Source organism: Roseateles sp. (assembly GCF_039929605.1).
Lineage (GTDB): Bacteria > Pseudomonadota > Gammaproteobacteria > Burkholderiales > Burkholderiaceae_C > Pelomonas.
The window spans coordinates 1-57,671 of sequence record NZ_JBDSQX010000136.1; the positions used below are offsets into that span (position 1 = coordinate 1).

43 protein-coding genes (1 of these 43 running past the window's edge) are annotated in these 57,671 nt (G+C 66.9%); 21 read left to right on the forward strand and 22 right to left on the reverse strand.

Annotated elements, in window-relative coordinates:
- The first annotated feature begins 180 nt into the window (after nucleotides 1–180).
- Nucleotides 181–894: a queuosine precursor transporter gene (locus ABIS05_RS18630; protein WP_348011728.1), complete on the forward strand. Its 714-nt coding sequence runs from the start codon at nucleotides 181–183 to the stop codon at nucleotides 892–894.
- 70 nt (nucleotides 895–964) lie between these two features.
- Here ABIS05_RS18630 and ABIS05_RS18635 read toward each other — a convergent pair whose 3' ends face one another.
- The 3 genes from ABIS05_RS18635 to ABIS05_RS18645 form a co-directional block, all read right to left on the reverse strand.
- Complete coding sequence (locus ABIS05_RS18635; protein ID WP_348011729.1) at nucleotides 965–1,702, reverse strand: PEP-CTERM sorting domain-containing protein; 738 nt, start codon at nucleotides 1,700–1,702, stop codon at nucleotides 965–967.
- Between the two features lie 171 nt (nucleotides 1,703–1,873).
- Complete coding sequence (locus ABIS05_RS18640; RefSeq protein WP_348011730.1) at nucleotides 1,874–3,934, reverse strand: prolyl oligopeptidase family serine peptidase; 2,061 nt, start codon at nucleotides 3,932–3,934, stop codon at nucleotides 1,874–1,876.
- Nucleotides 3,935–3,999: 65 nt separating this feature from the next.
- Nucleotides 4,000–6,831, reverse strand: coding sequence for a TonB-dependent receptor domain-containing protein (locus tag ABIS05_RS18645; RefSeq protein WP_348011731.1), 2,832 nt, complete (start codon nucleotides 6,829–6,831; stop codon nucleotides 4,000–4,002).
- Between the two features lie 290 nt (nucleotides 6,832–7,121).
- On the opposite strand from ABIS05_RS18645, the gene ABIS05_RS18650 reads away from it, so the two are divergent.
- Nucleotides 7,122–7,283, forward strand: a complete 162-nt coding sequence (locus ABIS05_RS18650) for a hypothetical protein (RefSeq protein ID WP_348011732.1) — start codon at nucleotides 7,122–7,124, stop codon at nucleotides 7,281–7,283.
- 175 nt (nucleotides 7,284–7,458) lie between these two features.
- Nucleotides 7,459–8,121 (forward strand): esterase, encoded by a 663-nt coding sequence (locus ABIS05_RS18655; protein WP_348011733.1) that lies wholly within the window; start codon nucleotides 7,459–7,461, stop codon nucleotides 8,119–8,121.
- On the opposite strand, the gene ABIS05_RS18660 is transcribed toward ABIS05_RS18655, so the two are convergent.
- The 4 genes from ABIS05_RS18660 to ABIS05_RS18675 all read right to left on the reverse strand — a co-directional run bounded on the left by ABIS05_RS18660 (nucleotide 8,118) and on the right by ABIS05_RS18675 (nucleotide 13,052).
- The gene (locus ABIS05_RS18660) at nucleotides 8,118–9,326 is read right to left on the reverse strand and encodes a Fic family protein (protein ID WP_348011734.1); all 1,209 of its coding nucleotides are present in this window, start codon (nucleotides 9,324–9,326) and stop codon (nucleotides 8,118–8,120) included. The genes ABIS05_RS18655 and ABIS05_RS18660 overlap by 4 nt on opposite strands.
- Nucleotides 9,327–9,405: 79 nt before the next feature.
- Nucleotides 9,406–11,124 carry a M14 family metallopeptidase gene (locus ABIS05_RS18665; protein ID WP_348011735.1) on the reverse strand — a complete coding sequence of 573 codons (1,719 nt, stop codon included), beginning with the start codon at nucleotides 11,122–11,124 and terminating at the stop codon, nucleotides 9,406–9,408.
- Between the two features lie 108 nt (nucleotides 11,125–11,232).
- Nucleotides 11,233–11,991: a LytTR family DNA-binding domain-containing protein gene (locus ABIS05_RS18670; protein ID WP_348011736.1), complete on the reverse strand. Its 759-nt coding sequence runs from the start codon at nucleotides 11,989–11,991 to the stop codon at nucleotides 11,233–11,235.
- Complete coding sequence (locus tag ABIS05_RS18675) at nucleotides 11,988–13,052, reverse strand: histidine kinase (protein WP_348011737.1); 1,065 nt, start codon at nucleotides 13,050–13,052, stop codon at nucleotides 11,988–11,990. Before ABIS05_RS18675 ends, ABIS05_RS18670 begins: the two co-directional genes overlap by 4 nt.
- A 116-nt stretch (nucleotides 13,053–13,168) precedes the next feature.
- Between ABIS05_RS18675 and ABIS05_RS18680 the strand changes: the two genes are divergently transcribed.
- Genes ABIS05_RS18680 through pcaF form a run of 3 tightly spaced genes read left to right on the forward strand, consistent with a single transcriptional unit; the run spans nucleotide 13,169 to nucleotide 16,586 of the window.
- Nucleotides 13,169–13,966 (forward strand): enoyl-CoA hydratase-related protein, encoded by a 798-nt coding sequence (locus ABIS05_RS18680; RefSeq protein ID WP_348011738.1) that lies wholly within the window; start codon nucleotides 13,169–13,171, stop codon nucleotides 13,964–13,966.
- Nucleotides 13,963–15,387, forward strand: coding sequence for a 3-hydroxyacyl-CoA dehydrogenase NAD-binding domain-containing protein (locus ABIS05_RS18685; RefSeq protein ID WP_348011739.1), 1,425 nt, complete (start codon nucleotides 13,963–13,965; stop codon nucleotides 15,385–15,387). Before ABIS05_RS18680 ends, ABIS05_RS18685 begins: the two co-directional genes overlap by 4 nt.
- Complete coding sequence (gene pcaF, locus ABIS05_RS18690) at nucleotides 15,384–16,586, forward strand: 3-oxoadipyl-CoA thiolase (RefSeq protein WP_348011740.1); 1,203 nt, start codon at nucleotides 15,384–15,386, stop codon at nucleotides 16,584–16,586. The genes ABIS05_RS18685 and pcaF overlap by 4 nt, the downstream gene beginning before the upstream one ends.
- Before the next feature lie 3 nt (nucleotides 16,587–16,589).
- Here the strand turns inward: pcaF and ABIS05_RS18695 are convergent, their stop codons facing one another.
- The 3 genes from ABIS05_RS18695 to ABIS05_RS18705 all read right to left on the reverse strand — a co-directional run bounded on the left by ABIS05_RS18695 (nucleotide 16,590) and on the right by ABIS05_RS18705 (nucleotide 23,187).
- Nucleotides 16,590–17,792 carry a geranylgeranyl reductase family protein gene (locus ABIS05_RS18695; protein ID WP_348011741.1) on the reverse strand — a complete coding sequence of 401 codons (1,203 nt, stop codon included), beginning with the start codon at nucleotides 17,790–17,792 and terminating at the stop codon, nucleotides 16,590–16,592.
- Between the two features lie 119 nt (nucleotides 17,793–17,911).
- Nucleotides 17,912–20,692, reverse strand: a complete 2,781-nt coding sequence (locus ABIS05_RS18700) for a TonB-dependent receptor (protein ID WP_348011742.1) — start codon at nucleotides 20,690–20,692, stop codon at nucleotides 17,912–17,914.
- Between the two features lie 317 nt (nucleotides 20,693–21,009).
- A complete protein-coding gene (locus ABIS05_RS18705) occupies nucleotides 21,010–23,187 on the reverse strand; it encodes a malate synthase G (protein WP_348011743.1) in 2,178 nt (725 codons plus the stop codon).
- Nucleotides 23,188–23,337: 150 nt separating this feature from the next.
- Between ABIS05_RS18705 and ABIS05_RS18710 the strand changes: the two genes are divergently transcribed.
- On the forward strand, nucleotides 23,338–24,243 hold the full coding sequence (locus ABIS05_RS18710) for a LysR family transcriptional regulator (RefSeq protein WP_348011744.1): 906 nt from the start codon (nucleotides 23,338–23,340) through the stop codon (nucleotides 24,241–24,243).
- Between the two features lie 276 nt (nucleotides 24,244–24,519).
- Here ABIS05_RS18710 and ABIS05_RS18715 read toward each other — a convergent pair whose 3' ends face one another.
- The 3 genes from ABIS05_RS18715 to ABIS05_RS18725 all read right to left on the reverse strand — a co-directional run bounded on the left by ABIS05_RS18715 (nucleotide 24,520) and on the right by ABIS05_RS18725 (nucleotide 28,760).
- Entirely contained in the window at nucleotides 24,520–26,214 is a 1,695-nt protein-coding gene (locus tag ABIS05_RS18715; RefSeq protein WP_348011745.1) for an AMP-binding protein, read from the reverse strand.
- Between the two features lie 199 nt (nucleotides 26,215–26,413).
- Nucleotides 26,414–27,700, reverse strand: coding sequence for a tryptophan--tRNA ligase (locus tag ABIS05_RS18720; protein WP_348011746.1), 1,287 nt, complete (start codon nucleotides 27,698–27,700; stop codon nucleotides 26,414–26,416).
- 37 nt (nucleotides 27,701–27,737) lie between these two features.
- On the reverse strand, nucleotides 27,738–28,760 hold the full coding sequence (locus ABIS05_RS18725; RefSeq protein WP_348011747.1) for a LacI family DNA-binding transcriptional regulator: 1,023 nt from the start codon (nucleotides 28,758–28,760) through the stop codon (nucleotides 27,738–27,740).
- Between the two features lie 350 nt (nucleotides 28,761–29,110).
- On the opposite strand from ABIS05_RS18725, the gene ABIS05_RS18730 reads away from it, so the two are divergent.
- The 7 genes from ABIS05_RS18730 (at nucleotide 29,111) to ABIS05_RS18760 (ending at nucleotide 38,740) form a co-directional block, all read left to right on the forward strand.
- Complete coding sequence (locus tag ABIS05_RS18730; protein ID WP_348011748.1) at nucleotides 29,111–31,831, forward strand: TonB-dependent receptor; 2,721 nt, start codon at nucleotides 29,111–29,113, stop codon at nucleotides 31,829–31,831.
- Nucleotides 31,832–31,846: 15 nt separating this feature from the next.
- Nucleotides 31,847–33,205 carry a GH1 family beta-glucosidase gene (locus ABIS05_RS18735; RefSeq protein WP_348011749.1) on the forward strand — a complete coding sequence of 453 codons (1,359 nt, stop codon included), beginning with the start codon at nucleotides 31,847–31,849 and terminating at the stop codon, nucleotides 33,203–33,205.
- A gap of 120 nt (nucleotides 33,206–33,325) precedes the next feature.
- On the forward strand, nucleotides 33,326–34,564 hold the full coding sequence (locus tag ABIS05_RS18740; protein WP_348011750.1) for an ABC transporter substrate-binding protein: 1,239 nt from the start codon (nucleotides 33,326–33,328) through the stop codon (nucleotides 34,562–34,564).
- Nucleotides 34,564–35,439, forward strand: coding sequence for a sugar ABC transporter permease (locus ABIS05_RS18745; RefSeq protein ID WP_348011751.1), 876 nt, complete (start codon nucleotides 34,564–34,566; stop codon nucleotides 35,437–35,439). The genes ABIS05_RS18740 and ABIS05_RS18745 overlap by 1 nt, the downstream gene beginning before the upstream one ends.
- A complete protein-coding gene (locus ABIS05_RS18750) occupies nucleotides 35,439–36,302 on the forward strand; it encodes a carbohydrate ABC transporter permease (protein WP_348011752.1) in 864 nt (287 codons plus the stop codon). Before ABIS05_RS18745 ends, ABIS05_RS18750 begins: the two co-directional genes overlap by 1 nt.
- Nucleotides 36,299–37,354, forward strand: coding sequence for an ABC transporter ATP-binding protein (locus ABIS05_RS18755; RefSeq protein WP_348011753.1), 1,056 nt, complete (start codon nucleotides 36,299–36,301; stop codon nucleotides 37,352–37,354). Before ABIS05_RS18750 ends, ABIS05_RS18755 begins: the two co-directional genes overlap by 4 nt.
- A 3-nt stretch (nucleotides 37,355–37,357) precedes the next feature.
- Nucleotides 37,358–38,740, forward strand: coding sequence for a glycoside hydrolase family 30 beta sandwich domain-containing protein (locus ABIS05_RS18760; protein ID WP_348011754.1), 1,383 nt, complete (start codon nucleotides 37,358–37,360; stop codon nucleotides 38,738–38,740).
- 37 nt (nucleotides 38,741–38,777) lie between these two features.
- Here the strand turns inward: ABIS05_RS18760 and asd are convergent, their stop codons facing one another.
- Nucleotides 38,778–39,611: an archaetidylserine decarboxylase gene (gene asd / locus ABIS05_RS18765; RefSeq protein WP_348011755.1), complete on the reverse strand. Its 834-nt coding sequence runs from the start codon at nucleotides 39,609–39,611 to the stop codon at nucleotides 38,778–38,780.
- 35 nt (nucleotides 39,612–39,646) lie between these two features.
- On the opposite strand from asd, the gene ABIS05_RS18770 reads away from it, so the two are divergent.
- Complete coding sequence (locus tag ABIS05_RS18770; RefSeq protein ID WP_348011756.1) at nucleotides 39,647–40,447, forward strand: rhodanese-like domain-containing protein; 801 nt, start codon at nucleotides 39,647–39,649, stop codon at nucleotides 40,445–40,447.
- A gap of 5 nt (nucleotides 40,448–40,452) precedes the next feature.
- On the opposite strand, the gene ABIS05_RS18775 is transcribed toward ABIS05_RS18770, so the two are convergent.
- The 5 genes from ABIS05_RS18775 to ABIS05_RS18795 form a co-directional block, all read right to left on the reverse strand.
- Nucleotides 40,453–40,992, reverse strand: coding sequence for a YfiR family protein (locus ABIS05_RS18775; RefSeq protein WP_348011831.1), 540 nt, complete (start codon nucleotides 40,990–40,992; stop codon nucleotides 40,453–40,455).
- Entirely contained in the window at nucleotides 40,989–42,902 is a 1,914-nt protein-coding gene (locus ABIS05_RS18780; protein ID WP_348011757.1) for a TonB-dependent receptor domain-containing protein, read from the reverse strand. Before ABIS05_RS18780 ends, ABIS05_RS18775 begins: the two co-directional genes overlap by 4 nt.
- 260 nt (nucleotides 42,903–43,162) lie before the next feature.
- Nucleotides 43,163–45,304 (reverse strand): peptidase domain-containing ABC transporter, encoded by a 2,142-nt coding sequence (locus tag ABIS05_RS18785; protein ID WP_348011758.1) that lies wholly within the window; start codon nucleotides 45,302–45,304, stop codon nucleotides 43,163–43,165.
- A 372-nt stretch (nucleotides 45,305–45,676) separates the two neighbouring features.
- Nucleotides 45,677–46,468: a CPBP family intramembrane glutamic endopeptidase gene (locus ABIS05_RS18790; RefSeq protein WP_348011759.1), complete on the reverse strand. Its 792-nt coding sequence runs from the start codon at nucleotides 46,466–46,468 to the stop codon at nucleotides 45,677–45,679.
- Between the two features lie 379 nt (nucleotides 46,469–46,847).
- A complete protein-coding gene (locus tag ABIS05_RS18795) occupies nucleotides 46,848–48,206 on the reverse strand; it encodes an HlyD family efflux transporter periplasmic adaptor subunit (RefSeq protein ID WP_348011761.1) in 1,359 nt (452 codons plus the stop codon).
- 255 nt (nucleotides 48,207–48,461) lie between these two features.
- Between ABIS05_RS18795 and ABIS05_RS18800 the strand changes: the two genes are divergently transcribed.
- The 6 genes from ABIS05_RS18800 (at nucleotide 48,462) to ABIS05_RS18825 (ending at nucleotide 55,002) form a co-directional block, all read left to right on the forward strand.
- The gene (locus tag ABIS05_RS18800) at nucleotides 48,462–49,790 is read left to right on the forward strand and encodes a UDP-N-acetylglucosamine 1-carboxyvinyltransferase (protein ID WP_348011762.1); all 1,329 of its coding nucleotides are present in this window, start codon (nucleotides 48,462–48,464) and stop codon (nucleotides 49,788–49,790) included.
- Between the two features lie 2 nt (nucleotides 49,791–49,792).
- Nucleotides 49,793–50,683 carry a hypothetical protein gene (locus ABIS05_RS18805; protein ID WP_348011763.1) on the forward strand — a complete coding sequence of 297 codons (891 nt, stop codon included), beginning with the start codon at nucleotides 49,793–49,795 and terminating at the stop codon, nucleotides 50,681–50,683.
- 236 nt (nucleotides 50,684–50,919) lie between these two features.
- On the forward strand, nucleotides 50,920–51,837 hold the full coding sequence (locus ABIS05_RS18810; RefSeq protein ID WP_348011764.1) for a pseudouridine synthase: 918 nt from the start codon (nucleotides 50,920–50,922) through the stop codon (nucleotides 51,835–51,837).
- Entirely contained in the window at nucleotides 51,834–52,949 is a 1,116-nt protein-coding gene (locus ABIS05_RS18815; protein WP_348011765.1) for a DUF484 family protein, read from the forward strand. The genes ABIS05_RS18810 and ABIS05_RS18815 overlap by 4 nt, the downstream gene beginning before the upstream one ends.
- Before the next feature lie 86 nt (nucleotides 52,950–53,035).
- Nucleotides 53,036–53,926, forward strand: a complete 891-nt coding sequence (locus tag ABIS05_RS18820; protein ID WP_348011766.1) for an amino acid ABC transporter substrate-binding protein — start codon at nucleotides 53,036–53,038, stop codon at nucleotides 53,924–53,926.
- 89 nt (nucleotides 53,927–54,015) lie between these two features.
- Nucleotides 54,016–55,002, forward strand: coding sequence for a GGDEF domain-containing protein (locus ABIS05_RS18825; protein WP_348011767.1), 987 nt, complete (start codon nucleotides 54,016–54,018; stop codon nucleotides 55,000–55,002).
- Between the two features lie 3 nt (nucleotides 55,003–55,005).
- Here the strand turns inward: ABIS05_RS18825 and ABIS05_RS18830 are convergent, their stop codons facing one another.
- From ABIS05_RS18830 to ABIS05_RS18840, 3 genes are all read right to left on the reverse strand, one after another.
- Entirely contained in the window at nucleotides 55,006–55,824 is an 819-nt protein-coding gene (locus ABIS05_RS18830) for an HDOD domain-containing protein (protein WP_348011768.1), read from the reverse strand.
- 36 nt (nucleotides 55,825–55,860) lie between these two features.
- Nucleotides 55,861–56,622 (reverse strand): TSUP family transporter, encoded by a 762-nt coding sequence (locus tag ABIS05_RS18835; RefSeq protein ID WP_348011769.1) that lies wholly within the window; start codon nucleotides 56,620–56,622, stop codon nucleotides 55,861–55,863.
- A gap of 328 nt (nucleotides 56,623–56,950) precedes the next feature.
- Nucleotides 56,951–57,671, reverse strand: the 3' portion of a protein-coding gene (locus ABIS05_RS18840) for a DNA topoisomerase III (RefSeq protein WP_348011770.1). The gene runs 1,880 nt beyond the window's last position; 721 of the gene's 2,601 nt are visible here — the last part of the coding sequence; the start codon falls outside the window, past its right edge — the gene reads right to left on this strand; its stop codon occupies nucleotides 56,951–56,953.

Below are 57,671 nucleotides of genomic sequence, written 5' to 3' on the forward strand. Positions count from 1 at the left end.
GCAACGATGCCTTTGCGGCGGGCATGAACGACTTCCTGACCAAGCCCATCGACACGCCCAAGCTGCACCAGACGCTGTTGCGGTTGACACGGGGTTGATGCCGGGCTGACCCCGCGGCCGAACGGCCGGGCATGAATAATGCGCGCGGCCCCGTGATCCCTACCGCCCAGCGCCACCGCCATGAGTACACCCCCACCTCGCAGCTACAAGTACTACGACTTGATCATGGCGGCCTGCGTTTGCGTGCTGCTGTGCGCCAACCTCATCGCCCCGGCCAAGGCGGCGCAGGTGCAGCTGCCGCTGATCGGCCCGGTCACCTTCGGGGCGGACCTGTTCTTCTTCCCGATCAGCTACATCTTTGGCGACGTATTGACCGAGGTCTACGGCTACGGGCGGGACCGCCGCGTCGTCTGGGCGGGCTTCGGTGCGCTGCTGTTCGCGGCCTTCATGGCCTTTGTCGTCGTGCACCTGCCGCCGGCGCGCAATGGCTTCATGGACGGCTACCAGTTGCACGTCGAGGCCATGTTCGGCAACACCTGGCGCGTTGTCGCCGCGTCGATGATCGCGTTTGCCGCCGGCAGTTTCGCCAACAGCTTCGTGATGGCGAAGATGAAGGTCGCCACCAACGGCCGCTACCTGTGGGCGCGCATCGTCGGCTCCACGGCCGTGGGCCAGTTGCTGGACACCGGCCTGTTCCTGAGCATTGCGTTCTGGGGCATCTGGCCGCAGGAGCAACTGCTCGCCGTGTTCGTCGCCCAGTACGTTTTCAAGCTGATCTGGGAGGCGGTGCTGTTCCCGGTCACGGCGCACTTCATTGCCTTCCTGAAGCGGGTCGAGGGCCTGGATCACTACGACCGCGACACCAATTTCAATCCGTTTTCGATCAAGGTCTGAGCCGCACCGCGGCCCGGCCAGATACGCAAACGGCGGCCCTGAGGCCGCCGTTTGACATGAAACCGGCTGTTCAGCTGCGGCGGCGGCGGATGCCTGCGGCGGCCAGCAGGGCCAGGCCGGTCAATGCCAGGCCTGTGGGCTCGGGCACGCCGAAGACCTCGATCGCGGTGCCCTGCACGCCGACCGTGAAGCCGTTCCAGTATTCGTTGGACAGGCTGTTCCAGTGCACGGTGTCGAAGCTGCCCTTGAAGCGCAGCGCGCCATGCGGCTCGCCGGTGCCGAGCAACTGGTACTGGAACACGCCGCCGCCCAGGTCGACGACGTTCTTGTACGAGGTGCCGCAGCCCCAGTAGCCGCAGGCGTGGCCGGTGGCCGGGTCGTCGTAGCTGAGGATGTCGAAATCCTGGTCGAAGCCGTAGCCATTGCCGTTCAGGCTGACATAGGCGAACACCGGGTTGGCGATGGCCTGGGAGAACTGCAGCGTCTGCGTGCCCGCGAACTGCAGGGCAATGATGTCGGTGCCGGTCGGCCGGTTGTCCACCGTGCTGCTCTCGTAGGGCGAGGTGCCGCTGCCCACGTTGGTGTAGTAGTCGATGCCGCCGGCGGGCTGGTAGAAGCCGACGCCACGGGCGTTGGTGTAGGTCACCGTGACGCTAGAGGTCGTCGTGGTGATGACGCCCTGAGCCTGGAAGCCGACGCCGGGGTCCAGGTCGTCGCCTTGCCAGTCGGTCCAGAAGACCGGCGCGGCCTGGCTGAGGCCGGCGCAGGCGATCAGGGCGGTCGTCAGCAGGGTTTGAATTTTTTTCATATTCAGCCTCAAGGGAAGAAATGACACATGGAATGCAATCTTCGCGCCACGGTGACATTTCTCCCATGAAACAGCCCTCGACGGCCGTGCGGCCATGGGCTCGACTGTCAACGCCGCCGACACCCCCGGATCGTGGGAAAGCCAGGTTGCCGACGGCGGCCAGCCCAGCGCTTACAAGCCGCCCGTGCCGCAGCCCTTGCCCAGGTAGTTGCTGATCAGGTTCAGCTGGTCGGCCATGATCTTGCGCGTCCACGCGGGTCCGTGGGCATAGTCCTTCAGCACGTGGTATTCCACCGGCTTGCCGGCGGCCTTGGCCTTGTCGACGAAGAGCTCCGACTGGATGATCGGCACGACCTGGTCCCGTTCACCGTGGTAGACCATGATGGGGATCTCGATCTTGTCGGCCTTGCTCAGCGGGCTCAGGCCACGCACGGTGGGTTCCTGGCCGGACTGGAAGTACGGGTTGGTGAAGAACTTCGCCCAGATGCGGTCGATGTCGGACACGCCAGCGCCGGCGATGGCGCATTTGTAGAGGCCGTTGGGTCGCACGGCGGCGGTGAACGCCGAGTAGCCGCCGTAGGAGAAGCCGAACATGGCGATGCGCTTGGGGTCGGCCAGCTTCTCGCTGATCAGCCACTTGGCGCCGTCGTCCTTGTCGTCCTGCATCTTCTGGCCCCATTCACGGTCGCCTGCGAACCACAGCGTGCGGCCCCAGCCTTCCGAGCCGCGGAACTGCGGGCGCAGCACGACGCGGCACTGCGACGCCAGCATCGGCACCCAGCCCGACCAATCGTAGTCCATGGTGTCACGCGCCCACGGGCCGCCATGCGGATGCACGACTGCGGCATACGGCCCCGGGCCGCACAGCTGCGGGTTGGGCACGGTGACGTAGGCGGGGATATTCAGGCCGTCGCGCGCCTTGTAGTACACGAAGCGTGAAGTGCCGAGGGCGCGCCTGTCGATGTCCGGGTACTCCTTGGCCAGCAGCTGCATGCTCTGGCCGCGCAGCAGGTAGAACTCCGTCGGGTATGACGAGCCGCTGACGCTGAACAGGTAGGTGGGTGCGTCGCTGGCTACGTAATGCAGCAGGCGCACGGACACGCCGTCGAACGAGCGAATTTCGGCCCGTTCGCCGCTGCCGACGCCGACCAGCTCCTGGCTGACCTCCTGGATGCCTAGCGCCTGCGCGACGCCGCGCACGGCAGCTTCCATCTTGGGATTGTCCCAGTGCACGTCGTTGCCCAGGTGGCCGTTGAAGGCGTATCCGTCGAAGCCTTCTGCGCTGGGGCCGTCGTCGTTACGGAACGAGCGCACGCCGGTGGCGTCGAAGTACTTGTGCTCGAACAGCGTGGCCGCGACCTTGCGGTTGGCGATGTCGTACTCGTACAAGCCAGTGAACTCGCGACCGACGTTGCTGCGGATGATGGCCGTGTCGGGCTTCGCGCCGGGTGCGGCCACGTCCACGACGTCGCGGTTCTTCACATAGCTGCGGAAGTGTTCCGTCCATTCGCCGTCCTTGCCGCGGAAGTCGATGGCCGTGAACGTGCCCTGGCCATCGCTGCCCAGGCGCGACTTGGCCCAGGGCAGGCCCGCGCTGTTGACGAACACTCTGTTGTCCGACTCGCCCAGCCGCATGATGCGCGTGGCTTTGCCGGTGCGCAGGTTGTAGCGGAAGACGTCGCGGCTCTCGCCGCGCGCACCGCTCTCCAGCACGATGTTGTCGGGGTCGGACAGCATGCGGCTCAGCACTATGGGGTTGGCCAGCGCAGCCGCCTTTTTCGCCAGTTCGGAGCGGGCGATGTCAGTGGCGGCCATAGGCTCGATCCAGTTTTTGCCCTCCAGGTCGGTGAACAGCAGCTTGTTGATGAAGGTCTTGATGACCTCGTCGGTGCGCAGGTCGTAGGGCTGCGTCATGGACACCTGCAGCATGTCGTTCTTGAGGAACGAGGCGCTTGCGATCTGCATGTTCTTCGCGCCGATCACGGTCGGTTTGGCGCCCAGGTCCGCCAGCGCCCAGACCAGGATGCTGCGGTTGTCGCCCTGGCTCTGGATAGCCAGCATGTGCTTGCCATCGGGCGAGATGCGGAAGCCGGTCATGCCCGGGAACTGGGCCAGCGTCTCGACGGTAGGGACGCGGATGGGGAGCGCGTCGGCGGCCATGGCCGGGCAGGCCAACAGCACGGCGCCTGCGATGGCGAGCAGCCGGCCCATCTTGTTCAAGTAGGTTTTCATGGGAATCACACCTAAAAAAATGCCCTGGCAACCGGGGTTGCCAGGGCGTTGGATTGCTGGGCCGATCAGAACGTCTTGGAGACGTTCATGAAGAAGCGACGGCCGGCGTAGTCGTAGCCGCTGTACAGGGGCGTATTGCCGACGCGGTTGTAGTCGCCGGCGGAAATCATCGGCGGCTTCTTGTCAGCCAGGTTGCGCACGCCGCCCGTGACCTTCCACTTGCTCACCGAGTCGCTGTAGGACAGCGACAGGGAGTGCAGGAAGTAGTTCGGCGTGTCGAGCTTGAACGTGCTGGTGGCCGGATCTTCCCCGATGTACTCGTAGCTCGATGTCTTGCCGACCCACTCCATGCCGTAGTAGACATTCCAGCCCTTCACCGCGTAGTTCACGTCCAGCGCACCAGACCACTTCGGCGAACCAATGGTGTTGTTGATCTCGTTCAGTGGATCGTCCGGGAACAGCTTGCTGGCCTGCGACTTGTACTGCGTCGCCGACATGTTGACGCGCAGCTTGCCGGTGCCGACTTCGCTTGTATAGCGCAGGTTGTAGTCGTAGCCACGCACGACATCGGTCGACAGGTTGATGTAGCTGTTGTTGATTGTCAGCGCGCCGTTGCCCGGGTTGCGCGTCACCAGGCGGCAGAAGTTGCCCCCCGCGCGGAACTGCGGGTCGTCGTAGCAAAGCGTCAGGATCTGACCAGTGCCGATGCGCGAGACGCCGTTGTCCACCTTGATGTCGAAGCGGTCCAGTGCGAACGACAGGTCACCCCAGCCGGTTGGCAGTGCGGGTTGCAGGATGATGCCCCACGATGCGTTCTTGGAGGTTTCCGCCTTCAGGCCAGAGTCGCGCCCACCCTTGGTGATGGACATGACGCTGTTCTTTTGTGAGAAATCGCCCGGCAGGCCCTCGCTCGCACAGTTGGCCGCGCGCACGGCACTCTTGGAGGTGTAATCGTTGCAGGGGTCGATGGATGAGCTGAAGAAGCCCGTCGTTGCGCCAACGAACTGCTCGAACAGCGCCGGTGCACGGTAGGACGTGCCGTTGGTGCCGCGCAGCGAGATCCAGCTGGCGGGTGCCCACAGCGCACCGATCTTGTGGGTCGAGCCAGTGCCGTAGGACTTGTAGTCCGCCATGCGGGCCGAGCCATTGAGCGTCAACTCCTTGGCCAGCGGCAGATCCTTCAGCACCGGCACTTCCACTTCGGCGAACACGTCGGTGGCCTGGTCGCTGCCACGCGTCGGGGTGCCCGAGCTGAAGTTGTAGATGTTGCCGGTCTGCATCGCGTCCGACGGCGTGTCGTCGATGGAGTTGCGGCGGAACTCAGCGCCGACGGCAGCTTTCACGTCGCCGTACGGCACCTTGAAGAGCTTGCCCGTCGTCGAGGCCGTGATGACGTCTTCCTTGTACTTGGTCGAGCCGGTCAGGTTGTTCGAGAAGGCGTAGCCCAGCCATGCCGACGGCAGTTGACCGCCGATGAGGGACGTGCTCAGTGCCGGCGCGGCCACGCAGCCGTTGGACGTGTCGACGCAGTTGAAGCCACCGCTGCCGTTGGACACGACATTCAGGCTCTGCGCCACGCGGTCGGTCAGGAAGCCGTCGAACGTGTAGCTGGCCTTGCTCTCGCTGTGGGTCACCGAGACGTCGTAGTCCCAGTTGATCTTGGCGAACGAGCCACGCAGGCCGGCCACGGCGCGGGTGAAGTCCACTGCCTGGCTGGAGGCGCTGTTGCCGCCGAACATGAACGCGCGCACGCCGAGCGGGGCGCCGTTGGTGATCAAGGTCGGCGCCGCTTGAACCTGGCTGAAGGCCAGATTCGGCGGGATCAGCGGGCTGTCCTTGGCGTAATCCAGGATCAGCTGGCGATGACCCACCTGCGACGATTCGCGGCGGTTGTACAGCACTTCCCAATAAGCTTCGGCGTCGCCACCCAGGGCCGGCACGTCAATCGCGCCCTCCGCATACAGGTTGTGGTTGCGCACCGGCGAGAACAGCGAGTCGTTCAGCATGCGCGGGTCGAAGGAGTCGCGCACGTACAGGCTGTTTGAGCTGCTGCCCACGCCTTCAAAGCCGGCCATGTTGCCCGTGACGGCCGAGTTGGGGCGCCAGCGGTTGAAGGCGGTGCCCACCGCGCCCGCCGCGCCGGTGCCAGCGGTGGAATTGGTACCGATGGTGTTGATGGTCACGCCGTTCTCGCCCGTCAGGCCGGTCGGGTAGCACTTGGATTTGCCGGTCAGTGGGTCCTTGTAGTCGGCGCTGCCCCAGTCGCCGACGACGCCGTCGGCGCTCGTGCGCCGGTAGGTGGTGTTGCAACGGGTCCAGTCGCGTTGGCCATAGGTCAGCGCGGTGTTGTCATTGAAGTTGTAGGCAGCCAGGAAGTGGGCGTGGTCGGTGACCATGCCGCCCGCGATGGAGAGGTTGTAGGCATTGCCGCCGCCATGTTCCGTGGCGGACATCGAGCCCTCGACCGTGATCGAGGTCAGGTCCTTCCTGGTGATGATGTTGATCACACCCGCCACGGCATCGGAGCCGTAGATGGAGGACGCGCCGTCCTTGAGCACTTCGATGCGGTCGACGATGGAATTGGGCAGCGTGTTCAGGTCCGCTGCGCCGACCGAGCCGCGGGTGCCGGACGGTGACATGCGGCGGCCGTTCAGCAGCACCAGCGAGCGCGTCGGGGCGAAGCCGCGCAGGCCCACGGTGTTGGCGCCCGGGCCGCCGTCGGTGACGTAGCCGCCGAAGGCGTTGTTGATCTGGCCCTGGCCGCCGGTCACGCTCGTGCTCTGCAGGACTTGTGCCGTGGAGGTGAAGCCCGCCAGCGCGGCGTCTTCGTTTTTGATGATCTGGATGGGCGCGGGGGAGCTGAACGCGTCCCGCTTGATGCGGGAACCGGACGACACGATCTCGACGCGTTCCAATTTCTTCGCTGTATCGCTTAGCGGTGCAGGAGATTCTGCGGTGGTGGCCGGCTTGCTATTTTCAGCCGGGGTTTGTTGTGCCGCAGCATTCTGAGCCAGGATGAGGCCGAAAACGGCAAGGGCAATGGGTTTGTGAACAGGTTTGAAGCCGGCGGAATGGGTGGGCATAAAGGGTCCGTCAATAGGGTGGATGCGCTTCCGAGCCATCCGCCGCCCGGATAGGGCAACGTAGCCTTGGGCTCGTCTACGAACCATCTATTAGGGAGATGCCCTTGTTGCGTGTCATCTCCGAAATATGTCCAAAACATAACCAAAGCATTGATTTATCTCGCAAGGTTGGCTTTGCGAAAGCTTCGTTGCAGTTGGGCAACAAAACTTATGGCCGACTGATCGGTCAGACATTGAAGACACAAGTGGACCAGGTCAACGGGTGAGTAAAAAATAGATATCCTTCGGAATACTCGCTCAGTAATCGATGGTGGCGAGGCAAGGCACTTGCCAGGCATCCGGCATAACTATTTCTGTGCAGTATTTCTTGCTGGCATTGAGAATGCCTCGGTCTATTTTTCTGTGTTGAAGAGACGGCTATCCGCGCTGAAAATACCGCCAATGACTCCCAACGCTTCGGCTCCCGACCTGCTGTTCGCCCTGCTCCCCGACAGCGGCATCGCCCCCGACGGCCCCGACACGCTGGCGCCGCTGGCTGCGGCGCTGCATGCGCAGTACCCCAACGCCGTCACGCTGAACCTGCATCCGCCGCTGCGCGATGGCGAGGGTCGCTGCCGCTGGTGGGCGGATGACACGCCCAGCCTTGAAGGCGTTGAGGCCGCGCTGCCGCATCTGATTGAGCGCCTGCGCCTGGAGGCCGCCAGATTGGGCCTGCCCTGGGAGCGCGTCGCCCTGGCCGGCGTGGGCGACGGCGCGCTGCTGGCGCTGGAGGCCGCGCAGGCCGAGCCGGCCCTCGTCGGCCGCGTGCTGGCCTTTGCCGGCGGCTACCTGTCTCGCCCTGAACATGCGCCGCAGGATGTCTGCATCCACCTGCTGCACGGCCTGGCCGATCAGCGCTTTTCGTACCGCCATGTCGTCGACGCCGCTCAGGCGCTCGTCGACCTGGGCGCCGACGTGACCGCCGACCTGCTGCCCCATCTCGACCATGGCCTGCACCCGGCGCTCATCGCCAAGGCGATGGAGCAGCTGCGCACCTTCATCCCGGCGCGGTTGTGGCGGGCGGCGGTCGTCGCGGCCCAGGAGAGCGAAAGGCCCGTGGGCTAGCCGCCGGCCTGCGCCACGTCGGCCTCGGCCTCCGGCCACAGCGCCGGAAAGTAGAAGCGCAGCGCGTGCAGCGGCAGGCCGAAGCGCACCTTGCCCTGGGGCGAGTCGCTGGCCAGCAGGCCGCGTTTGAGCAGGGCGGTGAGCAGGCTGGTGGCGGTGCGGTCGCCCAGGCCGGTCATGCGCTTAAACTCGCCGCGCTCCAGCGCGGCGCTGCTCAGGAAGAGGTAGTGCAGCGGCCGCAGCGCCTCGATGCGCACGCCGCTCTTGCGCGAGGTCTGCTCGAAGTGCAGGCAGGCGGCAATGCGGCCCTCCATGGCAGAGAGCTGGAGCAGGCCGGTCATGAAGCGGGTCTGGTCCAGGCAGATGTCGAGCACATAGGTGATCCAGTCCGCCAGCGCGGCTTCGCTGAGGTTGCCTCGGCCGTCCAGGTCGCCCCGGCGGGGCTCGTCGGCGGCGGCAATGAGGCCGTAGTAGCGGTCCACGCTGCGGGCAAAGCCGCGCAAGGGCGACCACAGGCCGCGTGTGTAGCCCAGTGCGCCCAGAGCCAGGTGCGTGTGCAGTCGCATCACGCGGCCATTGCCGTCAACGAAGGGGTGGATCCAGCCCAAGCGCTGGTGCGCCGCCGCCAGCGCCACCAGCGCCGCTTCGCCTCGGCGTACGCCCGCGTAAACCTGCCCCCAGCGTTCGATCAGCGCGGGCAGGCTGGCAGCGGCTGGCGCCACATGGCGGCCGACCTGGACCTCGCGGCTGCGCAACTCGCCGGGGCGGATCTCTTCGCCCTCGTCGGTGTGCAGATCGGTGGGGGGCAGGCGGGCAAACAGCTCGCGGTGCAACTCGGCCAGCGCAGCCGGGGTGTAGAGCGCGCGCAGGCCGTCGTCGCCTGTGAAGCGTGGCTCCAGCGCGGCTTCGGCGTCGATATGGGCCAGGGCCAGGCGCTGCCGGGCGGCCAGCTTGGCGTCTGCCGAAAAGTCTGCCTTGAGGGCCTGCTCCAGTTCCAGCGGCCGGGTGTGCTGGCCCTCGATGCGGTTGGAGTAGTACGAATTCATGGCCCTTAGCAGGCCGCGCAGCTCGTCAGGCGCCGGCTGGCCGACAAGGCCCAGCGCCTCCTTGTTCAGGTCATGCGCCTGGGCCAGTAGGGGTTCAAGCGCGGCTTCACAGGGGAGAAGGGGCTCAAACTGGTGAGGCGAGTTGTAGAGTGCAGGCAAAATTGCGCACTTGGAAGTTGATTTAGTGCATTGAATTTTAACAGTAATACGGGCATCTTGCCCGGTTTATTGCGCACTTTTAATCCAGCACCACCTCGGTCCGCACCACCCCCGCCCGCTCCGCACTTGCACTCAGCGCCAGCCGCGTGCCCACCGGCGCGCGCACCACCCACTCGGCCACCGCTCGGTCGTCGGTGGGTTGCTTGTTGGCCAGGAAGGCAAGCTGGCTTTGCTTGGGCGCGTGGCCTTCGAGCTGCGGGCCTTCCATGCGCTCCTTGCCGCTGACCAGGGTGATGGCCGGGTCGCCGATGGGCAGGTGGAGCTCGAACATCACGCCGCGCACCGTCTTGCGCTCCAGCGCGCGCTGCGTCACGTAGGCGGGCAGGTAGCCGGCATTGGCCACGGCCAGGCGCACGCGCCACATGTCGGGGCCGAGCGCGCGCACTTCGGTGCGGATCAGCTCCAGCTTGGGCAGGCTCATCGCGATCTGCGTCATCCAGGCCGGGAAGCGCGCCGCCTCGCGCTCGCGCAGCGCGGGCGGCGGGTTGCGCCAGTAGTTCATCTTGTCCCAGCCGCCAATCTCGACGGCGCCGAGCTGCGGATGCTGGAAGGGCGTCCATTCCACATGCGCCTTGCCGCCGCATTGCTCGTCGCTCCACTTCAAGAGCTTCAGGTCGTCCTCGACCGGGTGTTGCCGGTACCAGTCGATCCAGCCGTTGTCTTCAACGCCGGCTTCCTTCTTGGGCGACCACAGCTCCACCACCCAGAACAGCGCACCGAGGTGCTCGTAGACCCAGTCCTGCGTGCCGGTGATGACGTCCTTGGGGTGGTAGCGAAAGTCCTCGTAGATGCTGACGGCGGGGTAGCCGGTGTGCTTCTCGCCTAACGCGGAGAACTGCTGGAACAGCCACAGGTCCTCGGGCGTCATGTCCTTGTCGCTGCGGGTGCCGCAGGGGCGCAGGATGACGCCGCTGTGCGTGTGGAAGCTGACCGCCGCGCCGATGTTGGGATGGCTCGTGATGAACTCCACCATCGCCCGCACCTCGGGCTCGCTGGTCGGGTAGGGGCCGGCGCCGAGCTGCTGGAACTCCTGGCGCCATTCGCCGGGAAAGTTGCGGTTCAGGTCCAGCCCTTCGCGGTCGGGGTTGACCTTCACGGTCAGGCCGTCGTGCTGCTTGATGAAGCCTTCGGGGATGAGGCGGTAGTACTCGCCGCCGTGCTCGCCGGGTTCGCGCGCCACCATCAGCCGCGGGTCGCCGGCGTGGCGCTTGTAGCCGCCGTGCGGGTCGGGCACGCGCATGGTCAGGATGCGACCGTCGCCGTCAATGTCCTCCACCGTCAGGCCGTCGACCGGCTCCTCGGTGTAGGGATAGGCGCGTGTGGAGCTGCGGATGTGGCGCGGCCGCTCGGCCAGGGCGAGCTCGGCGCCGTCGGGGTTCAGGCGCGGCACGATGTAGAGGGTGCGCGTGTCCAGCAGGCGGTTGACCTGGGCGGCTTCAGCCGACGTGCCGCCATGCAGGCTCAGCAACTGGTGCAGGTAGTACAGGCAGGTGGTGGACGCTGTCAGCTCCGCAGCGTGGATGTTCCCGTCCATCCACAGCGCCGGCTTGTCGATGTCCGTGCCGCTGGCCAGGTTGGTGACCACGACGACCCAGATGTCGCGGCCTTCGTAGCTCTTGCCGATGGCGCGCACCGACACGAGGTTGGGGCGCGCCTCGGCATAGGCGAACAGCAGCGCCGTCAGCTCGTCGTAGCGGTAGAAATGATCGAAACGCGGGTTGGGCAGGGCGGCGGGCATGTGGCTGGTCTGGTGAGGGGGCCCCAAGAACTAGGGGCCTCTGTCGTGGCGCGGATTGTCCGAACTCGCCCCCCGGCATCTGCAAGGGTTTGCCCCGACCTTTGCCCTTTATTGACCCTTGAACAGCGCCTGGAACTGGCGGGACACCGGCAGCTTCTCTTCGCGGCCGCGCAGCGTGACGACCAAGGTGCCTTCATCCACGCGGATGGCCCGCGCCAGGCAGCGGCTGTTGACGAGCACGCTGCGGTGAATCTGCCAGAACTGCTCGGGGTCGAGCTGGGTCAGCAGCTCGCGCAGCGGTGTGCGGATCAGCGCCTCGCCGCCTGTGTGCACGACGCGGGTGTAGCGCGCGTCGGCCTCGAAGTAGATGACGTCCTCCGGCGGGATCAGCTGCACCTCGCGGCCGACGCTGGCCTGGATCGGGCGGGCCGTGGGCCTGTGCTGGACGAGACCAGCGAGCAGGCGCTGCAGGGCCGCCGTGTCGGGCGCGGGCTGGGCCAGGCGCGTGCGCAGCTTGGCCAACGCGCGCGCCAGGCGTTCGTCGTCGATGGGCTTGAGCACGTAGTCCACCGCGCCGGCGTCGAAGGCGGCCAGCGCATGGTCGTCGAAGGCGGTCACGAAGACGATCAGCGGCGGCGCGGCCAGGGCCGAGAGCCGGCGCGCCACCTCCAGCCCGGTCAGGCCGGGCATGCGGATGTCGAGGAAGGCGATGGCCGGATCAAAGGCCAGGCAGTCGTCCCAGGCCTCGGCGCCATTCGTGCTGGCAGCAACGAGTTTCAGCTCAGGCCACTGCCGGGCCAGCGCGGCGCGCAGTTGTTCGCGAGGGGCTTCCTCGTCGTCGGCGATCAGGGCGGTGATGGGAGTCATAGCGTTAGGGTGGCGATGCAGCCGGGAGCGGCGTCGGCCAGCGTCAGTGTGCAGTCGGGGCAGGCCTGAGCGAGGCGGCGGCGTGTGTTGGCGAGCCCAACGCCGTCGGTCGAGTCAGGGGCCGGGCCGGGGCCGTCGTCGCGCACCGTCAACACGAAGCGGTCACCGTCGCGGCGGCCGGCGATAGCAATGTGCCCGCCGCTCAACTGCGGCTCGATGCCATGGGCGATGGCGTTCTCCACCAGCGTCAGCACGATGCCTGGCGGCAGCTGCATGTCGACATCGGTCGGCACGTCGATGCTGAAGTTCAGCCGTGCGCCCAGCCGCGCCTGCATGATGGCCAGGTACCGCCTCACCATCTCCATCTCATCGGCCACCGGCTGCAGCTCGCGGTCGAACATCGGCAGCGTGGCGCGCAGATAGCCCGTGAAATCGCGCAGCAGCGGCGCGGCGCGGGCGTCACCCGTGTCCACCCAATGCTGCAGCGAGGCCAGCGTGTTGAACAGGAAATGCGGCTGGATCTGCGCGGCCGCCAGGCGGGTGGACAGGCGTAACGCGGCGTCCTGCTCGGCCAGCTCGCGCAGCCGCGCCTCGATCTGGTCGACACGGTAGATCGTCAGGATCCACCAGGCCGACAGCACGGCCGTCAGCACGGCCAGCAGCAGCGGCGTGCCGCTGACGACCTCGTCGCGCCAGCCGGTCTTGATCAGCGGCAGTGTCACGAGCGCAATCAACACGGCGGCGGCATAGCAGGCCAGGTTGAGCCGCTTGCGTGTGGGCGAGCGCCACAGCGCATGCGCCGTCGCAAGCGCAGCCCAAGCCGTGAGCAGCACGCCCGACCAGATGACGGGCCGCATGCCGCGCGGCATCTCGTGGGTGAAGATGGCCATCAGAAACACGGCGTTGCCGTAGACGTAGTGGTCGATGCCGTACGGCCAGGGCCGCTCACCGGCGCGCGCCATCTCCTGCGCCGTGAACACCCGCTGCGAGCCGGGGTAGAACAGCCAGCGCAGCCAATCCGGGAAGCGGCGCGGGCCTTTGTTGATGGGTTCAGATGCCATGGAGCGCAGTCTAGGAGGCACCCCGGCCAGCGGCGCGGCCTTGCGGCGAATGGCAGGCGGGGGCGCGTGAATGGCGGGCGCGGCTGTCTAGACAAGTGCGGTGCAAGAATGTCCGAATGTCTTCCTGGACTTCCCTCGACCTGCAGCGCCGCAGTGATGGCGTAGCCGTGCTGACGATGAACCGGCCCGCCGTGTTCAATGCCTTCGACGAGACGCTGATTGCCGAGCTGGACGCAGCCTTTGCGCTGCTGGGCGGCGACACCAGCGTGCGCGCCATCGTGCTGGCCGGCGCGGGCAAGCACTTCAGCGCCGGGGCCGACCTGCAGTGGATGCAACGCGCGTCCAGCGCGTCGCAGGACGACAACCTCGCCGACGCGCGCCGCTTCTCGGCCATGCTGGCACGCATTGCCGGCTGCCCGAAGCCGACGATTGCGCACGTCCAAGGCGCGGCGCTGGGTGGTGGCGTGGGGCTGGTGTGTGCCTGCGACATGGCCGTCGCGTCCGAAGCCGCGAGCTTCTCCGTCAGCGAGGCGCGCATGGGCATCCTGCCCGCCGTCATCGGCCCGCATCTCGTCAACGCGGTGGGCCTGCGCGAAGCGCGACGGCTGGCGCTGACGGCCGTTCGCTTCGGTGCCGACGAGGCGCAGCGCATCGGCCTCGTGCAGCGCGTAGTGCCCGTCGACGGCCTGGACACGGCGGTCGACGCCATGGTGACTGACCTGCTCGCCTGCGGCCCGCAAGCTCAAGCTGAGATCAAGCAGCTCTACGCTCAGCTCGCGCCCGGCCCGCTCAGCCCGGAGATTCGCGAGCTGACCGCCCAAACCATTGCCCGCGTGCGCACTACGCCCGAGGCCCGCGAGGGCTTCGCCGCCTTCCTGGCCAAACGAAAGCCCAACTGGACACCGCCCGAATGACCTTGAACGACTCCCGCATCCTCATCATCGGCGCCGGCCTGATGGGCGCCGGCATCGCGCAGGTCGCCGCGCAGGCTGGCCACGCGGTGCTGCTGTTCGACACGCGCGCCGGCGCTGCCGAAGCCGCCAAGGCCAAGCTGGCGCAGACGCTGGACGGCCTCGTCATCAAAGGCAAGCTGACGGCGGATGCAGTGCAGGCGACGCTCGCGCGCATCACGCCGGTCGACGCGCTCGCGCCGGTCGACCTGGTGATCGAAGCCATCGTCGAGAACCTCGATGTGAAGCGCGCGCTGTTCGCCGAACTGGAGGCGGTGCTCACGCCCGAGGCGGTGATCGCCACCAACACCTCGTCCATCTCCGTGACCGCACTGGCGCGCGACATGAAGCGGCCCGAACGGCTGGTGGGCATGCACTTCTTCAACCCGGTGCCGCTGATGAAGCTGGTCGAGGTGGTGTCCGGTCTGGGCACCTCGCCCGACGTCGCGCAGGCTGTCTTCGACCTCGCCGGCCGCTGGGGCAAGACGGCGGTGCACGCACGCTCCACGCCGGGCTTCATCGTCAACCGCATTGCGCGGCCCTATTACGCCGAGGCGCTGATGCTGCTGCAGGATCGCGCCGCCACGCCCGAAGTGATCGACGCCTGCCTGCGTGCGGCGGGCTTTCGCATGGGCCCCTGCGAGCTGATGGACCTGATCGGCCACGACACCAATTTCGCGGTAACGAACTCGGTCTTCGCCGCCAACTTCTTCGACCGCCGCTTCACGCCGTCGCTGGTGCAGCAGGAGCTGGTGGATGCCGGCTTCCTCGGGCGCAAGACCGGGCGGGGCTTCTATCGGTATCCGGAGGGCGCGCCGGCGCTGCCCATCGTCAGCATCGCGCCGCCGCGTGCGGCCCGGCTCGTCGTGCACGGCCGCGGCGCGCTGGCCGAGCGCATTGCCGCCAACGTGCCCGAGGGCCTGCGCGAGTTCGATAGCGACTGGGTGGGTCTGGCCATCGACGGCCGCCAGCTGCGCCTGACCGACGGCCGCTGCGCCCGCGACTTCGGCCCCGGCACGGCGGTCTTTGACCTGCCGCTGGCGCCCGTGGGAGACATTGCCTACGCGGGCGACCCCGCCACCGTCGCATGGCTGACTCGGCTCGGCCTGGTGCCGCGCGCGGTCGCCGACCTGCCCGGCCTTGTCGTCGCGCGCACGATCGGGATGCTGATCAACGAAGCCGCCGACGCCGTCAGCCAAGGCGTCTGCGACGAAGCCGGTGCAGACGCGGCGATGAAGCTCGGCGTCAACTATCCCGCCGGGCCTTTCGAGTGGCTGGCTTTCTGGAGCGCGGCGCCGGTCGTCGCGCTGCTGGACCGGCTGGATCAACACTACTGCGGCGAGCGCTATCGCGTCAGCCCGTATCTGCGAAGACTCCCGACATGACCCACGCCTTCATCTGCGACGCCATCCGCACGCCCTTCGGCCGCTACGGTGGTGCGCTCTCAAGCATCCGCGCCGACGACCTCGCCGCGTTGCCCATCAAGGCGCTGATGGCCCGCAACGCCAATGTCGATTGGGCGGCGGTGGAGGACGTCATCTACGGCTGCGCCAACCAGGCCGGCGAGGACAACCGCAACGTCGCCCGCATGGCCGCGCTGCTGGCCGGTCTGCCGGTGGCCGTGCCGGGCAGCACCGTGAACCGCCTGTGCGGCTCGGGCCTGGATGCGGTGGGCACGGCCGCGCGCGCCATCCGCGCCGGTGAGGCCGGGCTGCTGATCGCCGGCGGCGTCGAGAGCATGAGCCGCGCGCCCTTCGTCATGCCCAAGGCTGAATCGGCCTTCAGCCGCACGAATGCGGTCTACGACACGACCATCGGCTGGCGCTTCGTCAACAAGCAGATGAAGGCGCTGTACGGCGTGGACGCGATGCCCGAGACGGCGGAGAACGTGGCCGCCGATTTCGGCATCGGGCGCGAGGCCCAGGACTGCATGGCGCTGGCGTCGCAACGCAAGGCCCTCGCGGCGCAGCAGCGCGGCTTCTTCGAGCGCGAGATCGTGCCGGTGGAGGTGCCGCAGAAGAAGGGCGAGCCGCTGCGCGTGCTGCTCGACGAGCATCCGCGCGAGACCAGCCTGGAGGCGCTGGCCAAGCTCAAGGGCATCGTCAAGCCCGAGGGCAGCGTCACGGCCGGCAATGCCAGCGGCGTGAACGACGGCGCCTGCGCACTGCTGCTGGCCAGCGAGCCGGAGGCCGCGCGCCATGGCCTCACGCCGCGCGCCCGCGTCGTCGGCATGGCCACCGCCGGCGTGGCGCCGCGCATCATGGGCATCGGCCCCGCGCCGGCCACGCGTAAGGTGCTGGCGTTGGCCGGCCTGACGCTCGCGCAGATGGACGTCATCGAGCTGAACGAGGCCTTCGCCGCGCAGGGTCTGGCGGTGCTGCGCGACCTGGGCCTGGCGGACGACGATGCGCGTGTGAACCCGAACGGCGGCGCCATCGCGCTCGGCCACCCGCTCGGCGCCAGCGGTGCGCGGCTGGTGACGACGGCGATCAACCAGCTTGAAATGACCGGAGGCCGCTACGCGCTGTGCACGATGTGCATCGGCGTGGGCCAGGGCATCGCGCTTGTGCTTGAACGCGTTTAGTCGCTATTCCAAAAACAGCTTGGAAATGCCCCTGATGCTGAGGATATTGCCTGGGTTGCTCGTCTCGTTGAGCACGCCGCTCAGGCGCTTCAGCAGGCGCGGGCTCTTGCCGGCGCGCCAGATCACGAGGTCGGCCAGCCACGGGTGGGCGTTGATGCTGTTGGCGCGTTCATAGAGATCGAACTTGGGCTTCAACGCCCTCAGCCCGCCCTCGTAGGCTGCGCGTGCTGTGGCGTCGTCGGCATGGGCCAGGATCGCCTCGGCCGCCAGCATGCCGGTTTGCAGGGCCTTGCCGATGCCTTCACCGGTGAAGGAGTAGGTGCTGCCCGCCGCCTCGCCGGTGACGATGAGGCCGGGCCGCGTCCACTTCGCGCCCGACAGCGTGAAGCGCAGCGGCGCGCCCTTGAGCCATTGATCCCCCTCGCCCACCCGTTCGCCCACCCGCATCAGCTCAGCGGCCGGTGCGTAGGCGGTGACGAAGCGGTCGAAGATCGCGCGCAGGTTCACGTCCTTCTTCAACGCCCGCCCGCCCAGCACGCGGTGCGAGTCGGTCACGCCCACGCCGATGTTGAAGTGGCCATCCGGCGCCGGGAAGATCCAGCCATAACCCGGCCGCACCGCCTTGTCCCAGACGACTTCCAGCGACTTGATCCTGCCCACCATCTGCGGCGCCTTCACATAGCCGCGCAGCGCCACGCCGCTGGGCGTGTGGCGCTCACACATGCCGGCGGCCGTCAGCGCCTTGGGCACCGCGCCGGTCGCCAGCACGACCCAGCGCGCCGTCACCTCGACGATCTCGTCGCCCCGCTTGAGCCGCGCGCCGACGACGCGGCCGTCCACCTCCAGCGGCGCCTCGAAGCGCGCCTGCTCGAAGCGCACACCGGCGTCTCGCGCGGCCTGCAGCAGCAGCGCGTCCAGTTCCTTGCGCGGCAGCACGGCCAGGGTGCCCTGCACGTCGATGCGCCCGCCGCGCGGGCCGATGCAGCCGACATGGCTCACCGGCTCGGCCCGGCGCATCACCTCATCCAGCAGCCCTAACCGTGCCAGCGCCTGGTGCGCGTCGGGAATCAAGCCGTCGCCGCAGGTCTTGTCGCGGCCCTGTGGGTGTTGGTCGACCAGCAACACGTCGAGACCGGCCTGCGCCAGCACCCGCGCACAGGCGCTGCCGGCGGGGCCGGCGCCGATGATGAGGACGTCAGGAGGCATCAAGAAGAAGGGGGCAGTGGCAGTGGCGGAATAACCCGTCATTGTCGGGCAGTCGCCCATGAAAAAAGGCCCGCCGAAGCGGGCCTGGCGACGACTGGCACGAGGCCAGAGTCACCACATCAAAAGCTGTAGCTGCCGGTCACGTAGACAGTACGCATCAAGGGGCTGGCGTAGCGCGGGTCGTAGGCCACCTGGTGACCCGACGAATCACGCAGGGTCAGCGGCGGTGCCTTGTTCAGCAGATTGGTGACGCCCAGGCGCAGTTCCAACGCCTTGCTCCACTTGTAGGTCCCTTGATAGTCGAGAGTGAAGTACTCGGGAACATCCAGCGCGATGGTCGTGTTCTTGCCCGTCGACAGATCGCGAACGGTTTGCAAACGGTCCTTGTACTTGCTGCGGTACTTGAACAGCATAGAACTGCTCACCGGACCGGTCTGCAACTTGAACTGTGCGCTAAAGATGTTGCGGAAGGTCACGGCGGCGTTCTCGCCGTAGTGGCCCATGCTGTCCGTGAAGTCGTCGCTCGTGCCCGCACGGGTGTACGAGGACTCGATCATGTAGGTGCCAGCCAGCGACGTCGTCAGGCGACCAATCTCGGGAATGTCTAAACGGCCTTCCAGCTCCCAATCGATACCCTTGGAGATGGCTTGGCCGATGTTCGTCGACAGGGACATGAACGCGTAGTAGTCGGACGTCTCGGCCGGCTGGCGGTAGGTCGTGAATAGGCTCGAGTACTTCTGCGGATCGCCGAAAGCTTGGTTGGCCGACACGCCGCTGACCGCATCACGCAACTTGACCTGCCAGTAGTCGAAGGCCGCGCTGAAGTTCGAGGTCGGCTCGATGCGCATGCCGACGCTCGCCTGCTTGGACTTCTCGGCCTTGAGGTTCTCATTACCGCCGCTCAACTGCGAGTATTGGCCCTTGCCAGGCTTGCAAGGCGGCGAGCCGCTGCCGTCGCCAGGGAAGGGGCAGTCGTAGCTGGAGGCCGTCACGCCGTTGGAGACCAGCGGCTGGGCGATGTCCAGCATGTCCGGCGCTTTGAAGCCCGTACCGTAGGAGCCGCGCAGCATGATTTCGTTGGAGATCTGGTACTTGCCGGACAGCTTGTAGGTTGTCGCCTTCTCCGTCTTGCCGAAGTCCCGGTTATTCACCGCGTCCTTGATCTTGCTGATGCTGTCGTAGCGCAACGAGGCGTTGACGTCAAAGCCCTTCACGACGGGGATAAGAACTTCAGCAAACACGCCGGCGTTGTCGCGTTCCAGGTCGTACTGCGGGTTGGCAGCGAAGTTGTAAATCACGCCGTTGACCGCATCGGACGAAGGCGTCTGCTTGTAGTGGTAGTTGCGCAAGTCAACGCCCACACCCACGTTTACCGGCCCAGCAGGCAGATTGAAGATCTCGCCCGAGGCGCGCACGTCGCCGCCCTTGAGCGTCGTCGAGGCCGTTCGGATGCTGCCGTGGTAGATGGACTCGCCAATCAGCTTCTGCGCCGCAGCCGTCTGGTTGCCGGATGGCACGAACGGGTCGATCGCCAGCGTGCTGACGATGTTCGTGAACTCGGTGGTCTTGAAGTAGCCGCCGACGTATTGTTCGTCCAGCGCGTTTTGCGACCAAGTCAGGGCGCCGTTGATGTTCCAACTGCCGATGTCGGCATCGGCACCGACGACGAAGTGCTTGGATTCGGTGACGGTTTGCGAATCGCGGGTGCCGAAGTCGGTGGCGCGGAAACCGGCCGTGACGGTGTTGACGTGGGCCTGCTGTGCGGCAGTCAGGTAGGGTGAGACGTACTTGTTGTACAGCGCCGAGCCCACTGGAATGGCGATGGGCACCGGGTTAGGCGCGATGCGGGCGATCAGGTCGTAGCGCGTGTAGGCAGCGTCCGAGAACAGCTTGATGTTGTCGGTGAGCTTGAGCTGACCCGTGACATAGGCCGAGTCACGCTTGGACTCGGGGTAGATATCGATCGTCGAGACGAAGTCGAATGCGCACTGCGCCGTGCCGACCTTCGCCGTGCCGCCGGCCGGAATGGTGTTGGCCAGGCTGTAGAAGTTGTTGGGCGCGCACGACCCCTTTTCCATCATGTAGGGGTTGAAGGAATAGGCACCCAGTGTCGAGGTTTCGCCGTCAAGTTTCTTGAACGTCACCTGCGCGTTGGCCGGGTCGGCAGACGTGCTGGTGCGGTCGTAGACGTAGTTCTTTCCACCGTACGTGACAGGCACGTAGGCCGACTTGGCGAAATCGCGCTGGCCGGACTTCAACGACTTCTGCTCGTCATGCCGGTAGGTGGCCACGACATTGAAACGGTCGCGCTCGATGTCACCGAAGCCGTAGGTGATGGCCGCATAAGCAGACTTTCCGCCGCCTTCGAGAGGGTTCGAGTAGCTGGCGGTGATTTCCCCGCCCTGCTTGTTGCGCTTGAGAACGAAGTTCACGACACCGGCAATGGCGTCGGAACCGTAGAGGGCGGAAGCGCCGTCCGTCAGAACCTCGATCCGATCGATCGCGCTCATCGGGATCGAGTTCAGGTTGACGCGACCACCGTCACCCGACGGCGCCAGGCGGCGGCCGTTCAGCAGCACCAGCGTGTAGGCCTGGCCGATGTCATGCAGCGAGGCGAAAACCGTGCCGCCGGAGTTGGAACCAATGGCGATGTCAGCAATCTGGAAGCCCTGCATGGCGGGCATGCGCTGCAGCAGTTCCGCGACGTTGGTGGCGCCGCTGGCCTTGATCTGCTCCGAGCTGATGACTTGCACGGGCAGAGCACCCTCGCTGGCAATGCGCTTGATGCTGGAGCCGGTGATTTCGACCCGTTCGAGTTGCTGTTGAGCAAGGGCCGGCTGCGCGGCAGCGGTGAGACAGGCCAGCGCGGCTGCGGCGCTGACGGCATGACGTTTGAGCATTGATTACTCCTGACGATGAAGACAGCCGGTCACCTGGTGGGTAACGCGGCACTCAGTTCCAATCCGGCTCGTGGCGCCGAGATAAGTCAGGCAAGTGTGAGGAAAGTTTTCTATGGGGTTTTACGGGTTCGTACCGATTGAGCCGGCTTTGACGACGCCCGCCGGGGTTTTGCGGCGTTTTCACTGTCGAAAGCCAGGGATGACGACAGGCACGGGTATGAATGTGTAGTTAATTCGCGTCAAAGCTCGACGGCTGGCGGCGGTTGTTGGGGTGAGAAAGCAACAACCCCACCCCCCAGGGAAGGGGCCCAGCCGCCTCAACGTGCCGCTTTGATCTTTAGCCGCCAGGCGTGCAGCAGTGGCTCCGTATACCCACTCGGCTGCGCCTCCCCCTTGAACACCAGATCCAGCGCCGCCTGCATCGCCGCGCCCTCGGGGTTGGCGGCCAGCGGCAGGTAGGCCGGGTCGCCTGCGTTCTGGCCGTCCACCACGCTGGCCATGCGCGTAAAGGTCTCGCGCACTTGGCTCGCCGTCACCACGCCGTGGCGCAGCCAGTTGGCGATGTGCTGGCTGCTGATGCGCAGCGTCGCACGGTCTTCCATCAAACCGACACCATTGATGTCGGGCACTTTCGAGCAACCCACGCCCTGGTCCACCCAGCGGACGACGTAGCCGAGGATGCCCTGCACGTTGTTGTCCAGCTCCTGCTGGCGCTGCTCGGGCGTCCAGTCGGCATGCGGTACGACGGGAATGGTCAGCAGCGCGTTCAGAAGGCCGTCGTGCTCGGCGGCCAGGTCGATCTTTTCCAACTCCTGCTGCACGGCGCCCACGTTGACCTGGTGGTAGTGCAGCGCATGCAGCGTCGCGGCGGTGGGCGAGGGCACCCAGGCGGTGTTGGCGCCGGCCTTGGGGTGGGCGATCTTCTGCTCGAGCATGGCGGCCATCAGGTCGGGCATGGCCCACATGCCCTTGCCGATCTGGGCGCGGCCACGCAGGCCACAGGCCAGGCCGGTCAGCACGTTGCTGCGCTCGTAGGCCTGGATCCAGCTCGACGACTTCATGTCGCCCTTGCGCAGCATGGGGCCGGCGCGCATGGCGGTGTGCATCTCGTCGCCGGTGCGGTCCAGGAAACCGGTGTTGATGAAGGCAACACGGCTGGCGGCGGCGGCGATGCAGGCCTTCAGGTTGACGGAGGTGCGGCGCTCCTCGTCCATGATGCCCAGCTTGACGGTGCTGTCGGGCAGGCCGAGCAGTTGCTCAACGCGTGTGAACAGCTCGGCGGCGAAGGCCACTTCGGCCGGACCGTGCATCTTGGGCTTGACGATGTAGACGCTGCCCGTCCTGGAATTGCCCCGGCGCTTGAGGTCATGCATCGCGATGGTCGTCGTGACGACCGCGTCCATGATGCCCTCGGGGATCTCGCCGCCGTCCAGCAGGATGGCCGGGTTGGTCATCAGGTGGCCGACATTGCGCACGAACATCAGCGAGCGGCCGTGCAGCGTCAGCGTGCCCCCATCAGGCGCCGTGTAGACGCGGTCAGCGTTCAGGCGGCGCGTGAAGCTCTTGCCGCCCTTGGCCACTTCCTCGGTCAGCGTGCCCTGCTGAATGCCGAGCCAGTTGCGGTAGGCCAGCAGCTTGTCCTCGGCGTCGACGGCGGCAACGGAGTCTTCCAGATCGAGGATGGTCGACAGGGCGGACTCCATCACGATGTCCGAGATGCCAGCGGGGTCGCTGCGGCCGATCGGCGTCTCGCGGTCGATGCGCATGTCCAGATGCAGGCCGTGGTGCACGAAGAGCACGCTGCTCGGTGACTCGGGCGCGCCCTGGTAGCCGGCGAAAGTGGCCGCGTCCGCCAGGCCGGTCACGTCGCCCGAGGCCAGCGTGACGGACAACTGATTGCCCTCGATGCGGTACTCCACCGCCTGGCCGTGCGAGCCCTCGGCCAGCGGCGCCGCCTGGTCCAGCACCTGTCGTGCGAAGGCGATGACCTTGGCGCCGCGCACCGGGTTGTAGCCCCCCTCGCGCGTGGCGCCGTCGGCTTCGGAGATCGCGTCCGTGCCGTAGAGCGCGTCGTACAGCGAGCCCCAGCGCGCGTTCGCCGCGTTCAGCGCGTAGCGTGCATTCAGGATGGGCACGACGAGCTGCGGGCCGGCCTGCAGCGCCAGTTCGGCGTCGACATTGGCCGTCGTCGCCTGCACCTGGGCCGGCGGCTCAACGAGGTAGCCGATGCGGTTCAGGAAGCTGCGGTAGGCCGGCATGTCGGTGATCGAGCCGGGGTGGGCCTCGTGCCAGCCGTCCAGCTCGGTCTGCAGGCGGTCGCGCTCGGCCAGCAGCGCGCGGTTCATCGGTGCCAGCTCGTGGGCCAGCTTGCTGAAGCCGGCCCAGAAGGCGTCACTGGCGATACCCGTGCCGGGCAGCACCTCGGTGTCGATGAAGCGGGCGAGCGCGGCGTCGACCTGCAGGCGGTGGAGGGTGATGCGGCTGGCGTTGGACATGGCGAACTCCTGGCGAAACACGGATGCCGGAATCTAGCGCCCCGTCGTGTCGGGATTCGCCGTGTGGCGCGCCATTCATCTGTGACTCAAACGCAAAGGTCGCCGCCGAAACGGCCCTCTTTGCATTGGCGACCCAGCACAATCGCCGACATGGACAAGCTCAAGCAGATGGAGTCCTTCGTGCTCGTCACGGCCAAGGGCAGCCTCACAGCGGCGGCGCAGGTCGAGGGCGTGGCGCCCGCCGTCATGGGCCGGCGGCTGGATGCGCTGGAGGCGCGCCTGGGCGTCAAGCTGATGCTGCGCACGACGCGGCGGCTGACGCTGACGCCCGAGGGCCAGGCCTTCCTGGAGGACTGCCAGCGCCTCATCACCGCATTGGCCGATGCCGAGGCGGCGGTGAGTGCCGGCGGCCTCAAGGCCAGCGGTCACTTGCGCGTCACGGCCCCGGCCGGCTTCGGTCGCCGCCACGTCGCGCCTTTGGTGCCGGGCTTCCTGGCGGAACACGCCGAGCTGAGTCTGTCGCTCAACCTCAGCGACCGCGTCGTCGACATCGTGCATGAGGGCTTCGACTGCGCCGTGCGCGTGGGCGACCTGCCGGACTCCAGCCTCGTCAGCACGCGGCTGGCCGACAACCGCCGCCTGTGTGTCGGCGCGCCCGGCTACCTCAAGCGCGCCGGCACGCCGAAGCACCCCGACGAGCTCGCCCGCCATGCCTGTTTGACGCTCAGCTCCGAAGCCAGCCAGACGCGCGGCTGGGCCTTCCAGATCGACGGCGCCGTGCAGCACCTGCGCCTGAGCGCGCGGCTGGACTGCAGCGACGGCCAGGTGCTGCACGACTGGTGTGTGGCGGGCCTCGGGCTGGCCTGGCGCAGTACCTGGGAAGTCGAGGCCGACATCGCGGCCGGTCGGCTGATCAGCGTGCTGGATGGCTTCGCGGCGGCTCCCAACGGCATCTACGCGGTGTTCCCGCAGTCGCGCCATTTGCCGTTGCGGGTACGGCTGTGGGTGGAGCATTTGCGGGGGCACTACGGCCGTGCGGACTACTGGCGCGGCTGATGGCACTGGCAAGACGTAGTGCCGCCAGGACGCGGCTGCGCGCAATTGCTCCGTGTCCCCCGGCCCGCTACGCGGCCCTCCTCCTTTACCTGCGCAATTGCGCGCAACCGCATCCCGGCTTCCACCAACGTATTTCGCGGCGACAAACCAATGCAACGACAGCAGGAGGGCGGGCGGGCCTGATGCGCAAGTAAAGGGGGAGGTCGCGAAGCGGCCGGAGGACATGGAGCATCAGGCCTGCCCGTCCTCCTGCGCCCACCACCACTTTTGCAGCGTTCAGTCCCCGAACTGCACTTTGGAGCGCTTCCCCACCCACGCATCGAACTTGCCCGCGTAGGCCTCCTCCACGCGGTTGCGCTTGACCTTGAACGTCGGCGTGATGAAGCCGTTGTCGACGGTCCATGGCGTCTTGATGAGCACCAGCGTGTCGAGCTGCTCGTGCGGGTCCAGGCGGGCGTTGACGTCCTCCAGGTGCTTGCTCAGCTCCGCCTGCAAACCCACCGCGTCGCTGGCCGCGCGCTGCAGGCCCTGCGGCGACAGCATCGCGATGCCGAGCGGCTGGTTCAGGTTGGCGCCGGCCACGCAGCAGGCCTCGATGGCGGGGTTCATGCCCAGCTTGTCTTCGATCGGCGCGGGCGCCACGTACTTGCCCTTGCTCGTCTTGAACAGGTCCTTCACGCGGCCGGTGATGCGCACGCAACCGTCGGCATCCTGCGTGACCTTGTCGCCCGTGTGCAGCCAGCCGTCGGCCGTCAGCGCGTCGGTGGTGAGGCCGGGCTCCTTGTAGTAGCCGATCATCAGCGCCGGGCTGCGCATCTGCAGCTCGCCGGTCGCCGCGTCGATGCGCGTCTGCACGCCGGCATAGGCCGGGCCGACGGTGCCGCGCTGGTTCTTGCCGGGCAGCGTCATGTGCGACAGCGCGAGGTTCTCGGTCATGCCGTAGCCCTCGTTGATGTGCAGGCCCAGCGTGCCGTACCACTCCAGCAGCGCCAGCGACATGGGTGCGGCGCCGCCGACGGCGATGCGGCATTGGTCCAGCCCCAGGGCCTTCAGCACCTTCTTGCGCACCAGGCCGCCGATGATGGGCAGGCGCAGCAGCTTGTTCATCTTCTGCGCCGGCATCTTGGCCTGCACGCCCCGCTGGAACTTGACCCACAGGCGCGGCACGCTGAAGAAGATGGTCGGCCGCGAGCGCTGCAGGTCGGCGGCAAAGGTCTCCAGCGATTCGGCGAAGAACACCTTGAGCCCGACTTTCAGCCAGGCATGCTCGATGAGCACGCGCTCGGCCACGTGGGCCAGCGGCAGGTAGGACAGCATGCGGTCGCTGGCGCCCATCGGGAAGCGATCCAGGCCCGCGCCGATGGCCCAGGCGAAGGCGCCGAAGTTGTGCATCACGCCCTTGGGGTTGCCCGTCGTGCCCGAGGTGTAGATCAGCGTGCAGAGTTCGTCGGCGCCGCGCGTGACCTCGCCCTGCAGCGGCTCGGTGCGGGCGCAGATGGCGTCCCAGCTTTCATAGTGCTGCTTCACGTCGTCGGGCGACAGCGCGTAGCTCGCGCCGGGCAGGCTGGGCAGCACGCCGGGCTTCATGCCTTCCCAGCCATCGAGCTTGCCGATGAAGATGTAGCGCGCCTCGCTGTGCGTGAGGATTTGCGTGATGGTGTCGGCGGCCAGCGTCGGGTAGAGCGGCACCGAGACATAACCAGCCATCCAGATGGCGAGGTCGCTCATCAGCCACCAGGCGCAGTTCTTGGACAAGACCGCCACCTTGGCATCAGCCGGCCAGCCCTCGGCGGCGCCCTTGGCTTTCAGGAAGGCGGCCATGCGGCGCACCTGGTCGCCTACCTGGGCCCAGGTGAAGTCGCGGACCTCGGTGCCACCCATGGGTTGCGTCAGCGTCACCGTGCTGCCGGCCGTGCGCTCCCAGTGGTAGAGGCGGGGCAGTGCGAGTTGGTCGGCGGCGATGGTGGCCATGGGTGTCTCCTGGGGGCTTTTTTCGGATCCGCGAAGTTACCTCGCGCCAGCGGCCGGCCTCTGCGGGTAAACGCTTTTTGGCGTGACGCGCTTCCTACATTCCGTAGAGCGGCGGCTCTAGAAGCGCCAGTCGCAATCCATGGCCAGCCGGCCGTTGAAGAGGGCGATGCGGCTCAGCGGGTTGGGCGTGGAGACCGCGTCAGGTCTCTTGCTGGAAGGCAGCGAGAGCCGCAGCGACATCGGTCTCGCTGGCTTCGCGCTGCACGGGCGCATCCGCCACCCAGCCCTCGCGCTTCAGCCGCGCCACCCACTGGCCGGCCTCGCGGCCCTGCTCGAAGCCGCTGCTCTGCAGCAGCAGCTCGCCGCCGGCCGACAGCAGCTTGAAGTAGAACTTGCCGTCCGCCTCGCGGTACTGTTTGAAGACCGGCAGTGCGGCCTTCTCAGTTCTGGCCACGGCGGTGGCGGCAGTCGCGGTGTAAGGCCGCAGTCCCACGGCCGCGCGCAGCCGCTGCAGGAAGGGCGCAGCGATGGCGCGCGCCTTGGCGGCGCCGGTCTGCAGGATGGCTTCCAGCTGCTCGGGGTTGGCCATCAGCGCGGCATAGCGCTCGCGCATCGGGCCGATCTGCGACTCGATCTGCGCCACGAGTTGCTGCTTGGCATCGCCCCAGCCCAGGCCGCCGAGCAGCGCCGCGCGAAAGGCTTGCCGCTGCTCGGGCGTCGCGAAGGCGTCGTACAGGGCGACCAGCGCCTGGCCCTCCGGCTCCTTGGGCTCGCCGGGCAGCTTGCTGTCGGTGACGATGCGCGCCACCGCGTCCTTCAGCGCCGCGCTGCCGCCTTCAAACAGCGGCACGACGTTGTCATAGCTTTTGCTCATCTTGCGGCCGTCGAGGCCGGGCAGCAGCTCCATCTCAGCGTCAGTCACCGCCTCGGGCAGCGTGAACAGCTCCTCGCCCTTGCCGAACTGGTGGTTGAAGCGCTGGCCGATGTCGCGGGCCATCTCGATGTGCTGGATCTGGTCCTTGCCCACCGGCACCTTGTGCGCGTTGAACAGCAGGATGTCGGCCGCCATCAGCACCGGGTAGCTGAACAGGCCCAGGCTCACGTTGGCGTCGGGCTCCTCGCCGGCGGCCACGGCGGCATCAACGGCGGCTTTGTAGGCATGGGCGCGGTTCATCTGGCCCTTGGCCGTCACGCAGGTCAGCAGCCAGGTGAGTTCGGGGATCTCCGGGATGTCGCTCTGGCGGTAGAAGGTGACGCGGTCGGCGTCCAGGCCGGCCGCCAGCCAGGTGGCGGCGATGGCGCGGCTGGAGTGGGCGATGCGGTCCGGCTCGTCGCACTTGATCAGCGCGTGGAAGTCGGCCATGAAGAAGAAGCTCTCCACGCCCACTGCGCGGCTGGCGGCAATCGCCGGGCGGATGGCGCCGACGTAGTTGCCGAGGTGCAGGGTGCCGGTCGTGGTGATGCCGGTCAGGACGCGTTGGGACATGGGCGGGCTGAAAAGGGAGACAGCCCGGATTGTGGCTTCAGCTTCGTTTGCGGGAGGGCGGTGCGGCCACCGAGGCGCGCCAGGTCACGGCGATGTCGAACTGCCGCGAGATGGGCAGCTCCATGCCGTAGCAGCGGTTCAGCAGCCAGTTCAGGCCGGCCAGCGTCACCTCCTGGCTGGGGATGTGCACGGAGGTCAGGCGCGGCGCGGCGAACTCGGCGCTGGGCGAGTCGTCGTAGCCGAGCACCGACACGTCGCGTGGCACCGACATGCCGCGCTCCTGGAAGTGCGCGAGCAGGCCGATGGCCATTTCGTCGTTGGCGCAGAACACCGCCGTCGGCAGGCGCTTGAGCTTGAGCAGCGTCTCGGCCGCGTCCCAGCCGGCCTGGTTGGAGAAGTCGCCCGGCACGGTCAGCACCTTGGACGTGTCCAACCCGCGCTGCGCCAGTTCGCCCATGAAGCCGTTGAGACGCGCGACGTTGTCGGGCGAGGTCGTGGGGCCGGAGATGACGGCGATGTCCTTGTGCTTGTGCTGCAGCAGCGCGCGCGCCGCCTGCACGCCGCCCTGCACGTGGTCGGCCGTGAAGCACTGCTCCTTGATGCGGTCGAAGTGGCGGTTCAGCACGACCACCTGGCGCGCCGCCGGGCCGAGGGCCTTGATGTCTTCGTCCAGGATGGCGTTGGACAGCACGATGAGGCCGTCGCAGTCGCGGTCGAGCAGGAAGCGCATCGCGTCGTTGGTTTCCTTGCGCTCGTCCTCGATGCCCTCGCCGAAGGCCACCACCATGTGCAGGCCCTTGCCGCGCAGCACGAGGTCGATGACGCGCAGGATGGGCGTGTAGTAAGTGCCGCGCAGGAAGGGGATGTAGACGCCGATCAGCTTGGACGTGCCGTTGCCCAGCGAGCGCGCCGTGTGCGAGGGGCGGAACTTGAGCTGGGCGATGACCTTGCGCACCCGCTCGGCTGTGGCCGGCGCGACGGAACCGTTTCCGCTGATGACGCGCGACGCGGTGCCAATGCCCACGCCCGCCACTCTTGCTACGTCCTTGATCGTTGCCATTCGTCCTCTGCGCTCTTCGACGGGGATTGAATCACAGCCGGCAGACCGGCACCGCAGGCCGGCCAAGCCTGCACGATGGGTCGGATCCAGCGGCGCCGGCAACCCAATAGGAAGTCAAGAGCCGCCTGGCATCGCGGGCCGTGCGGTGGCGGTCGCGACGGTCGATGTTGGGTAAATGAAACGTCAACCCCCGGGCGACTGCGATTGACAAACTCGTGCTCGCCGAATTAGATTTGCGTCGCAAGTGGAACCGGTTCCAACATGTGGCGAAATCCCTGGCCTGGCCAACGAAGGAATGCCGCTACGAGCCGCTTCAACCAACGAACAAGATGAACCAGGAGACAAAACACATGCCTCGCCAATCCATGCCCGCCGGCGCGCCGCACCGGCGCCTGCGCCTCACCCCTGTCGCTGCGATCTGCATCGGCTTCCTGAGCGCCTCGGCGCTGGCGCAGACCGCGCCCGTCGCAGAGCAGAAGCTCGATACCGTCACGGTGACGGGCTTTCGCGCCAGCCTTGAGTCCTCGATCAGCACCAAGCGCAATGCCGATGCCATCGTCGAGGCCATCTCGGCCGAAGACATCGGCAAGCTGCCCGACGTGTCCATCGCCGATGCCATCTCCCGCCTGCCGGGCCTGACCTCCCAGCGCGTGGCGGGTCGCTCCTCGGTCATCAGCATTCGCGGCATGGCCCCGCGCTACGGCGTCACGCTGCTGAACGGCCGCGAGATCGTCTCCACGGGCGACAACCGCTCGGTCGAGTACGACCAGTTCCCCTCCGAGCTGATCAACGCCGCCACGGTCTACAAGACGCCGGATGCCAGCCTCTCGGCGCAGGGCCTCTCGGGCACCGTCAACATGAAGACGCTGCGGCCGCTGGACTTTGCGACCTCGCAAATGGTCATCGGCGGGCGCGTCGAGCGCAATTCCAACGGCTCGCTCAACCCCGAGATCTCCGGCACCGGCAACCGCCTGAGCGCGTCCTACATCACGCAGTCGGCCGACCGCACCTGGGGCGCCGCTGTGGGCTTTGCCCACCTGGACTCGCCTAACCAGGAGAAGCACTACAAGAGCTGGTGGTGGGCCAACACCAGCGTCTGGGACTCGCCGCTGCCTGGCACGCCGGACGACTCGGTGGCGCTGCAAGGCTTCGAGATCGGCGTGGCGTCCTCGCGCCAGAAGCGCGACGGCCTGATGGCGGTGCTGGAGTACAAGCCCGGCAACGGCCTGCACAGCACGCTGGACCTGTACTACTCCCGGTTCAACCAGACCGAGGCACGCCGCACGGTGATGTCCGACATGTCGGTCTGGTCGGGCGCCAGCTGGAGCGGCGCGCAGACGACCGTGGTGAACGGCGACAAGCTCGTCACCAGCGGCATGGTCAACACCGTCAACCCGGTCGCGCTGACGAACTTCAACAAGCGCCAGGACGACATCCGCGCCATCGGCTGGAACAACGAGCTGAAACTGGCCGACTGGAAGCTGGTGGCCGACCTGAGCTGGTCCAAGGCCAGGCGCGACGAGCAGAACGCCGAGCTGGCGGCCGGCGCTCCCGCGCGTGTCAGCCTGGGGCAGGTCAATGTCGCCACCGGCGACGGCATCTCCACCTTCCACCCGACGTTTGACTACGGCGACGGCGGCAAGTTTCTGCTCACCGACCCGCCGGGCTGGGGCCGCGACGGCCGCAGCCAGTTCCCGAAAGTGCGTGATCAGATCAAGGCGCTCAAGCTCTCGGCCGGCCGCACCTTCGAGGGCTTCTTCAACAGCGTCGAGGCGGGTCTGGACTACTCCGAGCGCGACAAGAACATGAACCGCACGGAGGTCTACTACAACCTCAAGAACAACCGCGCGCCGGTGCTCATTCCCGCCAACCTGCTGCGCGAGCCGACCGACCTGTCGTTTGCCGGGAGCCCCATCCGCATGGTCAATTTCGACGTGCCGAGCGCGCTCAGTCTCTACGACGTGGTTGCCGCCTCGGCCGACCAGGCGCCGGGCCGCATCTGGTCCGTGCATGAGAAGGTGACGGCGGCCCATGCCAAGCTGGGTTTCGACGCTGAATGGGGTGTGCCGCTGCGCGGCAGCTTGGGGCTGCGCGTGGTGCACGCCAAGCAGTGGAGCAACGGCCTGCTGTGGAACGCCACGAGCCAGGCCAGCGACCCGACCACGGGCGGCACGAGCTACACCGACGTGCTGCCCAGCCTCAACCTGTCGGCCGACCTGAGCGACAAGACGGTGCTGCGCTTCGGCCTGGCCAAGGTGCTGGCGCGGCCCAACATGGAGGACATGCGCGCCGGCTTCTCCGGCATCAACGTCGGCGAGCAGGACCGCCTCTGGTCGGCCAACGGTGGCAACGCCAAGCTGGAGCCCTGGCGCGCGGACTCGGTGGACCTGTCCATCGAGCACTACTTCAGCAAACGCAGCTACGTGGCGGCGGCGGCCTTCCACAAGCACATCACCAATTTCGTCTACGGCCAGTCGATTCCCTTCGACTTCACCGGCTTCCCCAACCCGACGCAGTGGGTGCCATTGAAGAGCATCGGCACGCTGAACACGCAGGCGAACGGCCAGGGCGGCATGATCGCCGGCACCGAGCTGAGCGGCTCGCTGGACGGCGGGCTGATCAGCCCGGGGCTGGACGGCATCGGCGTCTCGATGAGCTACTCGAACACGCGCAGCTCGCTGCACGAGGAGAACAACGCCAGCAAGCCGCTGGACGGCCTGTCGGGCGTGGCGACCAACTTCACCGTCTACTACGAGCGCGACGGCATCTCGGCCCGCGTCGGCAGCCGCCACCGCTCGCCGTTCGTCACGACGGTGCGTGGCACCTTCGGCGAGAACGTGCCCAGCATGATCCTGGGCGAGACCATCATCGACGCGCAGATCGGCTATGCCTTCGAGACCGGCGCCTTCAAGGGCTTGTCGCTGACGCTGCAGGTGAACAACCTGCGTGACCGGCCCTACCGCACCCGGGTGGGCATCTCGTCCGGCGCCAGCGATCCGAACTCCACGCTGCCCGAGCGCTACACGTCCTACGGGCGGCAATTGCTTCTGGGCGGCAGCTATAAATTTTGAACCTGACCCCATTTTATGAGTGCCCACAACGCCCCGACCCGCAAAGACTTCCCCGCCGACTTCCGTTGGGGCGTGTCCACCTCTTCCTTCCAGATCGAAGGCGCCGGCCAGGAAGACGGCAAGGGCGAGTCCATCTGGGACCGCTTCTGTGCCGAGCCCGGCCGCATCCGCGACGGCTCCAACGCGCTGGTCGCCTGCGACCACTACCACCTGTTCCCGCAGGACATGGACATGGCCAAGGCGATGGGCGTCAACGCCTACCGCTTCTCCATCGCCTGGCCGCGCATCCTTCCACAAGGCAGGGGTGCCGTGAACGAAGCGGGGCTGGCGTTCTATGACCGACTGGTGGACGGGATGCTGGAGCGCGGCCTCGACCCCTGGGCCACGCTCTACCACTGGGACCTGCCGCAGGCGCTGCAAGAACAGGGCGGCTGGCTGTCGCGCGACACCATTGCCGCCTTCCTCGAATACACCGACGTCGTCACCCGCCGCCTGGGCGACCGCGTCAAGCACTGGATCACGCACAACGAGCCCTGGTGCTCCTGCATGATGGGCTACTGGGAGGGCGTCCACGCCCCCGGCGGCAAGAGCCTGGCCGACGGCATGCTGGCCTGCCATCACGTGCTGGTGTCCCACGGCCAGGCTATTCCAGTCATCCGCGCGAACTCGCCCGGCGCCGAGGTCGGCATCACGCTGAGCCTGCACCCCATCAAGGCCGCGTCCAGCAGCGCCGAGGACATCGCCGCACTGAAGCGCCACGACGGGCTGCGCAACCGCTGGTTCCTGGACCCGCTGTTCGGCCGTGGCTACCCCGAAGACACGCTGAAACTGCTGGGCGATGCGGCACCCAAGGTGCTGCCGGGTGACCTCGAAGCCATCGCCACCGCGACGGATTTCCTCGGCGTGAACTACTACTTCCCCGAGGCGGTGAAGGACGACCCGGCCGGCGGCCTGATGCGTGCCAGCCTGGTCGACAAGGAAGGCGTGGAGCGCACCGGCTTCGGCTGGGAGGTCTCGCCGCAAGGCCTGGTCGACCTGCTGACCCGCATCCAGCGCGACTACAGCCCGCCCGTCATTCAGCTGACCGAGAACGGCTCCACCTTCGAAGACGTGCTGACCGCCGACGGTCGCGTGCACGACGCTGAGCGCCTGTCCTATCTGCAGCGCCACCTGGCCGCGTTGAAGCAGGCCGTGGACGCCGGCGTGCCGGTGAAGGGTTACTTCGCCTGGAGCCTGCTGGACAACTTCGAATGGGCCGAGGGCTATCTGCGCCGCTTCGGCCTGGCCTATGTGGACTACGCCTCGCAGCAGCGCATCCTCAAGGACAGCGGCCTTTGGTACGGGCAATTCCTGAACGAAAAATTAAAGGTTTGAAACCCGCGTGTAGGCGGGTACAGGCGGTTTCTAAATGAAATATTACAGGGTCGACCCTCAGGCGGCCCGCGCCGTCCCAAGAGACACTGCGCCCAGCCGCCCACAAGATTCGGAGACAAGATGAAGTACCCCCGCCACGCCCTGGCCGCCCTCGCGCTCGCCGCCGCCTTTCCCGCCGCTGCCCAGCCTGCAGCCCCGCTGAAGGCCGAGGTTATCCATTGGTGGACCTCCGGCGGCGAATCCGCTGCCGCCAAGACCCTGGCCGAGGCCTACAAGGCCCAGGGCGGCATTTGGGTGGACACGGCCGTCGCCTTGGGCGAGCAGGCGCGCTCGGTCGCCATCAACCGCATCGCGGGTGGAAACCCACCCACGGCCGCGCAGTTCAACACCACGCAGCAGTTCCGCGACATCGTCGACCAGGGCCTGCTGAACAACGTCGACGACGTGGCCAAGCGCGACGGCTGGGACAAGTTCCTGCCCGAGACCGTGCTGCAGGCCATCAAGGTCAAGGGCCACTACTACGCCGCGCCGGTCAACATCCACAACATGACCTGGTTCTGGTTCTCCAAGGCCGCCTTCAAGAAGGCCGGCATCGCGGAAGAACCCAAGACCTTCGACGAACTCTTCGCCGCGCTGGACAAGCTCAAGGCCGCCGGCCTCGTCGGCCTGGCGCACGGCGGCCAGCCCTGGCAGGACGGCATCGTCTTCACCGCCGTGCTGGCCCATTACGGTGGCCGCGACCTCTACCTCAAAGTCTTCCGCGACCGCGACCCCAAGGCCATCATGGGCGAGGAGTTCAAGAAGGTGCTGTTGGCCTACAAACGCCTGCAGAGCTACACCGACAAGGGCTCGCCGGGCCGCAACTGGAACGACGCCACCGCCATGCTCATCAGCGGCCGTGGCGGCGTGCAGATCATGGGCGACTGGGCCAAGGGCGAGTTCGCGCTGGCCAAGCAGGAAGCCGGCCGGGACTATGGCTGCGCGCCCGGCTTCGGCCCCAAGGCGCCCTACATCATCCAGGGCGACGTGATGGTCTTCCCCAAGACCGACAAGCCCGACCAGATCAAGGCCCAGCAGCTGTTGGCCAGCGTCATCACGCAGCCCGCCACGCAGGTCGCTTTCAGCATGAAGAAGGGCTCCATCCCCATTCGCACCGACGTGGACGTCAGCAAGATGGACATGTGCGCCCAGATGGGCGTGGCGGCCATGAAGGACAAGTCGCGCCAGCTTGGCAACGGCGAGATCTACATCACGCCCGACCAGAATGGCGCGCTGCAGGACGTGCTGACGAGCTACTGGAACCGCAATATCCCGGTCGAGAAGGTCCAGAAGGACATCGTCTCTGCTCTGAGGTCCTGATGAAGCGCCGTGGTCTCGCGGCCTGGGCTGCGCTGCTGCCCCTGGCCGTCATCGTCCTCGTCGGCTACGTCGGCACCGTGCTGTGGACGCTGCGCACCTCGCTGACCAGCTCGCGCACCTTCCCCAACAGCGACTTCGTCGGCCTGCAGCAGTTCGAACGTCTGCTCGACAACGAGCGCTGGCAGCTCGCCATCCACAACCTCGCCATCTACGGCGTGCTCTACGTCGTCGCGGCCATGCTGCTGGGCTTTCTGCTGGCCGTCTTCATCGATCAGAAGGTGCGTGGCGAGGGCGTGTTGCGCACCGCCTTCCTCTACCCCTACGCGATGTCCTTCGTCGCCACGGGCCTGGTCTGGCAATGGGTGCTCAATCCGGACAGCGGCCTGCAGAACGCGATGCAGCAGATGGGCTGGAAGAGCTTCACCTTCGACTGGATCGTCGACCAGGACATGGTCATCTACACCGTCGTCATCGCCGGCACGTGGCAAGGGGCAGGGCTGGTGATGGCCCTGATGCTGGCCGGCCTGCGCGGCATCGACGAGGAGATCTGGAAGGCCACGCGACTGGACGGCATCCCCACCTGGCGCGTCTATCTGTCGGTGGTGCTGCCGATGATGGGCCCGACGCTGGCAACGGTCTTCACGCTGCTGGCGGTCGGCGTCGTGAAGGTGTTCGACACCGTCGTCGCCATGACGCAGGGCGGCCCCGGCATCGCCAGCGATGTGCCGGCCAAATTCATCATGGATCACCTGTTCGCCCGCGCCAATCTCGGCCTGGCCTCGGCCGGCGCGGTGATGCTGTTGCTCACCGTGCTCGCGCTCGTCGCGCCGCTCGCCTACGTGCGCAGCCGCCAGGTGGCCAAAGGAGGCCACTGATGAGCAAGCGCAAAGCCACGGCCTCATGGGCCCGCCTAGGCGTCTACGCCTTCCTGCTCTTCGCCGCGGCCTTTTTCCTGCTGCCGCTGTACATCATGCTGACGACTTCGTTCAAGAGCATGGACGAGATCCGCCTCGGCCAGATCTTCGCGTTGCCGTCGGCACCGTCGTTGGACGCCTGGCGCGCCGCCTGGAGCGAGGCCTGCACGGGCGTCAGCTGCGAGGGCGTGCGCGGCGGCTTCTGGAACTCGGTCGCCATCGCCGTGCCGTCCATCGTGCTGCCCATCCTGCTCGGCGCCGTCAATGGCTACGCGCTCAGCTGGTGGAAGCCGCGCGGCTCGCAGTGGCTGTTCGGCGTGCTGATGATGGGCGCCTTCATCCCCATCCAGGTGATGATCTATCCGCTCGTCAAGCTGGAAGCGGCCATCGGCATCTACAGCAGCCTGCCCGGCATCGTCGTTGTGCACCTGGTGTTCGCCATGCCCATCATGACGCTGCTGTTCCGCAACTACTACGCCAGCCTGCCGGCCGAGCTGTTCAAGGCGGCGCGCGTGGACGGCGGCGGCTTCTGGCGCATCTTCGTGCAGCTCGTGCTGCCCATGTCCACGCCCATGCTGATCGTCGCGGCCATCATGCAGATCACCGGCGTGTGGAACGACTACATCCTGGGCCTGACCTTCGCCGGCCGCGAGAACCAGCCGATGACGGTGCAGCTCAACAACGTCATCAACACGACGACGGGCGAGCGCCTCTACAACCTCAACATGGCCGCGACGATCCTCACGTCTGCCGTGCCCCTGTTGGTCTATCTGATTTCCGGCCGCTGGTTCGTGCGCGGCATTGCAGCGGGCGCAGTGAAATGAGTGGCGTGAACATCAAGGGCCTGAGCATCAAGTTCGGCCACAACGAGGTCATCAAAGGCCTCGACCTGCAGGTGCACGAGGGCGAGTTCCTCGTGCTGCTCGGCCCCTCGGGCTGCGGCAAGTCGACGCTGCTGCACAGCATCGCGGGCCTCATCGACGTGAGCGCCGGCAGCATCCACATCGGCGGCACCGACATGACCGATGCCGAGCCTTCCGAGCGCGGCATCGGCATGGTGTTCCAGAGCTATGCGCTGTACCCGATCATGACGGTGGAGCGCAACATGAGCTTCGGCCCGCGCGTGGCCGGTGTGCCCAAGCCGGAGATCGAGCGCCGCGTGAAGCGCGCGGCCGACATGCTGCAGCTGACGCCGCTGCTCGGCCGCAAGCCGGCGCAGCTGTCCGGCGGCCAGCGCCAGCGCGTCGCCATCGGCCGGGCGCTGGTGCGCGAGGCCGGCGTGTTCCTGTTCGACGAGCCGCTCTCCAACCTCGACGCCAAGCTGCGCGCCGAGCTGCGCCGCGAGCTCAAGCTGCTGCACCAGACGCTGGGCAACACGATGATCTACGTGACGCACGACCAGGTCGAGGCGATGACGCTGGCCTCGCGCATCGTCGTCATGAAGGCCGGCGTCATCCAGCAGATCGGCACGCCCAGCGACGTCTACGAGCAGCCGGCCAATCTCTTCGTCGCCGGCTTCCTGGGCTCACCGGCCATCAACCTCGTGCCGGCCAAGGTCGGCGCGGATGGCGTGTCGCTCGAAGGCGTGCTGCCGCTGCGGTTGGCCTCCGGCCGCGTGAAGTCGGGCCAGAGCGTTGTGCTGGGCGTGCGGCCCGAGCATGTGCGCTTGCAGGAGGCGGGGCGCTGGCGCGCCACCGTCCAGCTCGTCGAGCCCATGGGCAACCACCAGGTCGTCTGGATGCAGTTCGGCGAACAAGCCTTCTCGACCCTCGTGCACGACGGCCGCCGCATCGCCGCCGGTGACGTGCTGGCCTTCGACATCGATGAGTCCCTGCTGAGCGTCTTCGACGCGACCAGCGAACTTCGACTGAGCTAAGCCATGAAACAACTCCTTTGGGCGGTGACGGCTGCCTGCGCCTTTGGCGCTAACGCCGAACCTGTACGGACTTTCCTCACCACGGCCGACCAGCAGCACCTGCTGTCGCCGAGCGCGGTCACGGCGCCCGCCAGGGCCGACGCCGTCATCCGCATCCACCCCAAGCGCCAGCACCAACGCATCGCCGGCTTCGGCGCCGCCATCACCGAGGGCTCGGCTTGGCTGATCCGCCATGGCATGAGCGAGCCGCAGCGCGACGCGCTGATGCGCGAGCTGTTCACGCGTGAGAACGGTGGCGTCGGTTTCGAGCTGACGCGGCTGACCATCGGCGCGTCCGACTTCTCGCGCCGCCACTACAGCTTGGACGACATGCCGCCGGGCCAGACCGACCCGGAGCTGAAGCACTTCTCGCTCGACCCCGAGCGTGCCGACGTCATCCCCGCCGCGAAGCAGGCGCTGGCGCTCAACCCCCAGCTGCAGGTCATGGCCTCACCCTGGAGCGCGCCTGGCTGGATGAAGACGACCGACAGCCTCGTGCAGGGTCAGCTCAAGCCCGAGTTTTACGGCGCCTTTGCGAACTACATGGTTCGCTACGTCGAAGCGATGAAGGCCGAGGGCGTGCCCATCTTTGCACTGACGCTGCAGAACGAGCCGCACTTCGAGCCACCCGACTACCCCGGCATGCGCGTGCCGCCCGCCACCCGCGCGGCCGTCGTCGGCCAGCACCTCGGCCCGCTGCTGAAAGCCAAGGGACTGACGACGCAGCTGCTGGAGTGGGACCACAACTGGGACGAGCCCTGGAGCCCGCTGGCCATGCTGTCCGACGCGACGGCGCGCAAATACGTGTCGGGCGTGGCCTGGCACTGCTATGCCGGTGACGTGTCCGCGCAGTCGCAGGTGGCCCAGCATTTCCCCGAGCTGGACGTCTGGTTCACCGAATGCTCCGGCGGCGAATGGAAGCCGCAGTGGGCCGAGACGCTGCCGTGGATCACGCGCAACCTCATCATCGGCAGCACGCGCCACGGTGCACGCGGCGTGCTGATGTGGAACCTGGCGCTGGACCCGGCCTACGGCCCGCACCTGGGCGGCTGCAAGGACTGCCGCGGCGTCGTCACCATCGACCCCAAGACCGGTCAGGTCACCCGCAACATCGAGTACTACGCCTTCGGCCACGCCAGCCGCTTCGTGCATCAGGGCGCGCGGCGGGTCGACTCCACCGGCGAGGCAAAGGGGCTGGACCATGTCGCCTTCACCAACCCCGACGGCAGCACCGTCCTCATCGTCAGCAACTCCGGCAAGCAGGCGCGCCGCTTCACCGTGCAGGCGCCGGGCCAGCGCTTTGGCTATGAGTTGCCGTCCAGCGGCGTCGTGACCTTCACGTGGTGATGCGCGCGGCCCTGCGCTAAGCGCGGCTGGCCGCGCCCTAACGCGCCATCCACTCGCCCATGCGGATCGTGCCGCCGGGCTGCCAGGCCGGGTTGAACTGCAAGTTGCTCTTCTCGAACAGCATGACGACCGTGGAGCCCAGCAGGAAGCGGCCCATCTCGTCGCCCTGGGCCAACGTGACCTGGCCAGGGGTGTAATCCCATTCCCGCACCGGCCCGCGCCGATTGACGGGGCCGTGCCAGACGGTCGTCATGCTGCCGACGATGGTGGCGCCCACCAGCACCAGCACCCAGGTGCCGAGCGTGTCGTTCTCGAACACACAGACGACCCGCTCGTTGCGCGCGAACAGCCCCGGCACGCCGCGCGCCGTCGTCGGGTTCACCGAGAACAGCGCACCCGGCACATGCACCATGCGCACGAGCCGCCCGGCGGCGGGCATGTGGATGCGGTGATAGTCCTTGGGGCTGAGGTAGAGGTTGGCGAACAGGCCGTCCTGGAACTTGGCGGCCAGCTGCGCATCGCCACCGACCAGCGCCGTCGTCGAGAACGCCTGGCCCTTGGCCTGGAACACCTGGTCGCCCTGGATGCGCCCCACCTGGCTGATCGACCCGTCCACCGGGCAGATCAGCGGCGCCTCCGCCAGCGGCCTGGCGCCGGGCTTCAAGGCGCGCGTGAAGAAGTCGTTGAAGGTGGCGTAGGCCGTGATGTTCGGCTCGGCCGCCTCGGCCATGTTGACGCCGTAGCGCGCCACGAAGCGGCGGATCGTCGACGTCGTCACGCCGCCACGCGGCTTGCTCGCGATGCGCCCGGCCAGGCGCGTCATGGCGCCCTTGGGCATCAGGTATTGGGGTAGGACTTTGAGGCGGGACATAGCCGTGGAAGTGTACGAGTCGACAATTCGCGGGTATGCCGCTCCTGCACAGCTCCTTCTACCGTTTTACCCCGATGGCCGACCCGACAGCCTTCGCTGAATGGCTGCGCGAACGCGGCGCGGCGCTGGGCCTTGGCGGCGTCATGCTGGTGGCCGAGGAAGGCTTGAGCGCCGCCATCGCGGGCGAGGCCGATGCGGTCCACACCTTCGAGGCCGAACTGCAAGCCCAGGCCGGCCTCGCCGACCTGCACTTCAAGCACAACACCTGCGAGCGCCGGCCGTTCAGCCGGTTCAAGGTGTCGGTCAAGCGCGAGATCGTTGCCTTCGGCATCCCGGGCGTCAGCGGCGACGCGACGGACACGCACGTCAGCCCCCATCAATTCCGCGAACTGCTGGCCGACCCCGCCACCTTCGTGCTCGACAACCGCAACAGCTTCGAGTTCAAGCTCGGCCGTTTCCGCGGCGCCATCGACCCCGGCGTGGCCCACTTCCGCGACTTCCCGGCCTACGTCGAGGCGCACCGCGACGAGTGGCAGGGCAAGACCGTCGCGATGTACTGCACCGGCGGCATCCGCTGCGAGAAGACGGCGGCCTGGATGCAGCAGCGTGGCCTGAAGGTCGCCCAGCTGGACGGCGGCATCCTGAACTTCCTGGAGGCCTTCCCCGACGCGGCGGCCGATTGGGAAGGCGAGTGCTATGTCTTCGACAAGCGCATTGCCATCGACGCCGCCGGCCGCGAGACGGGCACGACGGCTGAGGCCGTGTTTAGCGATCCGGCCGACGCCTGGCGGCTGGCGCGGGCACGGCGGCTGGATCCCGAGGACGGCAAAGCCTGAGGCCCTCAGCGCGTTGCCGCATGCACCTTGTGCGCGACGGACAGCAAGCGCGAACTCAGCCGCAGGCCGGCGCGTTCTGCGCCGTCGAGCAGCACATCGAAACGCACGCGCGCGCCAACGACCAGGAAGTGAATGACGCTGCCGCGCGGAGGCGGCTCACCGGACTCACCCTCGCTGACAAGCAACAGCCCGTGCCGCGCGCTGGCCGACTCGCCCTGAGCCAGGAACAGCAGGTGCAGGCCCGGCGTGGCATCGGCCGCGCGCACGCGCCGCACCTCCACCGGTCGCGCCTGCACCATGCGTCCCTGTACGCCCTGGCGCAGCTCGTCGAGCATGGCTTCAGAGCCCTGCACGCCGATGACAAAGGGCGCTTGCGCAGCGCCCAGCGCGCCGTCGGGCCAGTCCACATAGGCCGTGAACTTGTAGAGGAACTCGGCCTTAATGCGCACCTCGCCGCCGCCATCGTCGGTCTGGGCGCGGCTCGTGCCGCCCGTCAGCAGGCCCAGTGCGAGGGCCAGCAGTGGCCGGCGCCGGGCCTCAGTCACGGTGTCCAACGCAGTTGCGCGTAGGCCTCGGGCCCGAAGACCCGGCGGCCCGGCGCCGCATTGGCCTCGGCATGACGGCCTTGCAGCAGGTTGCGGCCGCCCAGCGTCAGCATCAGCGTGGGCGTGGCACGCCAGCCATAGTTGAAGTCCAGCACGGTGTAGGCGGGCACGGCCGGCAGCGGCAGCGCGGCAACGTGGCGCAGCGCCACGTCCAGCTCATGGCGTTCCGCCGGCTGCAGCGTGGCGCGCAGCTGCCATTGCTGCGGCGGATCGTTGCCCAGCGCGGACGGCCCCACCGGGTCGGAGCTGCCCGGCTGCACGGCCAGGTTCTGCTCCAGACGGTTGAAGCCGGCGCTCAGCCGCAGCCAGGGCTGCGGCTGCCAGTGTCCCCAGGCTTCCAGGCCCCAGCTGTTGCCGGCGATCATGTTCTGCACCATGGCATTGGGCGCCGGCTGGCCGCTGCGCAGCCCTTGCCAGTCGTGGTGATACAGCGTCAGCGCATAGCTCACCGTGCTGCTCGGCTGGCCGCGGTGGCCCAGTTCGACAACGCGCGCCACCTCCGACTTGAAGCCGGCCCCGCCCGCGATGATGAAGGGCGGTTTGGGCGGCACGCGCAGGTCGCGGTCCAGCCGGGCCGGCGCGCGCACCGCCCGCGACAGCGAGGCCCACCACTGCCAGCGTGCCGATGGCGACCAGGCCACACTCAGCGACGGCAGCGTCTCCCAGCCCGTGTAGTCGTTGTGCTCGAACTTCGTGCCGGCCGTCAGCCGCCAGCCGTCCGCCAGGTGCAGTTCGTCCTGCACGAACAGGTTCTGCCACTGCTGCGTCGCGCGTTCGGGTACGAAGCCGAACACCAGCCCCGGCGCGAGGTGGTCGCGCGAGCTGCGCCAGCCGCCGCCCCAGTCGATCTGGTGCGCGCCCCAGGTCAGGCTGTGCTGCGCCTCCAGGTCCTGCACCGTGAAGCTCGGGCTGTACAGGATCGCGTCCTCACGCTCCACATGGTCGTAGTAGGCCTGCACGCGCAACCGTGAGCCGCCGTCCAGCCCGCCGGTCCAGCGCGCCAGCAGGTTCTCGCCCGACGTGCGCACACCGCCGAAGTTCCGTGCGCCACTCAGGCGGTCTGCCGTGTCGCCGCGGTAGACGTCGCCCTGCACCGTCAGCCCGTCCTCGCCGCTCAGCCAGTCGGCGCGCCAGCCCAGCTGCCATCGGTGCGACCTGTCCGTCACGGCCACGCCGGCTTCGGTCTCGCTGGCATCGCGCTGCTGCAGCTTCGCGTAGGCGCGCCAGTGGCCTTGCAGCGGCAGCTCGCCGCCGTGGCGCAGTGCGGCCGAGCGCTCGTCCGCACCGGCATCGACGCGCAGCAGCAGCCCCGTGTCCGCTGCCGGCCGGCGGATGATGTTGATCACCCCATTGACCGCGTTCGTGCCCCAGACGCTGCCGCCCGGGCCGCTGATGACCTCGATGCGGGCGACGTCGTCCAGCAGCACGTCCTGCTGATCCCATTGCACGCCGGAGAAATAAGGCGCGTAGACCGTTCGGCCGTCGATCAGCACCAGCAGCTTGTTGCCCACCGAGTTATTGAAGCCCCGTGCGCTGATGGCGTACTGGGTGGCATCGGTCCGCGCGACCTGCAGGTTGGGCGCCAGTTGCAGCGCCTCGGGCAGGCTGCGCGCGCCGGAGCGCCGTATCGCGTCTGCCGTGATCACGTACAGCGAGGCCGGCACCTGCGCGAGCTTCTCGCGGCGCCGCGATACCGAGCTGATTTCCACGTTGGACAGCTGCTCCAGCGACAGCTGGCTCAAATCCTGCGCCGCCGCAGGGGCGGCGGCCAGCAGCGCCAGCACGACGCCGCCGCCGCAAGTTCGGCGGCGGGTGGGGCGAGGCTTGTCCTCGTCAGTTGGCTGGCGCACGGATCACCTCCCGGTCGTTTTCGGGTCTGAGATGACCCGGGCCCCTCGTGTCAGCATAACAACGCCGTCCGTGGGATGCGGCGGCCGATTCGGGAGGCGAGTGCGATGTCTTCGACAAGCGCATTGCCATCGACGCCATCGACGCCACCGGCCGCAAGACGGGCACGGCGGCGGACGCTGTCTTCAGCGATCCGGCCCGCGCCTGGCGGCTGGCGCGGGTGCGGCGGCTGGATCCCGCCGAATCCTGAGGGTGCGCCTGTTCACGCCGGCACGACGTCGGGCATCGCTGAAGACGCGGGCGCCGGCATCGCCCGCGCCACATCCAGCACCTGGCCGCCCTTGACCTGCACCACCCGCTGCGCCCCGGCAATCGTCTCCGGCCGATGGGCAATGATCAGCCGCGTCAACTGGACGTGCGCAATGGCCGCTGTCACCGCGCGCTCATTGGCGATGTCCAGGTGGCTGGTCGCCTCGTCCAGCGCCAGCACGCGCGGCTGCTTGTAGAGCGCCCGGGCCAGCAGCAGGCGCTGCTTCTGCCCGCCCGACAGGCCCGAGCCCAGGTCACCCACCAGCGTCTCGTAACCCATGGGCATGCGGCAGATGTCGTCGTGCAACTGGGCCATCTGCGCGCAGGTCTGGACGCGCTCCCGGTCCGGCTGCACATCGAAGAAGGCGATGTTGTCGGCCAGGCTGCCGGTCAGCAGCACGTCCTCCTGCATCACCGTGCCGACCTGGCGGCGGAAGTTCTGGATGCCGATGTGCTGCACCCGCTGGCCGCCGTAGAGTACCTCGCCCTCAGTAGGCTTGAGCAGGCCCAGCGCGATTTTCAGCAGCGTCGTCTTGCCCGCACCCGAGGCGCCCACCACGGCCACGCTTTCGCCGGCTTCGACGCGGAAGTTGGCATCCTTCAGGATCCACGGCTCACCCTCGCCGTAGCGGAAGCTCACGTTGCGCAGTTCGATGCTGGGCACGAGGTGCGTGAGCTCGCTGTGCGGCACTTCGTCCTTCTCGGGCGGCTCGAGGCAGATGTCGGCCAGCCGCTCGGCGTGCAGGTTCAGCATCTTCAGCTCCACCGCGTAGTTGATGAGAGCCGACACGCGGCTGGCGAACTGCGTCTTGTAGCTAAGGAAGGCGAACAGCATGCCGATGGTCATGCCCGCGCCCGAACTGGCACCGCCGCCCGTCATGCCGTTCATGATGAGCCTGGCACCCAGCCACAGCACCAGCAGGTTCTCCAGGCCGAAGATGAAGGTGCTGGCGGTGGAGAAGCCCATGCCCATCTTGGCTGTTCGCACGTCTCGATTCTGTACTTCCACGATGAGGTTCTGCCAGCGTGCGCGACGCTCCTCTTCGCGACCGAAGAGCTTTAATGGTGTGATGGCGCGCAGGGTTTCAATGAAGTGCGTGTTCTCCTTGGCGGCCATGATTAGCCGTTCGGCCGCCGCGTTGCGGAACGGCGCATACGAGATCCAGCGCAGCAGGCCATACAGCGCCACTGCGCCCGCCGTCACCGCCGCGAGCGTGGGTGCGTAGATCAACATCATCACTAACGCAGCCAACGCCATTAGCCCGTCCAGCACGGCTTCGATGACCGCCGTGGTGAGCGTCTTCTGGATGGCCTGCACGGCACCGAAGCGCGACGTGATGTCGCCGAGATGGCGTTTCTCGAAGAAGGCGACAGGCAATTTCACGAGGTGGCTGAACACGTTGCCAGCCCACTGCAAAGCCAGCGTCTGACTCAACACGATCACCATCCATGAGCGCGCCAGACCAATCAGCGTCTGCGCCAGCAGCAGTAGCGCGAAGCCCAGTGCCAGCACGGTCAGCAGGTCGCGATCGCCCGAGGTCAGCACTTCGTCCACGACCATTTGCTGAAACAGCGGCGCGACGATGGCAAAGAGTTCCAGCACGACGGCCACGCCGAGGATCTGCGACAGCGAACGCCTGAGGCCCGTGACCTTGCCGGTCAGTGCGGACAGACTCACGCGCGGGGCAGGCGCCTGGGTCTTGAATTCCGCAGTGGGGCTCAGTTCCAACGCTACGCCAGTGAAATGCTGCGAGACCTCGGTCAGCGTCAGCCGGCGCTCGCCGACAGCGGGGTCGAGGATGGTGATGTTCTTGCGCCCAACCTCTTTGAGGACGACGAAATGGTTAAGGTCCCAATGCAGTATGCAGGGGAGTTGCAGCTTGTCCATTTCGCCAAGATCAAGGCGAAATGCACGAGATGACAAGCCAATATTGGCGGCTTGAGCAATCAGCTGCCTGAGATTGACGCCTTTGAGCGAGGCGGGAAAGCGGTGGCGTAGCTCCGAGATTTCATATGCCTGACCGTGAGCGCTGCAAACCATCGCCAAGCTTGCCAGCGCGCACTCAGAAGATTCGGACTGAAGAACGGTTTTCATCGTGCAAACTTGTTGGCGCGTCGCGCACGTTGCGTGAAGGACTGTTTGTCAGTCGGCTTCTGAAATCTGTGGGGCGTCAAATATTTCTATCACTCTTTGAATTGAAAAATCAAATATTATTGAAAGCGAGATGCGTAAAGAGGTTGGAGGTTTTCTGCCGCAGTCCAAGAGTGCCAATCAGAGCTTCTCCGGTAATTTAGGTTCTATATGGATATATTCTATTTGGCAAAATCTTATTTACAGTCAATGCAGGATGCGATGCTAAAGCTTCCCGTAGATCATGAAATTCCCGGCAGCCAGGTCGATAGGGAATAATTATCTGCAGCGGGAAGATCATTGCTGAAGTTGCAATCTCATTTTGTCTTTATGCTGCTATGGAACGCTGGTCGCGGTGTTGCCTACATTCCTATTCGTTAGGATGGCGGTCTTCTGGATCGAAAACGTAAACCTTAAGCGACGATCCAATAAAAATAACGCGACCATAAAGACCATTGCGAATGCTCCGTGTGAGTATTTCCAAGCTTCGCCGTACGAAGTCAGGCCGTTAGCCGGGACGGCGCGCAGGTTGGTGAATACAATGGCAATAAGATTCCATGCGCAGTGAAACAGAATTGCTGGCGTCAGCGATTTGCATAGTTGAACTATATAAAATAGGCATGCCGCCCAGCCCGCGTAAAATAAAACAATGGTGGGGTCGAAGCTGCGGGTATGAAAGGCTGCGAATATGAGCCCCTGCAGTGCGGCGGCAAACCTAGTTGATTTGGTTTTATTTAGCAGCACTGTCGATAAATAGCCTCTGAGCAATATCTCTTCCAAAATTGGTGCGACAGCCACAAATAAAATAATTTTTTCAATGCTTGTGCCGTTGTATTGAAAGCATGCTCTATAACTTCCCGTTAGAATAAGGCAGGTTAGGCTGGACCATAGTGCAGAGGTTGCGGCACCCAGTACTGTCAGCGCCACGACGGCCTTCACGGGTACACTAATTTTAGGTGCATTCAATGATGAACGCTCTGAGCCTCGGCAATACGCAGCGACTAAAGCGGCACAGAGAATCGCCATCAGCATCGATTGTTCCGTCCATTCCGGAAATGCGCGGCTGAGAACGGCCGCCGCACCCGCCATGGCGAGCACATAAACAAGCGGGAAGAGGAGTTGTCTCATGGCGGCTATTCATTCATTGCGCAGACTACGTCCTGCGAATCGCGAATTGCGCGAAAAGGGGGATTCCCCCCTCTTCAGTTGCACATTAGTCGCACTGGGAGCCATTGGATAGTGGCTTGCCGGTGATCGCTTCGACGATCAGGTTGGCCAAGCAGTACATGGCGCTCGGGCCATCTGAGCCACTGTCAGCCGGAGGTTCGCCATACGAATTCGTGCCGGGCGGCCGCGTAGCTGCCGCATCGCCACCGAAAATTTCGTCCATTTGGGAAATAGAGATAGTCTTCATCATATATAAACAAGAATGGTCAAATCGTTTGACCGCCGATCCCGCACAAGATTGGCATTTTATGTGCCTTGGCGAGGAATAATGACGAGGCAACTACATGTTTGGTCGCCTGCTAGTTGTGATGGCAATGATTGGTTCAAGCAGCCATTCCCAAATTTTCCGACTTTCTTGACGCACGTCAGCGTCGAGACTCATACCAGCGCTCAGTAATGTGCGGTGGCCATATGTTTGTACCGTCTGTTCGCGCAAGCGCACGGTTATTCGATACAGGGGCTCGTTGGCGTTTGATTTGGCTAGCAGGGCTTGTGACTGACCTGCGGGTAGGTCTTGTGGGGCGATTGGGCTCTGACTAACCGCGATGACTTCGCCTTGGGCCATGCCGAACTTCTGGTATGGGAAGGGCGCATACCGCAGCCAGGCGGTTTGCCCCGGATGGATGAAGCCCGCCGTGCGGCTAGGCGCAAAGAGTTGAGCTTGCAATTTGGCTGGATCAGAGGTGTCCGGGCTGGCCGCCGTCGGCACCAGGCTCACCAGCGTTTGCCCCGTCTGCACCGCTTGGCCTGCGCCCAGCGTCAACGCACTGACCCGGCCCGCGTGCGGGGCGGCGAGCGTCAGGCCGTTGCGGCTATCGGCTTCGGCAGCTTCCTGGGTGAGGGTGGCGAGACTGCGGTCCAACTGGGCTAGGCTGGTTTGCGCCTGGTTGTCCAGCGCCTGTCGGTCCGCGCGGGCGGCCTGCAGGTCCCGCTGCAACGCCTGCAGGTTGCGCTCGGCGTTGCGCTGGCGCAGTTGCAGGTCCAGCAGCTCTTCCTGCTTTTGCTGTACCTGGGCGGCGGCAACAAAGCCATCCTGCGCCAGTTGCTCCTGGCGCTCCACGCTTTTCTGCGCCAGTTGCAATCGCAGGCGATGGGTGTCCAGTTCGGACAAAGCTTGACGTTCCTCGGCCTGCAGGTTCTGCAGTCGCTGCTGTAGCGTCTCCTGCCGTTGGCGCAGGTTTTGTTCGGTGAGCCGGCGCTCGGTTTCCAGGCTGGCGCGGCGAGCAGCGAGCGCCTGGGCCGTCAGCAGCGCTGCGTCGCCCTGCGCGGTAACGCGCTCGGCCTTGATACGAAGCAGAGTTTGGCCAGCGGCAACCTCGTCACCTTCGCGCACTAGCACTTCCGCAATGGTGCCGGTCTGCGGCGCGGCGACGTTGAGCAGGCCGCCCACCGGCAACAGCACCCCATGCACGGTGGCTTTGCGGGTGACTTCGCCCCAGCAGGCAAACGCGATCAGCGCGGCAGCCATGGCCAGCGAAGCGCCGGTAACGACGCTGAAGCTCAGCGGCCGCCCGATGCGGATGCTGCCCAGCCACTGGGCCTGGCGGGCCTGCAAGACTTCGGGGCGAAACAGCGGCAGGGCTGCCGCAGGTGAAGCGGGTGCGTCGGCCAATGTCTGCGAAGCGGTGGGAGCTTGCACGGGGGGAGTGGTGGGTAAGCCTGTCCCACAACGCTTGCGGGTGCGGTATGGCGTTGACGTTAGTTCGGCCCCCCAGCGAAGTCCTGACCAACTTCTGACCGACGGTGGCGACCTCGCGTTTTGGGAATAGTCACGCGGCGCGGCCCGCACGAACTTCCGCCCCTCGGGTTGCCAGCGGTTGGTGCAATCAACCGTCAAGAGCCGGGCCCCTCTGTCAAATGGGGACAATCACCGCTTCACCCGGAATCCCTACCCATGTCCCACCTGATCGTCCACGGCGGCACGCCCCTTTCGGGCCGCATCACTCCCTCGGCCAACAAGAACGCCGTCCTGCCCATCCTGTGCGCGACGCTGCTGACCAAGCAGCCCGTGCGCCTGCGCGGCGTGCCGGAGATCACCGACGTGAAGAAGATCGTCGAGGTCTTCCGCAAGCTCGGCTCGCAGGTCGAGCTGGACTTCAAGACCGGCATCCTCGACGTCCATCACCGCGACACTCACTTCGACCCGGCCACGGACCGCCTGCCCGAGGAGATGCGCTCGTCCATCATGCTGGTGCCCGGCCTGATGGCCCGCTTCGGCGCGGCGCGCATCGAGGATGACGTCAAGGGCTGCACGCTCGGTGCGCGCGAGATCGACCCGCATGTGGAGGTCTTCCAGCGCTTCGGCGCCAGCGTCGAGCGCCATCCCGACGGCCTGGTGGTGCGGGTGGTGCATCAGGCGGATGAGGAAGGCCACAGTGGCCGGCTGCTCGCCAACGACCACTGGACCGACTACGCCTCCGTCACGACAACCGAGAACTTCGTGTTGTGCGCAGCGCTGGCCGACGGCGTGTCCACGCTGACCAACGCCGCGAGCGAGCCGCATGTGCAGGAGTTCTGCAACTTCATGTCGCTGCTGGGCGCCAGGATCGAAGGCCACGGCACGTCCAAGCTGAAGATCACCGGCGTGCAGGATCTCGGCGGCGCCGACTACACCTTCACCGAAGATTTCCACGAGATCGTCACCTTCCTGGCCCTGGGCGCCATCACCGGCGGCAATGTGCAGGTCAAGAACGGCGCGCCGGAGATGTTCCCGCTGCTGGACCGCACCTTCGCGAAGTTCGGCGTGCAGATCGTGCACGAAGACGGCTGGAGCCGCTGCGTGACGGACGGGCCCCTGAAGGTGAAGGAACCCTTCACGCGCAACATCCTGCAGAAGGTGGAAGCCGCGCCCTGGCCCTATGTGCCGGTGGACCTGCTGCCCATCTTCGTGGCGCTGGGCGTCAAGGCCGAGGGCAGCGTGTTGTTCTGGAACAAGGTCTACGACGGTGCGATGGGCTGGACGAGCGAGCTTGCCAAGTTCGGCGGCCATGCCTTCCTGTCGGACCCGCACCGCATGATCACCTTCGGCGGCAAGCCGCTGAGCCCGGCCGAGGTCGAGAGCCCGTACATCATCCGCGTCGCCATCGCGCTGCTGATGGTGGCGGCCAGCATCCCGGGCAAGAGCGTGATCAAGAACGCGACGCCGATCCGCCGCGCCCACCCGAACTTCGTCGAGCACATCGGCGAGCTGGGCGCGCGCATGGAGTGGGTGGAAGGCGACTGAGCATGCGCCGGGTCTGGGCCCTGGCGGCCCTGCTGTTGGCGGTGGCCGCGCAGGCCGACACCATCCGCTGGGTGGCGCAGGACGTGCCGCCGCACTTCAGCTTCGTGCAGGGCCATGCGCCGCGCAGCATCGCCGAGCTGGGCCATGGCGAGGTGGACGGCTTCATGCGCGTGCTGCTGGCGCGCATGCCCGAGTCCCAGCATGAGTTCGTCGAAGCCAGCACGGCGCGCTACGAGGCGCTGAGCCGAAGCGGCGAGACGCTCTGCTCCACGCTGCACGCGCGCACGCCGGCACGTTCGAGCTGGCTTTACTTCTCGCACCTCTATCCGCCGCTGGCCTCGCGCGAGATCCACGTCATCGTGCGGCGCGATGCGCTGGCCCAGCTGTACGGCGGCCGGCCGCAGGATGGCCGGCTGGTGCTGGCCGACCTGGTCAAGCGCCGGGAGCTGCGCCTGCTGCTGGCACGCGACCGCTCCTTCGGCCCGCAGCTCGACAAGGCGCTGGCGGCTGAAGTGGTGCCACGCCTGGCCGTTGGGGCCCAGCTCAGCGGCCAGTTGCTGGAGATGCTGCGCGCCGGCCGCATGGACTACACGCTGGAGTACCCGGCCGTCGTCAGGGACTACCTCAGGCGCGTCGGCGACCCTGATGCCCTCGTCGCGCTGCCTGTGGCGGAGGGGCGCAGCACGCTGCTGGCCACCGTGTCCTGCAGCCGCACGCCGGAGGGCCGCCGCCACATCGAGGCCATCGACGCCGCCGTGCGGGCGCTGGCGATCGAGCCCGACCGCGCGGCCTGGGTGCGCGGGTGGCGTGGCGACAAGGTCGACCCGGCCGACATGAAGCGCCTCAACGCCTACATGGATGAGCGCGCCCGCAGCGGCCCGCGCATCGAGTAACCCCAACTCCGGCAGTGGACCGCTTCCCATGACGCAACCTCTGGATCGCTTCGACACGCGGTGGCCTTCTCTCGCCGCAGTGGCTCCGACGGCGAACGCTGCGCACCCGCTGGACGTGCGCTTCGGGCCGCTGGCAGCCTTGCTTCTCCTCGCGGGCGTGCGCCCACAGCGTCGGCGCGCCTTGCCCGCGACCCGCTTCGCCCGCCCCTCGGGCGCGGCCCACCGCCGGAGTTAGGGTGGCCCGTCCCCCCAAACCTGATCTGCCGCTGCGCGACGGGGTCGGCGCCAGTGCCGTCTTCTGCCCGCCCGGGCCGTGGGCGACGGTGCTGGCCTTCCTCGCCGAGCGCCTGCCGCGCGTGGCGGACTGGCCCGAGCGCCTCGCCCGGGGCGACGTCGTCGACGAGGCCGGCCACGCCGTCGACACCGGCTACCGGCCCAACCGCCGCGTCTTCTACTGGCGCTACCTCGAAGCCGAGACCGTCGTGCCCTTCGAGGAGCGCATCGTCTTCCAGGACGAGCACCTGCTCGTGGCCGACAAGCCGCATTTCCTGCCCGTCACGCCCAGCGGCCTCTACGCGCGGCAGACGCTGATGGCCCGCCTGCGCCACAGCACCGGCCTGGCCGACCTCATCCCCGTGCACCGGCTGGACCGCGAGACGGCCGGCCTGGTCGTCTTCTGCGTGCGGCCCGGGGAGCGCGACGCCTATCACCAGCTGTTCCGCGACCGCGCCGTGGCCAAGGTCTACGAGGCCATCGCTCGCTTCAGCGACGGCCCCTGGCCGCGCGTCGTGCGGCACCGGCTGGAGGAGCCCGACGGCGAGAAGTTCCTGCAGATGCAGGTCGTCGACGGCGAGCCCAATGCCGAGACGCGCATCGACCTGGTCGAAGCGCTGCCCGGTGAACTGGCGCGTTATGAGCTGCGTCCGCGCACGGGCGCTCGGCACCAGCTGCGCGCGCAGATGAATGCGCTCGGCCTGCCCATCGTCGGCGACCGCGTCTACCCGGTGCTGCAGCCGCACGAGAACCCGCCCCGCTTCGACGCGCCACTGCAGCTCGTCGCGCGCGAGATCGGGTTCACCGACCCCATCACCGGCGAGTTGCGGCGGTTTTCGCGCGGGCTTTCAAGTGGCAGCGCGACAATCGCGCCGCCATGAGCAGCCCCCCGACCGATCCTCAAGCCCAAGTCCTGGAGCTGCGCCGCCAGCTGCAGTCCTTGCTGGACGCGGCCCATGCCAACGAGCGCAAGCTGGACCGCTTCGACGCGCTGGAGCATCGCCTCATCGCCGTGGGCTCGATGGAGGAGCTGGTCAACCTGCTGCTCGTCGAATGCCGTACTGACTTCGGCCTGGATGCGGCCGAACTCTGGCTGCTCGATCCCGATGGCGAACTGAGCCGCGCGTTGCCCAGCCTGCCCACGGCCAAGGCGCCGCGGCTGCTGGACAGTCACGCACCGCTGAAGGACCTGTTCGGCGCGGCGCGCGTGACCCGCCTCGTCGGCCCGGGCCATGACGAAGCCGTGGTGGCCAAGGCCTTCGGCGAGCGCACGCTGGTTCGCTCGGCGGCGTTGCTGCCGCTGATCCGCCAGGGCCTGTTGATCGGCAGCCTGCATTTCGGCTCGCGCGACCCCGAGCGTTATGACGCCACCTCGGGCACCAAGTTCCTGGAACGCCTGTCGGCCATCGCGGCCGTCACCATCGAGAGCATGCTCAACCGCGAGCGCCTGCGCCGCGCCGGCATGACCGACGGCCTGACCGGCGTGCACAACCGCCGCTACTTCGACCACCGCAGCCTCATCGAGTTCAGCCAGGCCGTGCGCCACCGCTACCCGCTGGCCTGCCTGTTCCTGGACATCGACCACTTCAAGGCCATCAACGACGGCCACGGCCACCTGGTGGGCGACGAGGTGCTGCGACAGGTCGGCGGCCTCATCCTGCGCTCGCTGCGCACCGGCGACCTGGCCGCGCGCTACGGCGGCGAGGAGTTCGTCGTGCTGCTGCCTCGCACTGACCTGGCCGGTGCCCGCGAGGTGGCCGAGCGCATCCGCATGACGGTGCAGGACGCGCCCTTCGTGAGCCCCGAGGGCGGCACCGTCAGCGCCACGTTGTCCGCCGGCCTGGCCATGCTGCCGGCCGGTGCGGTGAGCTTTGCCGAGCTGCTGAGCGCCGCCGACCGGGCGCTCTACAGCGCCAAGCGCGCCGGGCGCAACCGCACGGTGTCGGCGGACGACGCGGAAAAAATCAACGCAGCGCCTGCGGCTACACCGTGAATATGTCGCCGTCTCGGGGGCTTTCGAGCGCGGCGCTCAATGATCGGCCATGACTTCAGACGGGCGCGCAATAACAATTGCCGCCAATGAAGACCCTGTCACCCCTCCTCATTGCTTTTGTCCTCGTGCTCGGCCCTGTCGCCACCGCCGAGGCCGGCCCGACGCTGGAGCGCATCCGGTCCAGCGGGCGCATCGTGCTCGGGCACCGCGAGTCGTCCGTGCCCTTCAGCTATGTGCTGCCTGACGGCCGGCCCGTTGGCTATGCGGTGGATCTGTGCCTCAAGATCGTGGAGGCTGTGCACAAGAAGTTGAAGGTGAGGTCGCTGACGCCGCAGTTCGTGTCCGTCACGCCGGCCAACCGCATCCAGATGGTGATGGAGGGCAAGGTCGACATGGAGTGCGGCTCCACCACCAACAATGCCGAGCGCCGCGAGAAGGTCGCTTTCACCGTGCCGCACTACATCACCGGCGCGCGCTATCTCGTCAAGGTCGACGGCGGCATCGCCGAGCTGGCCCAGTTCGAGAGCAAGACCATGGTGTCCACCAAAGGCACCACGGCGATGAAGGCCATCACCGTGGCCAACAACGAGCGCGCGCTGCGCATCAACCTTGTCGAGGCACCAGACCATGCCAAGGCCATGGAAATGCTCGCCGCCGGCCAGGCCGACGGTTTCGTCATGGACGATGTGCTGCTCTACGGCATCGTCGCCGGGCGGCCCGACGCGGCCAAGTTCCGCGTCGTCGGCAAGTTCCTCACCATCGAGCCGCTGTCCATCGTGCTGCCCAAGAACGATCCCGAACTCAAGGCCATCGTCGACGAGGAGATGATTCGCCTCATCGCCAGCCGTGAGGCGCACGCGATCTACGAACGCTGGTTCATGAAGCCCATCCCGCCCAAGAACACGGCGCTGAACCTGCCGATGAACTATCTGCTCAAGGACTTCTGGAAGTACCCGTCCGATCAAGTTCCTTTCTGATCGACTTGGCCTCGGCCAACCCCCGAGGTTCCCGCACTGCACAACGCGCGGTGAGCCTGTGACAATTCGTGGCGTTGCCTGCGCCACCGATGAGCACTGATTCCCTCGCCGAACCCATCGGCCACGCCGTGCCACGCCGCCTCGGTTCACTGCGGCGGCGGCTGACGCTGGGCCTGCCGGTGCTGACCGGCGTCATCGTTGCGATCTTCGAATGGAGCCAGGGCGGTTTTGACGCGCCGCGCGAGAGCCTGGCGAGCATGGCCTGGCTGGTGCTGCTGCTCAGTGCGGGCCAACTGCTACTCGTCGAGGCCCTGCTGCTGAGGCCGCTGCGCCGGCTCGCGGCCGGCTGCGAGGCCATGGAGTCGGCCCCCGTGCCGCTGACGCCGGAGGAAGCCACGCCCGCCCCGGGTCTGGCCGCCGAGCTCGACCGCATCGGCCATGCGATGCGCCGCGCGCGCGGCTCGCTGTGGCAGCAGGACCAGCACGCCCGCGAGCTGCGCCGTGAACTGACCCAGCAACGCCTGCTGCTGGAGCAAGCCCAGACGGCGCTGGAGGCCAACCAGCGCGAGCTGGCCAGCCTGGCGCGCACCGATGCGCTGACCGGCATTGCCAACCCGAACGCCTTCGACGAAGCGTTGCGCCGCGAGTTCAAGCGCGCCCAGCGCCAGCGCGGCCTGCTGGCCCTGGCCGTGCTGGACCTGGACGAGTTCAAGCGGTTCAACCAGCAGCACGGCACGGCCGTGGGCGACGCGGCCTTGCAGTGCGTGGCGACCCTGCTGAACGAACGCTTCAAGCGCGACACCGACGTCGTCGCCCGCCTGGGCGGCGAGGAGTTCGTCGCGCTGCTGCCCGGCTTCGGCATGGCCGAGGCCCAGGGCGTGCTGGAACTGCTGCGCGAGGACCTGCGCGCGTTGCGACTGCCTGATGGTGAAGGCCACCTGACGCTGAGCATCGGCCTCGCCGCGCTCAGCCCGGCTCACCCCTACCTGAGCGCCCAGGCGCTGATGCAGGCGGCCGACGAGGCGCTCTACATCGCCAAGCACGCCGGAAGAGACCGGCTCAGCCTCGCCGCCTGAAACTCAGCGGCCGTGTTCTTGGGCGGCCAGCAACTGCTCGTTCACGCGGCGTGCCGCGCGCAGCACCAGCGTCTCGTCCAGCTGCGCCTGCGGCGCGATCCGGCTGGCCACCTCGTCGAGCATCTCGGGGTGGATCAGCAGTGCCCAGGCCACGGTGGAGATGGCGGCAACACTGCGGCGGGCCAGGCTTTCGGGCATGATCATCGAGCCCTGAATCTCGACGTGGTGGCGCACGCTGGCCACGGCGGCGGGCGCCAGCCCCCAGCTCTCGCACAGCGCGGCGCCCAGCGCGTCATGACTGACGCCAAAGGCCGTCTTCTCCAGCTCCACCAACTCGGCATCGCGCGGGGCGGCGCGCAGCATGGCGGGGTAGTGCGTCGGCGCGTGGCGGTAGAGCACGGCCTTGCCGCATTCCTCGAACAGGCCGGCCGAGTGCGCGGCCCACGGGTCCACACCCAGCATCTGGCCCATGCGGCCCATCAGCAGACCGCGCTGCGAGGCGCGCGACCACACCGACTCCAGTTCCGCCGCCGCCGGGAAGGCGGCGCGCAGGCCCATCTCGAAGGTGATGGCCGCAACCTCGCGCATGCCCAGATACGTCAGCGCCTGGTGCACCGTCTGCACGCGGCCGCGCAGGCCGTACAGCGACGAGTTGACCGCCTTCATGACGGCTGCGGCCAGGGCCATGTCCGTCTCGACCAGCCCCGACATGGCCTGCAGGTCGATGTCTTCGGCCGCCATCAGCAGCGAGAGCTTGACCAGGACCTCGGGCTGGGTCGGGATCTCGATGTCCAGGTTGCGAAGTTGCGGATCGACGGGCATGGTGAGTTGAGGCGCTAGGGGAGGCTTGATGGTAGATCAGCGGAAGAAGGCATCCCAGGCTGTTTTGAGGATGAGCGCGCCGACGACCGTGACGAAAACGCCGCGCACGAAACCCGCGCCATGCTTGAGCGCCAGGCGCGTGCCGATCAGGCTGCCGGCGAGGTTGGTCACGGCCATCACCGCCGCCACCTGCCACCAGATATAGCCCTTGCTGACGAAGAGCGTGATCGCGAACGCATTGGTCAGCAGGTTCATCAACTTGGCCGTGGCCGAGGCATGCAGGAAGTCGTAGCCCAGCACACGCACGAACAGAAAGACGAAGAAGCTGCCCGTGCCGGGCCCGAAGAAGCCGTCGTAGAAACCCACGGTCAGCGCAATGGCGCCGGCAGCAAAAGCCTCGGCGCGGCCGGCAAAGCGCGGCTTGTGCTCGCGGCCCAGGTCCTTCTTGGCCAGCGTGTAGACGAACACCGCCAGCAGCACCAGCGGCAGCGCCTTGCGCAGCCCGTCGGCGCTGACGAGGGTGAGCACCCAGGCGCCGGTGAAGCTGCCCAGGCCGGCCAGCAAGGCGGCGGGCATCAAGCGGCGCCACGGCAGGGAGACGCGCTTCGCGTACTGCAGCGTCGCCCAGCCCGTGCCCCAGATGGCTGCAGCCTTATTCGTGCCCATCAACGTGGCGGGCGCGGCGTTCGGGAATGTGCTGAACAGCGCCGGCGTGAGGACCAGGCCGCCGCCGCCCGCCACCGCGTCGATGAATCCCGCGAGCAGGGAGGCGAGGGCGACGATGGCGAGGTCGAGCATTTCTGGATTCGATCAACGGGGCGGCCGTAGTGTCCTGCTCGGGCCGAGCGCCGGGCTGCCAAGGGCCAGAGGCCCTTGGCCTGTCGTAGGCACAAGCAGTCCGCAGGGACTGCTTGTGTCCGACTCCAGTTCACCAAGCCGGCCCGTCTGGCGATGTGCTCGCGGCTCAACGCCGCAAGCATCGCCGTCCCCTTGGGGGCTTCGGCCGGACACATTGCGCCCAGTGGGCGCGATGTGCCTGCCGAAGAGTTGCGGCGCCTGCCGCAGCGCGGTCTGCAAGACCGACCAGACACGCCCGCGTTCAGCGGCGCGGGACTGGGCGAGGGGCTCACCCTTTCGCGGCGGCCTTCTTCGCAGGCGCCTTCTTGGCCGCCGGTGCCTTGGCACCCGGTTTGGCGGCGCGCGGTTCGAACTCGAAGATGACCTTGCCTTCCTTCTTGTCGTAGGCCAGGAAGGCCTTGAACTTGCGCCGCGTCTTGTTGGAGACGAAGTTCTCCATCAGGTCGGTCTTGCCGGTGGCCAGCAGCTTCGTCACCTGGGCCGGCTCGATGGGCTGGGTCAGGATGACCTTGCCAGTCTTGAAGTCGCAGGTGACCGTCTCGCCGACCGAACGCTCGCAGACGTAGTTGGCGCCGTGCTCGTAGACATGGCCCGCGCACTTGGGGCAGGCGCCCAGCGAGGCCTGGGCCGAGAAGTCCACCGGCTCGCCGTCGCCCTCGGCCTTCTTGGCGTCCTCGCCGAAGTCGAACTCCAGCTTCCAGTTGGCGATCTCTTCGTCGTAGACCAGCGCCAGCTCGGCCGTGAACGGCCAGCCCGCCTTGGAGCGGAAGCCCTCCAGCGGGCCGATCTTCTTGTTGGCCAGGAAGGTCTCGACCTCGTTCAACTCGAAGCTGCGCCCGCCGGGGATCTTGCCGATGGAGAAACCGCAGGCGTCGCTGCCGTCGCCGTGCTTGCCGGTGCAGGTGAAGCGGCGGTAGTTCTCCTTCACCACGCCGCCGCACTTGGGGCAGGGCGTCTTCAGCGTCGCGTAGTCGCCGGGGATGGTGTCG

What these genes read in the sequence shown, in the direction of transcription:
- ABIS05_RS18755 (WP_348011753.1), top strand. Translation starts at nt 36,299, where the DNA reads ATGAGTGGCGTGAACATCAAGGGCCTGAGCATCAAGTTCGGCCACAAC.
- ABIS05_RS18695 (WP_348011741.1), bottom strand. Translation starts at nt 17,792, where the DNA reads ATGCCTCCTGACGTCCTCATCATCGGCGCCGGCCCCGCCGGCAGCGCC.
- ABIS05_RS18705 (WP_348011743.1), bottom strand. Translation starts at nt 23,187, where the DNA reads ATGTCCAACGCCAGCCGCATCACCCTCCACCGCCTGCAGGTCGACGCC.
- ABIS05_RS18735 (WP_348011749.1), top strand. Translation starts at nt 31,847, where the DNA reads ATGAGTGCCCACAACGCCCCGACCCGCAAAGACTTCCCCGCCGACTTC.
- ABIS05_RS18710 (WP_348011744.1), top strand. Translation starts at nt 23,338, where the DNA reads ATGGACAAGCTCAAGCAGATGGAGTCCTTCGTGCTCGTCACGGCCAAG.
- pcaF (WP_348011740.1), top strand. Translation starts at nt 15,384, where the DNA reads ATGACCCACGCCTTCATCTGCGACGCCATCCGCACGCCCTTCGGCCGC.
- ABIS05_RS18750 (WP_348011752.1), top strand. Translation starts at nt 35,439, where the DNA reads ATGAGCAAGCGCAAAGCCACGGCCTCATGGGCCCGCCTAGGCGTCTAC.
- ABIS05_RS18670 (WP_348011736.1), bottom strand. Translation starts at nt 11,991, where the DNA reads ATGACTCCCATCACCGCCCTGATCGCCGACGACGAGGAAGCCCCTCGC.
- ABIS05_RS18745 (WP_348011751.1), top strand. Translation starts at nt 34,564, where the DNA reads ATGAAGCGCCGTGGTCTCGCGGCCTGGGCTGCGCTGCTGCCCCTGGCC.
- ABIS05_RS18665 (WP_348011735.1), bottom strand. Translation starts at nt 11,124, where the DNA reads ATGCCCGCCGCCCTGCCCAACCCGCGTTTCGATCATTTCTACCGCTAC.
- ABIS05_RS18720 (WP_348011746.1), bottom strand. Translation starts at nt 27,700, where the DNA reads ATGTCCCAACGCGTCCTGACCGGCATCACCACGACCGGCACCCTGCAC.
- ABIS05_RS18630 (WP_348011728.1), top strand. Translation starts at nt 181, where the DNA reads ATGAGTACACCCCCACCTCGCAGCTACAAGTACTACGACTTGATCATG.
- ABIS05_RS18715 (WP_348011745.1), bottom strand. Translation starts at nt 26,214, where the DNA reads ATGGCCACCATCGCCGCCGACCAACTCGCACTGCCCCGCCTCTACCAC.
- ABIS05_RS18635 (WP_348011729.1), bottom strand. Translation starts at nt 1,702, where the DNA reads ATGAAAAAAATTCAAACCCTGCTGACGACCGCCCTGATCGCCTGCGCC.
- ABIS05_RS18685 (WP_348011739.1), top strand. Translation starts at nt 13,963, where the DNA reads ATGACCTTGAACGACTCCCGCATCCTCATCATCGGCGCCGGCCTGATG.
- ABIS05_RS18790 (WP_348011759.1), bottom strand. Translation starts at nt 46,468, where the DNA reads ATGAGACAACTCCTCTTCCCGCTTGTTTATGTGCTCGCCATGGCGGGT.
- ABIS05_RS18770 (WP_348011756.1), top strand. Translation starts at nt 39,647, where the DNA reads ATGCCGCTCCTGCACAGCTCCTTCTACCGTTTTACCCCGATGGCCGAC.
- asd (WP_348011755.1), bottom strand. Translation starts at nt 39,611, where the DNA reads ATGTCCCGCCTCAAAGTCCTACCCCAATACCTGATGCCCAAGGGCGCC.
- ABIS05_RS18820 (WP_348011766.1), top strand. Translation starts at nt 53,036, where the DNA reads ATGAAGACCCTGTCACCCCTCCTCATTGCTTTTGTCCTCGTGCTCGGC.
- ABIS05_RS18835 (WP_348011769.1), bottom strand. Translation starts at nt 56,622, where the DNA reads ATGCTCGACCTCGCCATCGTCGCCCTCGCCTCCCTGCTCGCGGGATTC.
- ABIS05_RS18805 (WP_348011763.1), top strand. Translation starts at nt 49,793, where the DNA reads ATGCGCCGGGTCTGGGCCCTGGCGGCCCTGCTGTTGGCGGTGGCCGCG.
- ABIS05_RS18680 (WP_348011738.1), top strand. Translation starts at nt 13,169, where the DNA reads ATGTCTTCCTGGACTTCCCTCGACCTGCAGCGCCGCAGTGATGGCGTA.
- ABIS05_RS18760 (WP_348011754.1), top strand. Translation starts at nt 37,358, where the DNA reads ATGAAACAACTCCTTTGGGCGGTGACGGCTGCCTGCGCCTTTGGCGCT.
- ABIS05_RS18830 (WP_348011768.1), bottom strand. Translation starts at nt 55,824, where the DNA reads ATGCCCGTCGATCCGCAACTTCGCAACCTGGACATCGAGATCCCGACC.
- ABIS05_RS18700 (WP_348011742.1), bottom strand. Translation starts at nt 20,692, where the DNA reads ATGCTCAAACGTCATGCCGTCAGCGCCGCAGCCGCGCTGGCCTGTCTC.
- ABIS05_RS18800 (WP_348011762.1), top strand. Translation starts at nt 48,462, where the DNA reads ATGTCCCACCTGATCGTCCACGGCGGCACGCCCCTTTCGGGCCGCATC.
- ABIS05_RS18730 (WP_348011748.1), top strand. Translation starts at nt 29,111, where the DNA reads ATGCCTCGCCAATCCATGCCCGCCGGCGCGCCGCACCGGCGCCTGCGC.
- ABIS05_RS18725 (WP_348011747.1), bottom strand. Translation starts at nt 28,760, where the DNA reads ATGGCAACGATCAAGGACGTAGCAAGAGTGGCGGGCGTGGGCATTGGC.
- ABIS05_RS18655 (WP_348011733.1), top strand. Translation starts at nt 7,459, where the DNA reads ATGACTCCCAACGCTTCGGCTCCCGACCTGCTGTTCGCCCTGCTCCCC.
- ABIS05_RS18785 (WP_348011758.1), bottom strand. Translation starts at nt 45,304, where the DNA reads ATGAAAACCGTTCTTCAGTCCGAATCTTCTGAGTGCGCGCTGGCAAGC.
- ABIS05_RS18825 (WP_348011767.1), top strand. Translation starts at nt 54,016, where the DNA reads ATGAGCACTGATTCCCTCGCCGAACCCATCGGCCACGCCGTGCCACGC.
- ABIS05_RS18815 (WP_348011765.1), top strand. Translation starts at nt 51,834, where the DNA reads ATGAGCAGCCCCCCGACCGATCCTCAAGCCCAAGTCCTGGAGCTGCGC.
- ABIS05_RS18640 (WP_348011730.1), bottom strand. Translation starts at nt 3,934, where the DNA reads ATGAAAACCTACTTGAACAAGATGGGCCGGCTGCTCGCCATCGCAGGC.
- ABIS05_RS18675 (WP_348011737.1), bottom strand. Translation starts at nt 13,052, where the DNA reads ATGGCATCTGAACCCATCAACAAAGGCCCGCGCCGCTTCCCGGATTGG.
- ABIS05_RS18740 (WP_348011750.1), top strand. Translation starts at nt 33,326, where the DNA reads ATGAAGTACCCCCGCCACGCCCTGGCCGCCCTCGCGCTCGCCGCCGCC.